53 protein-coding genes, 1 tRNA gene and 1 pseudogene (1 of these 55 cut by a window edge) are annotated in these 55,400 nt (G+C 73.3%); 25 read left to right on the top strand and 30 right to left on the bottom strand.

What is annotated here, in order from left to right; all coding sequences use genetic code 11:
* Window positions 1-206, top strand: partial view of a tryptophan 2,3-dioxygenase gene (locus ACIGXM_RS31305; protein ID WP_396566837.1) — the 3' end only. 661 nt of this gene lie to the left of the window's left edge; the window shows 206 of its 867 coding nt (coding positions 662-867); its start codon lies off the left edge, out of view; its stop codon occupies window positions 204-206.
* Window positions 203-1,453 (top strand): kynureninase, encoded by a 1,251-nt coding sequence (gene kynU / locus ACIGXM_RS31300; RefSeq protein WP_396566835.1) that lies wholly within the window; start codon window positions 203-205, stop codon window positions 1,451-1,453. The genes ACIGXM_RS31305 and kynU overlap by 4 nt, the downstream gene beginning before the upstream one ends.
* 72 nt (window positions 1,454-1,525) lie before the next feature.
* On the opposite strand, the gene ACIGXM_RS31295 is transcribed toward kynU, so the two are convergent.
* A complete protein-coding gene (locus tag ACIGXM_RS31295; RefSeq protein ID WP_396566833.1) occupies window positions 1,526-2,827 on the bottom strand; it encodes a choice-of-anchor A family protein in 1,302 nt (433 codons plus the stop codon).
* A gap of 336 nt (window positions 2,828-3,163) precedes the next feature.
* Between ACIGXM_RS31295 and ACIGXM_RS31290 the strand changes: the two genes are divergently transcribed.
* On the top strand, window positions 3,164-3,646 hold the full coding sequence (locus tag ACIGXM_RS31290; protein WP_396566831.1) for a DUF2269 family protein: 483 nt from the start codon (window positions 3,164-3,166) through the stop codon (window positions 3,644-3,646).
* A gap of 33 nt (window positions 3,647-3,679) precedes the next feature.
* On the opposite strand, the gene ACIGXM_RS31285 is transcribed toward ACIGXM_RS31290, so the two are convergent.
* The gene (locus tag ACIGXM_RS31285; protein ID WP_396566829.1) at window positions 3,680-4,270 is read right to left on the bottom strand and encodes a TetR/AcrR family transcriptional regulator; all 591 of its coding nucleotides are present in this window, start codon (window positions 4,268-4,270) and stop codon (window positions 3,680-3,682) included.
* Window positions 4,271-4,363: 93 nt separating this feature from the next.
* Between ACIGXM_RS31285 and ACIGXM_RS31280 the strand changes: the two genes are divergently transcribed.
* Window positions 4,364-4,783 (top strand): hypothetical protein, encoded by a 420-nt coding sequence (locus ACIGXM_RS31280; RefSeq protein WP_396566827.1) that lies wholly within the window; start codon window positions 4,364-4,366, stop codon window positions 4,781-4,783.
* On the opposite strand, the gene ACIGXM_RS31275 is transcribed toward ACIGXM_RS31280, so the two are convergent.
* The 6 genes from ACIGXM_RS31275 to ACIGXM_RS31250 all read right to left on the bottom strand — a co-directional run bounded on the left by ACIGXM_RS31275 (window position 4,775) and on the right by ACIGXM_RS31250 (window position 8,835).
* The gene (locus tag ACIGXM_RS31275) at window positions 4,775-5,416 is read right to left on the bottom strand and encodes a uridine kinase (RefSeq protein ID WP_396566825.1); all 642 of its coding nucleotides are present in this window, start codon (window positions 5,414-5,416) and stop codon (window positions 4,775-4,777) included. The two genes, ACIGXM_RS31280 and ACIGXM_RS31275, sit on opposite strands and share 9 nt — an antisense overlap.
* A gap of 142 nt (window positions 5,417-5,558) precedes the next feature.
* The gene (locus ACIGXM_RS31270; protein ID WP_396566823.1) at window positions 5,559-5,885 is read right to left on the bottom strand and encodes a hypothetical protein; all 327 of its coding nucleotides are present in this window, start codon (window positions 5,883-5,885) and stop codon (window positions 5,559-5,561) included.
* Window positions 5,886-6,043: 158 nt separating this feature from the next.
* Window positions 6,044-6,241: a hypothetical protein gene (locus ACIGXM_RS31265; protein WP_396566821.1), complete on the bottom strand. Its 198-nt coding sequence runs from the start codon at window positions 6,239-6,241 to the stop codon at window positions 6,044-6,046.
* 55 nt (window positions 6,242-6,296) lie between these two features.
* Window positions 6,297-7,481: a helix-turn-helix domain-containing protein gene (locus tag ACIGXM_RS31260; protein ID WP_396566819.1), complete on the bottom strand. Its 1,185-nt coding sequence runs from the start codon at window positions 7,479-7,481 to the stop codon at window positions 6,297-6,299.
* Between the two features lie 21 nt (window positions 7,482-7,502).
* On the bottom strand, window positions 7,503-8,147 hold the full coding sequence (locus ACIGXM_RS31255; protein ID WP_396566817.1) for an HAD family hydrolase: 645 nt from the start codon (window positions 8,145-8,147) through the stop codon (window positions 7,503-7,505).
* Between the two features lie 22 nt (window positions 8,148-8,169).
* Window positions 8,170-8,835 (bottom strand): HAD family hydrolase, encoded by a 666-nt coding sequence (locus ACIGXM_RS31250; RefSeq protein WP_396566815.1) that lies wholly within the window; start codon window positions 8,833-8,835, stop codon window positions 8,170-8,172.
* 122 nt (window positions 8,836-8,957) lie between these two features.
* On the opposite strand from ACIGXM_RS31250, the gene ACIGXM_RS31245 reads away from it, so the two are divergent.
* On the top strand, window positions 8,958-9,494 hold the full coding sequence (locus tag ACIGXM_RS31245) for an NUDIX hydrolase (protein ID WP_396566813.1): 537 nt from the start codon (window positions 8,958-8,960) through the stop codon (window positions 9,492-9,494).
* 150 nt (window positions 9,495-9,644) lie between these two features.
* Window positions 9,645-10,121 (top strand): YcxB family protein, encoded by a 477-nt coding sequence (locus ACIGXM_RS31240; RefSeq protein ID WP_396566811.1) that lies wholly within the window; start codon window positions 9,645-9,647, stop codon window positions 10,119-10,121.
* Here the strand turns inward: ACIGXM_RS31240 and ACIGXM_RS31235 are convergent.
* Genes ACIGXM_RS31235 through ACIGXM_RS31225 form a run of 3 tightly spaced genes read right to left on the bottom strand, consistent with a single transcriptional unit; the run spans window position 10,106 to window position 13,472 of the window.
* Entirely contained in the window at window positions 10,106-11,032 is a 927-nt protein-coding gene (locus tag ACIGXM_RS31235) for an SGNH/GDSL hydrolase family protein (RefSeq protein ID WP_396566809.1), read from the bottom strand. The two genes, ACIGXM_RS31240 and ACIGXM_RS31235, sit on opposite strands and share 16 nt — an antisense overlap.
* On the bottom strand, window positions 11,029-12,183 hold the full coding sequence (locus ACIGXM_RS31230) for a glycosyltransferase (RefSeq protein WP_396566807.1): 1,155 nt from the start codon (window positions 12,181-12,183) through the stop codon (window positions 11,029-11,031). Before ACIGXM_RS31230 ends, ACIGXM_RS31235 begins: the two co-directional genes overlap by 4 nt.
* The gene (locus tag ACIGXM_RS31225) at window positions 12,180-13,472 is read right to left on the bottom strand and encodes a glycosyltransferase family 4 protein (protein WP_396566805.1); all 1,293 of its coding nucleotides are present in this window, start codon (window positions 13,470-13,472) and stop codon (window positions 12,180-12,182) included. Before ACIGXM_RS31225 ends, ACIGXM_RS31230 begins: the two co-directional genes overlap by 4 nt.
* A 215-nt stretch (window positions 13,473-13,687) precedes the next feature.
* Here ACIGXM_RS31225 and ACIGXM_RS31220 point away from each other — a divergent pair, with 215 nt between their 5' ends.
* Entirely contained in the window at window positions 13,688-16,498 is a 2,811-nt protein-coding gene (locus ACIGXM_RS31220) for a penicillin acylase family protein (protein WP_396566803.1), read from the top strand.
* A 167-nt stretch (window positions 16,499-16,665) separates the two neighbouring features.
* On the top strand, window positions 16,666-17,370 hold the full coding sequence (locus ACIGXM_RS31215; protein WP_396566801.1) for a DUF899 family protein: 705 nt from the start codon (window positions 16,666-16,668) through the stop codon (window positions 17,368-17,370).
* Between the two features lie 111 nt (window positions 17,371-17,481).
* Here ACIGXM_RS31215 and ACIGXM_RS31210 read toward each other — a convergent pair whose 3' ends face one another.
* Entirely contained in the window at window positions 17,482-18,051 is a 570-nt protein-coding gene (locus ACIGXM_RS31210) for an NUDIX hydrolase (protein WP_396566799.1), read from the bottom strand.
* 359 nt (window positions 18,052-18,410) lie between these two features.
* On the opposite strand from ACIGXM_RS31210, the gene ACIGXM_RS31205 reads away from it, so the two are divergent.
* Window positions 18,411-19,019, top strand: a complete 609-nt coding sequence (locus tag ACIGXM_RS31205; RefSeq protein WP_396566797.1) for a hypothetical protein — start codon at window positions 18,411-18,413, stop codon at window positions 19,017-19,019.
* A 235-nt stretch (window positions 19,020-19,254) separates the two neighbouring features.
* On the opposite strand, the gene ACIGXM_RS31200 is transcribed toward ACIGXM_RS31205, so the two are convergent.
* The 3 genes from ACIGXM_RS31200 to ACIGXM_RS31190 form a co-directional block, all read right to left on the bottom strand.
* Window positions 19,255-19,491, bottom strand: a complete 237-nt coding sequence (locus tag ACIGXM_RS31200; protein WP_396566795.1) for a DUF6087 family protein — start codon at window positions 19,489-19,491, stop codon at window positions 19,255-19,257.
* A gap of 31 nt (window positions 19,492-19,522) precedes the next feature.
* Window positions 19,523-19,669: a hypothetical protein gene (locus ACIGXM_RS31195; protein ID WP_396566793.1), complete on the bottom strand. Its 147-nt coding sequence runs from the start codon at window positions 19,667-19,669 to the stop codon at window positions 19,523-19,525.
* A gap of 142 nt (window positions 19,670-19,811) precedes the next feature.
* Window positions 19,812-20,090 (bottom strand): DUF6087 family protein, encoded by a 279-nt coding sequence (locus tag ACIGXM_RS31190; protein WP_396566791.1) that lies wholly within the window; start codon window positions 20,088-20,090, stop codon window positions 19,812-19,814.
* A gap of 103 nt (window positions 20,091-20,193) precedes the next feature.
* Here ACIGXM_RS31190 and ACIGXM_RS31185 point away from each other — a divergent pair, with 103 nt between their 5' ends.
* Both ACIGXM_RS31185 and ACIGXM_RS31180 read left to right on the top strand, forming a co-directional pair.
* The gene (locus ACIGXM_RS31185) at window positions 20,194-20,730 is read left to right on the top strand and encodes a DUF6879 family protein (protein ID WP_396566789.1); all 537 of its coding nucleotides are present in this window, start codon (window positions 20,194-20,196) and stop codon (window positions 20,728-20,730) included.
* Window positions 20,727-21,680 carry a Scr1 family TA system antitoxin-like transcriptional regulator gene (locus ACIGXM_RS31180; RefSeq protein ID WP_396566787.1) on the top strand — a complete coding sequence of 318 codons (954 nt, stop codon included), beginning with the start codon at window positions 20,727-20,729 and terminating at the stop codon, window positions 21,678-21,680. The genes ACIGXM_RS31185 and ACIGXM_RS31180 overlap by 4 nt, the downstream gene beginning before the upstream one ends.
* A 55-nt stretch (window positions 21,681-21,735) precedes the next feature.
* Here ACIGXM_RS31180 and ACIGXM_RS31175 read toward each other — a convergent pair.
* Window positions 21,736-21,810 (bottom strand) — tRNA-Val (locus ACIGXM_RS31175).
* Between the two features lie 129 nt (window positions 21,811-21,939).
* On the opposite strand from ACIGXM_RS31175, the gene ACIGXM_RS31170 reads away from it, so the two are divergent.
* Window positions 21,940-23,364, top strand: a complete 1,425-nt coding sequence (locus tag ACIGXM_RS31170; protein ID WP_396566785.1) for a hypothetical protein — start codon at window positions 21,940-21,942, stop codon at window positions 23,362-23,364.
* A 65-nt stretch (window positions 23,365-23,429) separates the two neighbouring features.
* Window positions 23,430-23,642 carry a zinc ribbon domain-containing protein gene (locus ACIGXM_RS31165; protein WP_396566783.1) on the top strand — a complete coding sequence of 71 codons (213 nt, stop codon included), beginning with the start codon at window positions 23,430-23,432 and terminating at the stop codon, window positions 23,640-23,642.
* A 16-nt stretch (window positions 23,643-23,658) separates the two neighbouring features.
* Here ACIGXM_RS31165 and ACIGXM_RS31160 read toward each other — a convergent pair whose 3' ends face one another.
* The 3 genes and pseudogenes from ACIGXM_RS31160 to ACIGXM_RS31150 all read right to left on the bottom strand — a co-directional run bounded on the left by ACIGXM_RS31160 (window position 23,659) and on the right by ACIGXM_RS31150 (window position 28,179).
* Window positions 23,659-24,504 (bottom strand): HAD family hydrolase, encoded by an 846-nt coding sequence (locus ACIGXM_RS31160; RefSeq protein ID WP_396566781.1) that lies wholly within the window; start codon window positions 24,502-24,504, stop codon window positions 23,659-23,661.
* A pseudogene (locus ACIGXM_RS31155) lies at window positions 24,504-27,088 on the bottom strand (phosphoribosyltransferase). Before ACIGXM_RS31155 ends, ACIGXM_RS31160 begins: the two are co-directional and overlap by 1 nt.
* Window positions 27,085-28,179 carry an HpcH/HpaI aldolase/citrate lyase family protein gene (locus ACIGXM_RS31150; RefSeq protein ID WP_396566779.1) on the bottom strand — a complete coding sequence of 365 codons (1,095 nt, stop codon included), beginning with the start codon at window positions 28,177-28,179 and terminating at the stop codon, window positions 27,085-27,087. The pseudogene ACIGXM_RS31155 and the gene ACIGXM_RS31150 overlap by 4 nt, the downstream one beginning before the upstream one ends.
* A 197-nt stretch (window positions 28,180-28,376) precedes the next feature.
* Between ACIGXM_RS31150 and ACIGXM_RS31145 the strand changes: the two genes are divergently transcribed.
* Window positions 28,377-29,372 (top strand): TerD family protein, encoded by a 996-nt coding sequence (locus tag ACIGXM_RS31145; RefSeq protein WP_396566777.1) that lies wholly within the window; start codon window positions 28,377-28,379, stop codon window positions 29,370-29,372.
* 41 nt (window positions 29,373-29,413) lie between these two features.
* On the opposite strand, the gene ACIGXM_RS31140 is transcribed toward ACIGXM_RS31145, so the two are convergent.
* A complete protein-coding gene (locus tag ACIGXM_RS31140; protein ID WP_396566775.1) occupies window positions 29,414-30,145 on the bottom strand; it encodes a Tellurium resistance in 732 nt (243 codons plus the stop codon).
* A gap of 388 nt (window positions 30,146-30,533) precedes the next feature.
* Between ACIGXM_RS31140 and ACIGXM_RS31135 the strand changes: the two genes are divergently transcribed.
* A complete protein-coding gene (locus ACIGXM_RS31135) occupies window positions 30,534-31,613 on the top strand; it encodes a DUF2637 domain-containing protein (RefSeq protein WP_396566774.1) in 1,080 nt (359 codons plus the stop codon).
* Window positions 31,614-31,790: 177 nt separating this feature from the next.
* Here ACIGXM_RS31135 and ACIGXM_RS31130 read toward each other — a convergent pair whose 3' ends face one another.
* The 6 genes from ACIGXM_RS31130 to ACIGXM_RS31105 all read right to left on the bottom strand — a co-directional run bounded on the left by ACIGXM_RS31130 (window position 31,791) and on the right by ACIGXM_RS31105 (window position 40,116).
* Entirely contained in the window at window positions 31,791-32,903 is a 1,113-nt protein-coding gene (locus ACIGXM_RS31130; protein WP_396566772.1) for a DUF475 domain-containing protein, read from the bottom strand.
* Window positions 32,904-33,014: 111 nt separating this feature from the next.
* Window positions 33,015-33,599: a TerD family protein gene (locus ACIGXM_RS31125; protein WP_396566770.1), complete on the bottom strand. Its 585-nt coding sequence runs from the start codon at window positions 33,597-33,599 to the stop codon at window positions 33,015-33,017.
* A 273-nt stretch (window positions 33,600-33,872) separates the two neighbouring features.
* A complete protein-coding gene (locus ACIGXM_RS31120; protein WP_396566768.1) occupies window positions 33,873-37,856 on the bottom strand; it encodes a Pls/PosA family non-ribosomal peptide synthetase in 3,984 nt (1,327 codons plus the stop codon).
* Between the two features lie 314 nt (window positions 37,857-38,170).
* Window positions 38,171-38,746, bottom strand: coding sequence for a TerD family protein (locus ACIGXM_RS31115; RefSeq protein ID WP_396566766.1), 576 nt, complete (start codon window positions 38,744-38,746; stop codon window positions 38,171-38,173).
* Between the two features lie 177 nt (window positions 38,747-38,923).
* A complete protein-coding gene (locus ACIGXM_RS31110) occupies window positions 38,924-39,382 on the bottom strand; it encodes a peroxiredoxin (protein WP_396566764.1) in 459 nt (152 codons plus the stop codon).
* A gap of 296 nt (window positions 39,383-39,678) precedes the next feature.
* The gene (locus ACIGXM_RS31105; RefSeq protein WP_396566762.1) at window positions 39,679-40,116 is read right to left on the bottom strand and encodes a DUF3052 domain-containing protein; all 438 of its coding nucleotides are present in this window, start codon (window positions 40,114-40,116) and stop codon (window positions 39,679-39,681) included.
* 577 nt (window positions 40,117-40,693) lie between these two features.
* On the opposite strand from ACIGXM_RS31105, the gene aceE reads away from it, so the two are divergent.
* Window positions 40,694-43,444, top strand: a complete 2,751-nt coding sequence (gene aceE, locus ACIGXM_RS31100) for a pyruvate dehydrogenase (acetyl-transferring), homodimeric type (RefSeq protein WP_396566760.1) — start codon at window positions 40,694-40,696, stop codon at window positions 43,442-43,444.
* A gap of 128 nt (window positions 43,445-43,572) precedes the next feature.
* Window positions 43,573-43,755 (top strand): hypothetical protein, encoded by a 183-nt coding sequence (locus ACIGXM_RS31095; RefSeq protein WP_396566758.1) that lies wholly within the window; start codon window positions 43,573-43,575, stop codon window positions 43,753-43,755.
* 57 nt (window positions 43,756-43,812) lie between these two features.
* Here ACIGXM_RS31095 and ACIGXM_RS31090 read toward each other — a convergent pair whose 3' ends face one another.
* The gene (locus ACIGXM_RS31090; protein ID WP_396566756.1) at window positions 43,813-45,423 is read right to left on the bottom strand and encodes an MFS transporter; all 1,611 of its coding nucleotides are present in this window, start codon (window positions 45,421-45,423) and stop codon (window positions 43,813-43,815) included.
* Window positions 45,424-45,602: 179 nt separating this feature from the next.
* Here ACIGXM_RS31090 and ACIGXM_RS31085 point away from each other — a divergent pair, with 179 nt between their 5' ends.
* The 3 genes from ACIGXM_RS31085 to ACIGXM_RS31075 all read left to right on the top strand — a co-directional run bounded on the left by ACIGXM_RS31085 (window position 45,603) and on the right by ACIGXM_RS31075 (window position 48,012).
* Window positions 45,603-46,280, top strand: a complete 678-nt coding sequence (locus ACIGXM_RS31085) for a TetR/AcrR family transcriptional regulator (RefSeq protein WP_396566754.1) — start codon at window positions 45,603-45,605, stop codon at window positions 46,278-46,280.
* Window positions 46,281-46,351: 71 nt separating this feature from the next.
* The gene (locus ACIGXM_RS31080; RefSeq protein WP_396566752.1) at window positions 46,352-46,705 is read left to right on the top strand and encodes an MmcQ/YjbR family DNA-binding protein; all 354 of its coding nucleotides are present in this window, start codon (window positions 46,352-46,354) and stop codon (window positions 46,703-46,705) included.
* 128 nt (window positions 46,706-46,833) lie between these two features.
* Window positions 46,834-48,012: an alpha/beta hydrolase gene (locus ACIGXM_RS31075; RefSeq protein ID WP_396566750.1), complete on the top strand. Its 1,179-nt coding sequence runs from the start codon at window positions 46,834-46,836 to the stop codon at window positions 48,010-48,012.
* A 232-nt stretch (window positions 48,013-48,244) separates the two neighbouring features.
* Here the strand turns inward: ACIGXM_RS31075 and ACIGXM_RS31070 are convergent, their stop codons facing one another.
* A complete protein-coding gene (locus tag ACIGXM_RS31070) occupies window positions 48,245-49,264 on the bottom strand; it encodes an aldo/keto reductase (RefSeq protein ID WP_396566748.1) in 1,020 nt (339 codons plus the stop codon).
* A 7-nt stretch (window positions 49,265-49,271) separates the two neighbouring features.
* Window positions 49,272-49,748: a MerR family transcriptional regulator gene (locus ACIGXM_RS31065; RefSeq protein ID WP_396566746.1), complete on the bottom strand. Its 477-nt coding sequence runs from the start codon at window positions 49,746-49,748 to the stop codon at window positions 49,272-49,274.
* Between the two features lie 128 nt (window positions 49,749-49,876).
* Here ACIGXM_RS31065 and ACIGXM_RS31060 point away from each other — a divergent pair, with 128 nt between their 5' ends.
* A complete protein-coding gene (locus ACIGXM_RS31060) occupies window positions 49,877-50,719 on the top strand; it encodes a serine hydrolase domain-containing protein (RefSeq protein WP_396566744.1) in 843 nt (280 codons plus the stop codon).
* Here the strand turns inward: ACIGXM_RS31060 and ACIGXM_RS31055 are convergent.
* Window positions 50,710-51,483 carry a pirin family protein gene (locus tag ACIGXM_RS31055; protein ID WP_396566742.1) on the bottom strand — a complete coding sequence of 258 codons (774 nt, stop codon included), beginning with the start codon at window positions 51,481-51,483 and terminating at the stop codon, window positions 50,710-50,712. The two genes, ACIGXM_RS31060 and ACIGXM_RS31055, sit on opposite strands and share 10 nt — an antisense overlap.
* Before the next feature lie 188 nt (window positions 51,484-51,671).
* On the opposite strand from ACIGXM_RS31055, the gene ACIGXM_RS31050 reads away from it, so the two are divergent.
* The 4 genes from ACIGXM_RS31050 to ACIGXM_RS31035 all read left to right on the top strand — a co-directional run bounded on the left by ACIGXM_RS31050 (window position 51,672) and on the right by ACIGXM_RS31035 (window position 55,262).
* Window positions 51,672-52,859 (top strand): PucR family transcriptional regulator, encoded by a 1,188-nt coding sequence (locus ACIGXM_RS31050; protein ID WP_396566740.1) that lies wholly within the window; start codon window positions 51,672-51,674, stop codon window positions 52,857-52,859.
* A gap of 89 nt (window positions 52,860-52,948) precedes the next feature.
* Window positions 52,949-53,893: an ACP S-malonyltransferase gene (locus tag ACIGXM_RS31045; RefSeq protein WP_396566739.1), complete on the top strand. Its 945-nt coding sequence runs from the start codon at window positions 52,949-52,951 to the stop codon at window positions 53,891-53,893.
* Entirely contained in the window at window positions 53,890-54,927 is a 1,038-nt protein-coding gene (locus tag ACIGXM_RS31040; protein WP_396566738.1) for a beta-ketoacyl-ACP synthase III, read from the top strand. The genes ACIGXM_RS31045 and ACIGXM_RS31040 overlap by 4 nt, the downstream gene beginning before the upstream one ends.
* 89 nt (window positions 54,928-55,016) lie before the next feature.
* Window positions 55,017-55,262, top strand: coding sequence for an acyl carrier protein (locus tag ACIGXM_RS31035; RefSeq protein ID WP_396566737.1), 246 nt, complete (start codon window positions 55,017-55,019; stop codon window positions 55,260-55,262).
* Window positions 55,263-55,400 lie beyond the last annotated feature (138 nt).

Below are 55,400 nucleotides of genomic sequence, written 5' to 3'. Positions count from 1 at the left end.
CCCACGCCGACCTGCTCGGGCTGGCCGAGGTGCTGCTGGACACCGCCGAACGGGTGACGCTGTGGCGGCAGCGGCACTACGCCTCGGTCAAGCGCTCGATGGGCGCCAAGCCGGGAACGGCCGGGTCGAGCGGGATGAGCTGGCTGAAGACCGCCGCCGACCAGGACGTCTTCCCGGAGCTGTGGACCGTGCGGGGTGAGCTGTGACGGTCACCCGCCCGATCGCTCTCCCGCTGCCCGGCTCCCGCGAGGAGTGCGCGGCGCTGGACGCCGCCGACCCGCTGGCCCGGTTCCGCGCGGAGTTCACCCTCCCCGCCGACACCGTCTACCTGGACGGCAACTCGCTCGGCGCACTGCCCGTCCGCACCCCGGAGCTGCTCCGCCGGACCGTCGAGGAGGAGTGGGGACAGGGCCTGATCACCAGCTGGAACACGGCCGGCTGGACCGAGCTGCCGTACCGGCTCGGCGACCGGATCGCGCGGCTGGTCGGCGCCGGGCCCGGCGAGGTGCTGGTCTGCGACACCGTCTCGGTCAACCTGTTCAAGGTGCTCACCACCGCGCTGCGGCTGCGGCCGGGGCGGCGGACCGTGCTGCTCGAGCGGGAGGCGTTCCCCACCGACCTGTACATCGCCGACGGGGTCACCCGGCTCTTCGACGGCGCGCGCAGCGTGCAGCTGCCGTCCGCGGACGAGCTGGACGCCCACCTCGACTCCGGTGTCGCGGCCGTCGTCCTGTCGCACGTCGACTACCGCACCGGCGCGCTGCTCGACATGGCGGAGATCACCGCCCGGGTGCACCGGGCGGGCGCGCTGATGATCTGGGACGTCTGCCACTCGGTGGGCGCGCTGCCGATCGAACTCGCCTCCTGTGACGTGGACTTCGCGGTCGGCTGCACGTACAAGTACCTCAACGCCGGTCCCTGCGCACCGGGCTTCCTCTATGCGGCACGGCGCCACCACGCCGTCGCCGAACAGCCGTTGACCGGGTGGTTCGGACACGCCGAGCCGTTCGCCTTCCGGCCCGAGTACCAACCGGCGCCGGGGATCGGGAAGTTCCTCACCAGCTTCCCACCGCTGCTGTCACTGACCGGACTCCGGGCCAGCCTGGAGATCTGGGACCAGGTGGACCTGGGACAGGTGCGGGCCAAGAGCCTCGCGCTGACCGGACTCTTCATCCAACAGGTGGGCGAGGTCGAGGTGGTGACGCCCCGCCAGGAGTGGCTGCGGGGCAGCCAGGTGGCGATCCGGCACCCCGACGGCTACCCGGTGGTGCAGGCGCTGATCGCCCGCGGGGTGATCGGCGACTTCCGGGCGCCTGACCTGCTGCGGTTCGGGTTCACCCCGCTCTACCTCTCGTACACCGAGGTGTGGGACGCGGCCCGGGCGCTGCGCGAGGTGCTGGCGAGCGGGGAGTGGGACGACGAGCGGTTCCGCCGGCGCGGTGCGGTGACCTGAGCCGGACGGGTGAGGGCGCTCCCCGGATCGTCCCGGAGAGCGCCCTCGACGGTTCTCTTTGTCGCTTTGTCGCTAACCGTGGCGACCGCGGCGACGGCCGACCAGCAGCGTCACTCCGCCGGCCACCAGCAGCAGGCCCGCCGCGGTGAGCCCGGGGTCGGCCAGCCCGTCACCGGCGTTCGCGAGGTGCTGGCCGTCACCGCCGCCGCTGGGGTGGCCGCCCCAGCCCGAACCACCCGAGCCGGAGCCGCCGCCGGTGGGCCAGGGGGTGTGGCTGCCCGGCCAGCTGGGCCGGGCGGTGGGTGTGGGGGTCAGGGTCGGCGTGGGGATCGGAGGCGTGGGAGTCGGCATGGGGGTGGGAGTGGGCGTCGGGATGCCGCACCCCGGCAGGTCTCCGGTGAAGTCGTAGGCGTGGATCTCGTACCCGCCGGTGCCCGCCTGGACCAGGTTGCCGGCCAGGTACACCCGCCCGTTCAGCCCGGCGACGTCCACCCGGGTGGTCCCGTTCGGGTTGCCCGCCAGCACCGAGCCCTGGAACTGGGCACCACCGGTGATCCGGGCACTGCTGGCGGCCGGGAAGTTCCACAGCAGCTTCGGCCGGAGCCCGGTGAGCGGGTCGCCCGGCTGCCCGGTGCCGGAGTACGTGTTGATCACCGCGTTCTCCGGGAGCATGTTGACCACCACGGTCGCCCCGGCCGGGATGTTCCGGAACACCAGCCCGATCTGCCCGCCGGACGCGCTCGTGAGGCTCTGGTTGACGTCGAAGATCTGGCGCGTGCTGGTGCCGTCGCCGGTGAAGGTGGCCTCGCTGTTGGTCACCGTGACCGTCCCGGTGGCCGCCGCGGTGGCCGTGCAGGCCGAGAGCCGCGCGATGGTGGTCCGCACCGGGGCGAAGGCGGTGCCCACGGTCGGGTCGTGGATCTGCGCGCCCGGGGGGACCAGCTCGACCGTGCCGGTGGTCGTACCGCCGTACCGCAGGTTGCCCCAGACCGTGGTCCTCGAGTCCGAGCCGCCGATCAGCACCCGGTTTCCGGCGTACACCAGGACGTTGCCGCCGACCGTCACGTGATCCGTCCCGCTGGGCGGCGGGACCCGCGAGCCGACGCCCACCACGCCCATGTTGAACGCCCCGCCGCCGACCTTGGCCACCGTCAGGTTGCCCAGCGTGACGATCTTGCCCTCGGCCTCGGCGGCCCGGCCCTCCACGGTGTAGTTGCCGCCCGCGAAGACGTTGATGGTGGCGTCCCGGCCCGCGAAGTCACCGTTGTTCGGCGGCGGGTAGGAAGCCGGGCAGTCCGGCCCGGAGCAGGCGCCGAGCGGCGGGAACGGCGCGGCGACCGCCGTCAGGGGCTGGAGCACCAGGGCCGCCGTCACCGTCGCCACCGCGAGCCTGCCCGTTCTCCTGGAGTTGCCTGACCGTCGCTGTCTGCCTGCCCGTCCCATGCCACCCACCGCCACTGTCGCCCTCCACCCTGGTCGTCACTGCGCCGTCATCGCGGGGCACATCCAAGGGCGGCCGGGCCCGGGCGGTCGGCAGGCAGCGCCGCGTGCCCGGCGAAGATCCGCCGGACGGCCGAGCCCTGGTGGGTGGTTGCCTTCCCGGACGGCCGAGCCCGGACCGGGTGCTCGAGGGCGGATAAGCGGGTGTTAGCGTGCCAGGCGGGCGACTGTGCCACGTCGCCGTCACCCCCGGAAGGCTGCCCCTCTCCCATGACCAAACTTCTGCTCAGCCTGCACGTCCTGGCCGCCATCCTGGCCATCGGCCCGGTGACCGTCGCCGCGAGCATGTTCCCGCGCAAGGCACGGGCCGCGCTGGCGGTCGAGGGCGCGGACCAGGCCGACGCCGCCGCCTCGGTGCGGATCCTGTACCGGGTCACCCAGGTCTACGCGATGCTCGGGATCGCCGTGCCGGTGCTGGGGATCGGCACCGCGCAGATGATGGGCGTGATGGGCAGCCCCTGGCTGATCACCTCGCTGGTGCTGACCGTGCTGGCCGCCCTGATCCTGCTGGTCCTGGTGCTGCCCCGGCAGGAGGCCGTGGTCTCGGCCCTGGCGGGCGCGGAGGACGCCGACTCGACGAAGGCGCTCAGCGGCCTGAAGCTGCTCACCATGAGCACCGGGATGTTCTCGCTGCTCTGGGCCGCGGTGACGGTGCTGATGGTCTTCCGCCCGGGCTCCACCACCCACGCCTGACGGACCTCCGTCCGACGGCTCGGCGGCTCGGCGTCAGCGGCTGCGCACCACGGCCCTGAGCGTCCGAGCCGCTCGTTCGAACGGCTCGGTGTCCCCGGCCGCCCGGCAGAGCACCTGGGCGCCTTCGAGCACGGCGATCAGCAACGCGGCCAGGCCGCTCGCCTCCTCCGGCTCCGCCCCGGCCATCACCAGCCGCGCCGCGAGCCCATCGGTCCACGAGCCGAAGGCCGTCCCCGCGGCCTGCCGCAGAGCGTCGTCGTCCCCCGATCCCACGCTCACCGCGGCGACCGTGCAGCCGCTGCCGGTCGCCGACGCCGCCACGACCGGCCGCACCAGCTCGACGAACGCCTCGACCACCGCCTCCGGATCCCCACCCGGCAGGGCGGCGAGGTGCCCCCGCACCTCCGCGCCGAACCGCTCCGCCGCCTCGGCGATCAGCTGCGCCTTCCCACCGGGGAAGTGGTGGTAGATCGCGCCGCGCGCCGCCCCGCTCTGCCGCAGCACGTCGGTGAACGACATCCCGGCCACGCCGTTGCGCCGCAGCGCGTCCACCGTCGCGTCGATCATCCGGTCCCGGGTTCCGCCGGCCATCCGCAGCCCTCCCACCTTGACTAGTACGGCCATCCTAGTCCAGGCTGGTGGCAGCGACCTAGTACGCACGTACTAGCTAGCACTGTTCCTGCCCGTGCCCGTACCCGTGCCGAGAGAGGAAACCCCATGCCCATCACCGTCACCGCCCCGCGCGGCGTCCTCACCGCCGACGGCGAGCGCTCGATCCTGCCGCGCCTCACCGAAGCCCTCATCGGGGTCAGCGGCCTGACCGGCAACGACTTCTTCACCGCCGTCGTCGGCGGCACCGTCCACGTCCTGGCCCCCGAACACGTCTACGCCGGCGGCGTGAACCGGCCGGTGGTCATGGTCGAGCTGAAGCTGCCGAACATCGGTCTGCCGACCGTCGAGGCGCGTGCCGCCTTCATCGACGCCGCGACCGACATCGTCGACGCCGCGACCGTCCCCGGCCACGACCGCGAGGACACCTGGGTCAACGTCCTGAACGCCCTGGACGGCGGCTGGGGCATCGGCGGCCGGGCGTACACCGGCGACGACCTGGTCGCCGCGATCACCGCCTCAGCCTGACCCGCCCGACCAGGCCGGGCGCTCCGGGTCGTCCGCCCGAACCACGATGTCGGCCGACTCCGCCGGCCGGGTCTCCTCCTCGTAGCGGGCGAAGGCCGGCAGGGTCCACTGCTCCTCGGACGGGGTGCGGCGGGCCAGGGCGGCGGCCGACATCCGCAGGTACACCGTCAGGTCGAACGGGAACCAGCGCCCCTGGAGCAGCGGCCCGTCCACCAACACCACGGTGCCGGGCGGCAGTTCGACGTACGGGCTGCGGGTCGAGCGGTCGGTGACCGGATCCCGCAGGTCGGGCAGGATCCGGCCGGTACCACCGGGGTCGAGCGGGGTGAAGACCTCGCGGAAGAGCGCGTCGCCGTCCAGCCAGAGGTCGTGGTAGGCGTCGGCGTCCTGGTGCCCGTACTCCAACCGCAACGATGCCGGCCGCAGGAACCCGGCCGCCGGCACCCGCCGCACCTGCCGCCCGAGCAACCGCAACTCCTCCGCCAGCCCGGCCGCCACCCATCCCGCCCGCGCCGCCGGCGCCCCGTCCACGGCGACCCGCGGCCAGAGCCCACCATCGGCGGGCGTCAGCCGCTCGACACGGTCGGCGAGTTGGGTGACGAGCCGGGGCCAGGTGATCGGAGACAGCCGCATGATCCCATCATGCCGGGAGCAGGACGACGACGGTCGGCCGGGCCGCCGCCCGATCGCCGGGCCGCCCCTCCTTCAGCCCGGCCCACCACGGTCCGGCCGAGCCGATGGGCGACCGCCAGGCGCCAGGCCGGCCCCTGCACGCTCATCGTTCCTCCGACGGTCCGAGCTGCGCACGCACCGCGTCCATCAGGTCGGCCAGCGCCGTCAAGGTGCCGGTCACCGGCGGCCAGTACACCCACACGGCCGGCCACCCAGACGCGACAACCGGATCAGGATCCGGCGCCGCCAGGTGCGCACCGACACCGAGCAACACGACACCGGGGTGCGGCGGCTCCCCATCGCCACACCGCCCGACGGGCACCAGCCAGTACACCAAATCCCCGCGCCGATCGTGCATCACCGGCCCCAGGGTCGGCTTCTCGGCTCCACGCAACGCCCGCAACACCGGCAGCCCGATCACCCCGGGCATCCGCACCGCGTCCCACCGGACCCCACACGGCAACAGCGTGATCCCACCTGGACGTTGGGCCCAACCGAGCACGGTGTCATGTCGCGCCCGACCCATGACCCCGGCGAGCCACGTCGTAGCCGGCAACGACGCCCACAGGTCGGCGGTCCGCGCAGGGGTCACCGCTCCTCCTCGACGTGCTCGGGGCAGGCGACCACGGCCCAGCCGAGCCGGCCACCGGCGGAGGACTCCGTGTACCGGTGTCCCGCTGGTGTCAGAAGCCCTTCTCTCCTGCCGCACTCGATGCAGGCTTCGCCGTGCAACCGAGCGGGGCTGATGGCGTCCTGGAAGCGGCGATCGTCACTGTTCACTGTCACCCTTCGAGCTTGGCCGCCACGAAGGAGGCGAAGTGACACAGTCGGTGTCACTCCGTCAGATTGCCTTGACCCACTGCGCATACATGAGAAGCCGCTCGTCGCGCCTCCGGCCCAGTCGGACCAGCGTCGCCAGCTCCGCCCGCACCTGCCCGTGCTCCCGCACATGCTGGGGCGCGATCCTGCGGGCAACCTGTAGCGACTCCCAGGCATGGTCGCGGCGGCCGAGTTGCATCTGAGCCCGGGCAAGGTCGATGTAGTAGTGGGAGCGGCGCTCAGCGGGCAGGCTTCGTGGTGGCACCCAGCTACCGGCCGCATCGACTGCGACCCGGAGGCCGGCCGTGACTCCGAGCTCGACGGCCACGGCGAGGTCGTGGATCCGCAGGGAAGCGGGCCCGACTGCGGTGCCGTGGTAGATGCCCTCCGGGACACCCCCGGCAAGGCGACCGGCCTCGGCGAGGTGCAGTTGCGCCATCGCGGCGTCGTGCATGCGGCCGGCGACGACTGCGGCCCGCATGTGCAGTGCTCCCACGGCCGCCCGAAGGGGGCAGGTGGTCGGCGCAGGGGCAGCGTTGATCGCTTGCTGGAGCGCACGGAGCCCGGCGGGCAGTATTCCACTCGCGAAGAACACTTCGGTTCGAACGTATGCGGCGGCGGCTTCGAGAGCCGGATCCTCGGCGGTACGAGCCGCCCAGCGGACCAACTCGACGAGTCTGCCGGACAGATCGGGGTGGCCGTACTTGTAGGCGGCTCCGTCGGCAGCCCGGTAGGCGGCGGCGAGGAGCCGTGCGGCGTGCTTTCGGTCGCCACCGCGGTGGTGCTGGACGGCTCGCTGCAACTCGCTGATGAGGTCGTCGAGGCCCTCCACGAGGTGGGCGTATTCGGAGTTGAGGCGTTGGTCGACGGTGCGCCGGACGACGGCCCCGAGTTCGACCAGGGGCCGGATCGGACCGTCGTCAGGCAGGTCGTAGGTGGTGATCGCGGCACGAATGGCCGGGATGGCCCGGTGAACCCGGCTGTCACTGTGCCCCGGGCCTTCAAGGAGGTGGTCGGCGGTGGTCTGCAGAGCCCCGGCGATGGCGTGCAGGACGTCGTCGCTGGGTGATCGAGCCCCGCTCTCGATCTTGCGGAGCATGCTGAGCGAGACGCGTGCGGTGGCGGCGAGCTTCGTTTGGGTCAAACCGCGCGCGTTGCGGACGGTGGCGATGCGTAGGCCGAGCGCGGTGGCGTTGGTGCCGGGCATGGGTGCACGGTAGCGCGCCGATCACGCTGCGGTGAGCTGCTCGGCGAGTTCGGTCAGGGAGTTGACGTGCCAGTCGGCGGCTGCGGCTTCGGGGCGGCGGGCCCAGAGGTGGCCGAGGGGACCGCGGCGGATGTGTGCGGTGCGGAACCCGGCAGCGTGCGCGGGAGCGATGTCGTTGGCGGGGTGGTCGCCGACGTACACGATCTGGTGGCGCTCGCCGGGAGCCCAGGCGGCGATCCGTTCGAAGAAGGCCGGGTCGGGCTTGGCGACACCCCATTCGGCCGAGGTGGCGAGGTCGTCGGCCGGGAGGCGCATGCTGCGCAGGAGTTCCCCGGCGCGCAGGTTCTGGTTGCCCGCTACGCCGACCCAGATCCCGGCGTCCCTGAGTTGTTGGAGAGCCGCCCGGACATCCGGGTAGAGGTCGGTCTCGTCGAGGTACTCGTCCTGGCCGGCGGCCCGCCGCGCCGCCCACTCGGCCGAGACATCGCAGCCCGGCTTGACCAGTCGGATCGCCTCGGCGTTGTCGAGCCCCCGGGCGACGACGGCCCCCACCAGGGCGGACATAGTGTGCCTGGAAACACCGAGCCATCGCGCCCAGTCGGCCCAGTAGCGGGTGTCACTGGTGAGGGTCTCGCCGATGTCGAAGACGACGGAGGAGATGGGCATGCAGGCAGGCTACCTACGGCGCTCAGCTCTCTCCAGCGTTGAACTCGGCGATCAGGTGGGTGAGTTCATGGAGGGAGTCGATCCGGAAGGTGGCCGTTCCCGCGGCCGGGTCGTGCTGTTGGATCCAACCCCACGGGCCGCGCCGGATCAGCGCCGTGCGCATCCCGGCCACGGCGGCCGGCTGGATGTCGTTGTCGAGGCGGTCGCCAACGTAGAGGGTCTCACCGGGCTCGGCGGGAGTGACGGCAACGACGCGGCGGAAGAAGTCGGGGTCGGGCTTGCTGGCGCCCCAGTCGTCCGAGGTGCCGATCAGGTCGACGTCGCCGCTGAACAACTCGCGCAGGATCCGACCTGCGCGGACGGTCTGGTTGCCCGCGATGCCGAGCCACCGGCCGGCCGCGCGGAGTTCGGCGAGCGCGGGTCGGACGTCCGGGTAGAGGTCCTGTTCGTCGAAGGTCTCGAGCCGGCCGGCGGCGGCGCGCTTCTCCCGCTCCTCATAGAGGTCGAACCCCGGGGCGAACACCTGGAACGTCTCCCGGTAGTCGAGCCCGCGAGCGATGGTGGCGCCGAACTGCGCGACGAACGTGTGTCTCGGAACACCGAGCCAGTCAGCCCAAGTGCCGTACTCGCGGGTCTCGTCCACCAGGCATTCGCCCACGTCGAACACCACGGCCTTGATCGTCGTCATGGCTGCAGCGTAGCGAGGCGTTCCGCACCTGTCAGGAGCGCTGCTCGGCGCCTCGCTCTCGGTGCCCCCGTAGCCTTCCTGGGCTGGGCGCAACGGGCCAGGGTCGAGAGTGGGAGCAACGCATGTCGTCGGTGTGGCGGAACCTGGGCGAGCACACGGTCTACGAGAACCCGTGGCTGAAGGTCAACCTGGCCGACGTCGAGCTCCCGGACGGCCGCCACCTCGACCACTACCTGCTGCGCCAGCGGCCCGTCGCGCTCGCCACCGCGGTCAACGAGCACAACGAAGCACTGCTGATCTGGCGCCACCGCTTCATCACCGACACGTGGGGCTGGGAACTGGCGGCTGGTGTCGTGGAGGACGGCGAGCGGGTGGAGGACGCCGCCGCCCGGGAGATGCTGGAGGAAACCGGCTGGCGCCCCGGGCCGCTGCGGCACCTGCTGACCGTCGAGCCGTCCAACGGGCTCGCCGATGGCCGCCACCACGTCTACTGGGCTCGAAGCGCCGAGTACGTCGGCGCCCCGGAGGACGACTTCGAGTCCGACCGCAGAGCGTGGGTACCGCTCGGCAGCGTGCCGGCACTGGTGGCGGAAGGCGAGATCCGAAGCGCGAACGCGGTAGCCGCCCTGCTCATGCTGCACCACCTCGCCCGCGCCTGACGCCACACCGATCACGGCGGGCCGCCCTGCCCGGAGTGGAAGCCGTCGAGTGCGGGACAGGTCCCCGCTCAGTTGGTCGGACCCGTTTGTCCCGGCCCGTGGTCCACTGGAATGATGCGCTGCCGCGTGAATCGACTGGGATGAGGGACCGTGCACATCACCGCCACCTACGAGCAGAGCGCCGCCGAGGCCTACCGCGGCACGAGGGTGGCACTGCGCGCGAGGCGCCGCATCTGGTGGGCGTGCTCCGTGGCGCTGCTGCTGGCGGGCGGGGCCCAGATCGCGCTTGGGAGAACCCTGCTGGGTGTCCTCTGGGCGGCGCTCGGTGTCGTTCTGGCCCTGCAGTTCACCGTGCGGGTGAAGCGGGCCATCGCGCGGGCCCTGCGCCAGTCCCCCGGGTCGATGAAGGTCGTTCTCGACGACGAGAAGGCCGTCTTCCGCAAGCCCGGCAGCAAGTCGGAGGTGGAGTGGTACCGGTTCGTCAAGGTGGCCGAGAGCGAGGAGTTCTTCCACCTGTACCTCGCCAAGGTCACCGTCGTGTCCGTGCCCAAGAGGGCGTTCGAGCCCGCCGAGGCCGCCGAAGTGAGCCAGTTCCTGACCGCGTTGCCCAACTACTCCGCCAGGTAGAGCTTCGCGGCCCGGCCGGAGGGTGATCTCGGCAGGGACACCACCGCCGGACGACCGCCGTCACCACTGGGCGGGCCACCGCCCAGCTCCGCCAGTACCTCCTCCGTCACCGCCGCCGACCGGGCGTCCAGCTCCGCCCCCGCACCGCGCAGCCGCTGGCGGGTCTCCGCCGCCGCCAGGGCGAGCAGGCCCGGGAGCAGGTCGACGCTGCGGCGGGCCACCCAGGCCGTGCCGCGGGTGGCGAGCCACCAGAGGTCGGCGGCCCGGCTCGGCGCTGGTGGGGCGGCGACGGCGGCGGGTGGGGAGCCGAGGTGGTGGCCGGCCGCCGTCAGCAGGGTGTGGAACTCGCGGGCGATCAGCAGGTGGCCGGACGGGCTCGGGTGCAGCCGGTCCGCGCTGAGCAGTGCGCGGTCGGTGCGCCATGGCAGGTCGGCCAGGTGCAGGTGCACCGCACCGTGGCGGCGCGACAGTCCGTGCACCACGGCGTTGACGGCCGCCATCCGGCGGGCCAGCGGGCGGGCCAGCGGGCTCGGCAGGCCGAGCAGCGCCCCGGGGTCGGGAAGGCAGGCGGTGAGCAACACCGCTCCGGAGCACGACAGTTCGCGCAGCGTGGTGTCCAACGCAAGAGCGGTGCGTCGCAGTTCGAAGCCCGCCCGGAGGGTGTCGTTGCCGCCCGCCAGCACGGCCGCGAAGTGCGGCTGGAAGGCCAGGGCGGATGGGAGTTGGGCGGCGGGCAGGTCGGCGGCGAGCACGCCGCTGGTGGCGAGGTTGCGCAACCGGCAGCCCACCGGCTCCGCGGCCAGGGCGGGGGCGAGCAGCGCCGCCCAGCCGTGCCAGCCGTCGGCGGCGGGCGCGCCCACCCCCTCGGTGAGCGAGTCGCCCAGCGCCGCGAAGCGCACGGGAACGGTCATCGCACTCCCCCCACCTCGACGGACGCCCGCGCCGACTCGTGTACCGCCAGGAACGCCGCCACCGCAGCCGGCCAGCCGTACCCCTCCGCGCGCGCCCGGGCGGTCGCGCGGCGCTGTGGCTCGGGGCGGGCCAGCAGCGCGAGGACCGCCGCCGCGAGGCCCGCGCCGCTGTCCTCCGCCGCCATGCCGGCCGGCCCGGCGATCCCCGGGAGCGCGGAGGAACGGCTGACCACGACCGGCGTTCCGCAGGCCAGCGCCTCCAGCGCGGCCAGCCCGAAGGTCTCCACCGGACCGGGCGCGAGCACCACGTCGGCACTCGCCAAGAGCCCTGCCAGTTCCCGCCGTTCGGAGACGTACCCGAGGAACCGGACCGGCAGCCCGGCCCGCCGGGCCCGCGCCTCGAGCCGTTCGCGCAGCGGTCCGGTGCCCGCCACCACCAGCGCCGCCCGGTGCCCGCAGGCCCGCAGCTCGGCCAGCGCGTCCAGCGCCAGCCCGGGCCGCTTCTCCGCCGAGAGCCGCGAACAGAGCACCAGCAGGGTGCGGTCGGGTGACGCGTACCGGGCCCGGACGGCGGGGTCGCGGCGGTCCGGGTGCAGCAGCGCCAGGTCCACCCCGAGCGGTGCCCGTACCAGGTTCCGCACCCCGAGCCGGCGGAACTCGGCGGCGGCCCAGGCAGTGGTGCAGACGACGGTGTCATAGCACCGCGCGGTACGGGAGTTGAGCCGGTCGGCGAGCGCCCGGGCGACCGGTGACGGCACACCGTGCGTGCGCAGCAGGCCGGTTGCGCTCTCATGCGAGACCATGGCTGCCGGGATGCCCCGACGGGTGGCCCAACTCCCGGTCCAGCGCAGGGTGGTGCGGTCGGAGACCTCCAGCCGGTCGGGGGCCAGCGCGGCGAGCTCGGCGGCCACCGCGTGGCGGTCGGCGAGCAGCCGGTAGCCACCGCTGCCGGGCAACGGACGGCCCGGCAGGGTGATCACCCTTCCCTGGTCGGTGAGTTCGTCGCGCCGGCGCGGACCGGGGACGATCAGCACCGGCCGGTGGCCGGCCGCGAGGTAGCCCGCGCCGAGGTGGCGCAGCGCGGTGCGCAGGCCGCCGGAGACCGGCGTGACGAAGTTGGCCAGCCGGACGATGCACAGCGAGGAGGTCATACCGGCTGCTCCGCGACGGGCTCGGCGACCGGAGGCAGCACAGCGGGAGCCGGAGTGACAGGAGCGGGAGCGGCGGGAGCAGGAACGGCAGGAGCGGGAGCCGGAACGGCAGGAGCAACCCCCTCCACCGCCCGCCCGCACTCCGCGAGCACCTCTTCGTAGTGCCGCAGCAGCAGGTCGCCGACCGCCTCCCAGCTGCGGCCGCGCACCTCCGCCCGCCCCGCGCGCCCGTACGCCACCCGCCGCGGACCGTCCGCGGCCAGCTCGGCGACCGCCGCCGTGACCGCCCGGCCGTCCCGCGGTGCGACCAGCAGCCCGGTGCGCCGGTGCCCGACCAGGTCGAGCGGTCCGCCGGCCGCCGGGGCGACCACCGGCACCCCGCTGGCCATCGCCTCCTGGACGGTCTGGCAGAAGGTCTCCAGCGGACCGGTGTGCACGAAGAGGTCCAACGTGGCGTAGCAGCGCGCCAGTTCCTCACCCGTCCGGCGGCCGAGGAAGACCGCGCCGGGCAGTGCCGCACGCAGCCCCGGCCCGCTCGGGCCGTCGCCGATCACCACCAGCCGGACGCCGGGCAGCCGGCAGACCCCGGCGAGCAGGTCGACCCGCTTCTCCGGCGCCAGCCGCCCGACGTAGCCGACCAGCACCTCGCCACCGGGGGCCAGCGCGCGGTGCAGCGCCGGGTCGCGGTGCCGGGGGTGGAAGCGCAGCGAGTCCACCCCGCGCGGCCACAGGTGCACCCGGGGCACGCCGTGCGCGGTGAGGTCCTGCGCGGCCGGGGTGGAGGGGGCCAGGGTGCGGGCGGCGGCCCGGTGCACCGCGCGGATCCGGTGCCAGGCCACGGTCGCGCCGAGGCCGCCGCCGACCCGGTAGGCCTGCGCGTAGCCGGCCAGGTCGGTCTGGTAGACGGCCAGCGCAGGGATCCCCAGCCGGGCGGCCTCGGCCATCCCCCGCGCGCCCAGCAGGAAGGGGCTGGCCAGGTGGATCAGGTCGGGCCGGTGCCCGGCCAGCGCGGCGCCGAGCCGGGTGCTCGGCAGCGCGAGCCGGACCTGGGGGTAGCCCGGCAGCGGGACGGACGGGATCCGGACCACCGGCAGTTCGGTGGCTTCCACGGCACTTCCGGTGCCCGGCGCGAAGGAACCCGGCGGGCAGCTGGCGCCGCGCGCCGGGGCAGGAGTGATGACGAGCGGCTGGTGCCCGCGCCGGACCAGGTGCTCGGCGGTGCGCAGCACGCTGTGGGCGACGCCGTTGACTTCGGGAGGGAAGGACTCGGTGACGATGGCGACTCGCATGCCATGGTTGTTGCCGCACCGGACGTGCGCCGGGCCAAAGGGATCTGTCGCACAGGCGAACGGGGGCCAGCACTTTGCCGCAGCCCCGCTCGAACTCCGATCAGATTCGATCAAGACATGACAAAGAATCATGACAAATCCGCGCACACCGGCTAGCCAACCGACCAGTAGCGCCCTTACCGTCAACTCCCCACCCCCACAGTGAGGAGCAGGTCTTGCGCAGACGCCCCTGGCACCTCCGACTCCTGGGCACCGGATTAGCGGTCGCCCTCAGCATCGCCCTGCCGGCCACCGCCGTCCCGGCCTCCGCCACCGCGGCCCGGGCCTCGGCCACCCCCCGAACCACCGCCGTCGACTACTGCGGCGGCCAGTGCGACGACATCCTGCCGCCCGGCGAGAACGGCAACGCCACGCTGGCCGACATCCTCGCCAACAAGGTCTTCGGCACCCGGCCCGCCCACACCGAGGACCAGCTCTCGACCTACGCCGCACTGGCCAACAGCTACCCCGGACTCACCGACGCCCAGCTGACCGACTTCTTCAACGACGCCTCGTTCGGCGTCCCGGCCGACCAGGTGGCCAGCAGCATCAGCCCGCGCCCGGACGTCACCATCGTGCGCGACAAGGCCACCGGCGTCCCGCACATCACCGGCACGACCCGCTACGGCACCGAGTTCGGTGCCGGCTACGCCGCGGCCCAGGACCGGCTCTGGGTGATGGACCTGTTCCGGCACGTCGGCCGCGGCGAGCTGTCCGGCTTCGCGGGCGGCGCGGCGGCCAACCGGCAGCTCGAGCAGAGCTTCTGGCAGGCCGCGCCGTACACCGAGGACGAGCTGCAGGCGCAGATCAACGCGGTCGCCACCGAGGGCCCGGCCGGCAAGCAGGCGCTGGCCGACGCGCAGGCCTACGTGGACGGCATCAACCAGTACATCAACGAGTCCTACAACGGCCGCTACTTCCCGGGTGAGTACGACCTGACCGGGCACATCAACGCGATCACCAACGAGGGTTCGATCCAACCGTTCACGCTGACCGACCTGGTGGCGCTGGCCTCGGTGATCGGTGCGCTGTTCGGCTCCGGCGGCGGCGGCCAACTGCAGTCCGCCGAGGTCAAGGAGGCGGCCGACGCCAAGTACGGCACGGCGGCCGGTGATCAGCTCTGGCTGTCGCTGCGGGAGGCCGACGACCCGGAGGCGGTCAGCACGGTGCACGACGGCCAGTCGTTCCCGTACGCGCTGCCGCCCGCCGACCCGCAGGGCGTGGCGATGCCCGACCCGGGCTCGGTGGTCCCCGAGCAACTCATCTACGACGCGACGGGATCGGCCACCTCGAACACCACCGCGGCACCCGGTGTGCTGCCCGGCAACCTGCTCACCGCCAAGCACGGGATGTCCAACGCCCTGGTGGTGTCCGGGAAGTACACCGACGACGGCCACCCGATCGCCGTCTTCGGCCCGCAGACCGGCTACTTCGCACCGCAGCTGCTGATGCTGGAGGAGTTGCAGGGGCCGGGGATCAGTGCCCGCGGCGCCGCCTTCGCCGGGCTGAGCTTCTACGTCGAGCTGGGCCGCGGCCAGGACTACGCCTGGAGCGCCACCTCGGCCGGCCAGGACATCACCGACACCTACGCCGTCCCGCTCTGCACCACCGACGGATCGCCGGTCACCACGGCCTCCAACGACTACCTCTACCACGGCAGTTGCGTGCCCTTCGACAAGCTGACGCAGACCGACCAGTGGTCCCCGACCGCCGCCGACTCCACCCCGGACGGCTCCTACTCGTTGGTGATGTACCGCTCCGACTACGGCCTGGTGACCGCCCGCGGCACGGTCGGCGGCAAACCGGTGGCGTTCACCTCGCTGCGCTCCACCTACGACCACGAGGTCGACTCGATCATCGGCTTCCAGATGCTCAACGACCCGGACGTGGTGCACTCCGCGGCCACCTTCCAACAGGCGGTGCAGCACATCGACTACACCTTCAACTGGTTCTACGCGGACTCCACCGACACCGCCTACTACAACTCGGGCGCCAACCCGGTCCGTGCCGCCGGCGTCGACCCGGGCCTGCCGATCTGGGCCGAACCCGCCTACGAGTGGCAGAACTTCGACCCGGCCACCAACACCGCCGACTACACCCCACCCGCCCAGCATCCGCAGTCAGTGGACCAGGACTACTACGTCTCCTGGAACAACAAGCAGGCCCCGGCCTACGGCGCCGCGGGCTTCGGCGACGGCTCGGTGTACCGGGCCAACCTGCTGGACAGCCGGGTCAAGGCGCTGGTCGCCAAGGGCGACGTGACCCGCGCCGAGGTCGTCCAGGCGATGGAGAGCGCGGCGCTGACCGACCTGCGCGGCGAGGACGTGCTGCCAGACCTGCTCAAGGTGATCACCAGCGCACCGGTGACCGATCCCCAACAGGCCGCCATCGTCCAGGAGTTGCAGACCTGGCAGGCGGACGGCACACAGCTGAGGGAGACCTCACCGGGCAGCCAGAGCTACGCCGACTCGGACGCGATCCGGGTCATGGACGCCTGGTGGCCGCTGCTGGCCCAGGGCGAGTTCCAACCCGGCATGGGCGACGCCCTGTTCAGCGCGCTGACCGGGGCGCTGCAGATCAACGAGTCACCGTCCGGCGGCCAGACCGGACCGACCGCCGGCGGCCCGGTGAGCGCCAACGAGTCCATTCCGCACAAGGGTTCGTCCTTCCAGTACGGCTGGTGGAGCTACGTCGACAAGGACCTGCGGGCCGTCCTCGGCGAGCCGGTGGCAGGCCCGCTCGCCCAGCCGTTCTGCGGCGGCGGCGACCTCTCCGCCTGTCGGCAGACGCTGCTGACCACGCTCTCCCAGGCCGCGGCCGAGACCCCGGCCCAGGTCTATCCGGGTGACAGCGACTGCTCGGCCGGTGACCAGTGGTGCGCCGACACCATCATCCAGCGGCCGCTGGGCGGCATCACCGACGACAAGATCACCTGGCAGAACCGGCCCACCTACCAGCAGGTGGTGCAGTTCCCCGCCCACCGCTGATCGCCGTCCTGAAGGGGGTGGCCGCCCGGGATCCGGGCGGCCACCCCCGCCCCCGGACGGCGCAGCCCCGGTTGCCCGGCCGGCGGGCAGCGCCGAGGCTGGCCGGGAGTACCCGCCCGACCGTCGCGGCGGCACCCGCCGACGGCCCGTCGTCCCAGGATCGGTCCATGACGCCCGCTGACCCCTTCGCTCCGTACGGCACCCGGCTCCCCGGCGAGACCCCCGCCTACCTCGCGGCCCGCGAGGAACTCCGGCTTGCTGAGGTCGAGTTGATGCGGAACCGGGAACGGGTCGCGGCTCGGCGCCGCGCCCTCCCACCGGGCCCGGCGCTGGCGGAGTACACCTTCCTGGAGGGGCCGGCCCTGCTGGAGGACGGCGACGACCCGGTACAGGAGGTGCGGCTGAGCGAGCTGTTCACCGCCACCAACCGGCCGCTCATCGTCTACCACTTCATGTACGGCAAGCGGCAGACCAGCCCGTGCCCGATGTGCACGATGTGGATCGACGGCTACAACGCGGTCGCGCACCACCTGGCCCGCAACGTCGACTTCGCGATCGTCGCGGCCGCCGACCCGCACCCGCTGCGCGCCCACGCCCGCCGTCGCGGCTGGGACCGGCTGCGACTGCTCAGCTGCGGCGCCAACACCTTCAAGTACGACCTCGGCAGCGAGGACGCCGAGGGCAACCAGGACGCCACCGTCTCGGTCTTCACCCGCGACGAGGACGGCGCGGTGCGCCATCGCTACACGAGCCGCCCCCGGATGGCCGAGGACATCGACCAGCGCGGCATCGACCTGCTCTCCCCCGTCTGGCACCTGCTGGACCTCACCCCGCAAGGTCGCGGCGACTGGTACCCCGGGCTGGAGTACTGAGCACCGCACCCGAGCGCCCACCGAACGGCAGGGTCCCACGACGGCAACGCCCCGCTCCCGCCCGTCGAACCCCTCCGCCGCCCGGGCGCGCCGCACGACCACGTCCGGACCTCACCCCGCCCGCCACGCGGCGAACAACCCCCCTGCCCTGGCGAGCAGTTCCCGCATGTTCTGCTCGGTGGCGAGCTCCCCGGCCTCCGCCAGGGTGAGCCAACGCAGCGCGGCGGCCGGGTTCTCCGGGCGAGCCGTCTCCGGTGCGTCGGTGGCCAGCACGAAGCGGAGGTCGGCGTGCTCGTGTGCCGGCTCCCGCTCGTTCGCCGGCACCGGCACGATCACCACCTGCACCAACTCCGCGTCCGGCCACGGGAGGAGATCGGTCAGGCCGGTCTCCTCCCGCCCCTCCCGCAGCGCGACCGCCAGCGGATCCGTCTCCCCCGGGTCCCCATGACCCCCGACCTGCAACCACGCCTGCTGCCGCTGGTGCCAACGCAACAACACCCGCCCGGTCGGCGGATGAACGACCAACGCCGACCCGGTCACATGCAGTGCCGTCTCGCGCGACCACGGGTCGCCCCCGCCCGCCAGCACGGCCCGCACCCGCGCGACATCCGCGACCTCCCGCTCCCCCTGCGGCCGGTAGCGTCCCAACAGCCCTTCCAGCACACTCCGTTCACCGTTCATGCCGCCATCGTAGGGTGCCGCCCCACCCACGACGATCGAAATCCCCGCCGCCTCGCCGCCGTCGGGCGCGCCGAGCGCACCGCCGGCACCCGCCGGCCGCCACCCGCCCGGCGCCGGCCCAGGACAACCAGGTGGCGTCACTCGCAACGGGAGGGCCCCACACGGAGCGGTTCTCGACCCGGAAGAGGCTTGCGAGGTACGGATGCTTCAGCGGTATGCGCTGAAAGCCGCATTTCCACCTGGCTGGACTCATGGCATCACACCTCGGACATGTCCGAAATGACAGCCATAGGGGCTCTCGTTACGTTCGTCGCAGGTCGGTCGCCCGGCCGACGTCCCGTGAGACAGAGAGAAGTGACATGCGTACGCGTACGTTCACCGTGACCACTGCCGGATTAGGCGCGGCGGTACTCGCGGCCACCGGTATCACCTACGCCTCGACTTCCGGATCCACCCCCGCGTCCCCGTCTGTCCGGCAGGCGGCCCCACCGGTCCAACAGGCGGCTCAGCCTGTCGAGCAGGCCGCCCCTGCCGCGGCTGCCGCGGCTGCTCCGGCCGGCGGCAGCACGAGCGGAGAGCAGAGCGAGAGCCGCGACCACCAGGACGGCGGACGCGGAGGCGAAGAGCGGAACCGGGACCGCGACCACGGGGGCGGCGAACGCGGCGACCGCCACCGGGACGTGGGAAGGATCTACTTCAACGAACGCGAGTACGCCGCCGCCGGTGAGGGCTGCATCTCCGCGGTCAGCGGGCTGGGCTCCAGCAGCTTCAGCATTTTCAACGACAGCCGGAAGACCGTCGAGGTCTTCCGCGGCTTCACCTGTGACAACGGAGCTCCGGTCGCCACCGTGGGTCCGTACGGCGACACCAACGGCGTTGTGACCAGTACCGTCCATGGGGGCCTGTTGTTCGGTGACGATGGCGTCGTGGGCAGCTTCCGGGTGATCGGCGACTACGACGAGTGGTGACGGTGCCGCCCGGAGCACCGGAAGGACCCCGGCCCGCCGGAATCGGGCCGGCGTTCCCGACGGCGAATCCGGCAGCCGGGGGGAGGGTGCCGGGTAGGCGTTCACCACGCGGACCGGCTGGCCGGTCGAGCTCGACGTGTGCACGAGGACGCCCGGCGCGAAGCCCTGGGACAGGTGGACTGCCTGCGGAAGAGGTGCCGTGAGAGAAGGGCGGAATGCCGGGGTCCGTTGTTGTTCAGACCTTGCGGTGCCGCCCAGTGGGCGGCCGTAGGAGAGCGCCGGCTGCGGCGTAGTCATCGGCCACCGCAGCAGGCACCCAGCCGTAGCCGTCCCATTCGAGGACCAGCCTCGGTGCTTCCGGATGGAGGTGGGCGGCTTGCGCCCCAGGGGCGAGCGGGAGTATCCGGAGGGTGCCAGGTGAGCGCCGGCGCTGCTGCCGCCGGGCGTACCAGTCCTCCAGTGACTCCTCCACCGCGCCCTCCTACACCGTCGTGCCGACGAGGCTACGCAGCGAACGCTACCTCGGGCAGGTCCCAGCCGGGGCCGTCCTCCGCGCGCCACCATGCCGGCTGGCCCTCGGGGGTGATCGTGAGTCCGAACTCGTCGCGAGCTGGCGCCACGTTGAACAGGCCGTGCAGTTCCTCGACCACGTCCCAGAGCCGACGCGGGCCGATCTGGCGTACGCCATTATCGTGCCGACGTTCGACTTGCTGTCGCGCCATGGACGGCCGCCCCCGTCCCGGTTCTGCCCATGGCGAGGGCGGCTTCAACAATGCGAGGGCTGGCGCTCATTCACGGCTTGCGGTGGCGTCCGACTCTGGTCTTCCGCTCGGGTTGCGCTGTGTCGATCTTCGGAGGCGGGTACACGAGTCGGCAGGCCGCCGCATGGTTCTCGGCGACTGTGACGGGCACCCACTGGAACCCGTTCCACTCCAGGATCAGCCTTGGTTCCCGCGGGTTGACGTGTGTTGCGCCTCCGAGCACGGGCTCGATCTTCTTCGTGCCGATGGGGCGGAGGCTCTGCTGACGGCGTGCTGCCCACTGTTCCAGCGGCTCGTCCTGGTCGTCCACCGCCCACTCCTCTCCTCGGTGCGCCGAGCGTAGCCGCGGGCTCAGCGCGTCGGCCAGCTGATCTCCCGCCCTGCTCACCCGCTTCGCCCCCAAGGAGTAGCCAGTGGCCGACATCATCCCGTTCAGCAAGGCTGGCCACCTGTTCACCGACTTCGAGCACGCAGCGTTTCGGCTGGAGACGCGCCGCGGCTATGCAACCGACCACAACGGCGCCCGCTTCCAGGCGTTCATGGCCGGGCAGCAGCCGCAATACGAACCCGATGCCGCCTGGAGCGTGCTCGTCCGCGAGCAAGTGGCGGCTGGCAAGAGGTTCGAGCGCGTTCGGATCGTGGATTCGCCTCCCACTGACGGCCGGCGCTTCCTGCTGGCCTCGGGCCTCGGCAACGTGCAGGCCGGCGAGGACATCCGGAACCTCTGGCGGTCCGACGCCGAGCGGCTAGGCCTGCCGACGTTCGACTACTGGCTCTTTGACTCGCGACTCCTGGCGCGGTTCCACTTCGACAATGACGATCGCACGCTCGGAGTTGAGCTGGTCACCGACGCCGAGGCGGTCCTGGCTGCGTGCCAAGCTCGGGACGCAGCTTGGCGCTTCGCGACGGCCACCGCCGAGTTCATGAAGGCGGTACCGTCGGCTGCGTGAGCACGGACTTCCAGAGGGCCCGCGTTGCACTGGGTGCGCGGCTTCGCGAGTTGCGCACCGAGGCACGCACTGGTGGTCGACTTTCCGGCCGTGCGCTCGCCGAGCGTCTCGGCTGGGTGCAGTCGAAGGTCTCGAAGCTGGAGAGCGGGCGGCAAACGCCGACGCCAGCTGACCTTGAGGCCTGGGCCGAGGCCACCGGCTATCCCGAACTCGGGGACGAGCTGAAGGCTCGCCTCCGGGGCTTGGAGACCACCTACCGGTCCTTGCAGCGCCAGTTCGCGGCCGGGCACCGCGTGCGCCAGGAAGACGCGGTCACGGAGACCAAGCGCACTGGCACGATCCGCGCGTTCGAGTCAGCCCGCATTCCGGGCCTGCTCCAGACCGCGGACTACGCCCGCTCGATTTTGACCATGAGTTCGCTGTTCCTTGGGACACCGCGTGACACCGAGGACGCTGTGCGGGCCCGCATGCAGCGGCAGGAGGCGCTCTGGCAACCGGGACGGTCCTTCTTCTTCCTGGTGTGGGAGGCCGCGCTCCATGTCGCGGTGTCCGGCAAGCGCCGGCCGGTCCCTCTCCCCCGCATCGTGGTCGCTGCGCTGCGCTGGCAACGCCTGAGTCAGGCCGAGGCTCAGCGCAAGGCAGGTGAGAAGTGGGAGGAGACCGGCTACGTCTTCACCACGCGGCACGGCCGCCCGATCGAGCCGACCAACCTCTACCGCTCGTTCGTCCGCGTCTCCAGCGCTGCCGACGTCCCGGCCATCCGACTGCACGACGCCCGGCACGGGTGCGCGACGCTGCTGGTCGCCTCTGGCGTCCCGCCGCGCGTCGTGATGGAGATCCTCGGGCACAGCCAGATCGGCCTGACCATGAACGTCTACACCCACGTCACCCAAGACACCCAGTGGGAGGCGATCAGCAACATGGACCGGCTGCTCAAGCGCCGTCACTGATGTCAGCTGGAGATGTCAAACGCCCCGGACCTTGATCGGTCCGGGGCGTTTTGGCTGGTGGGCGCGGACGGTTTCGAACCGCCGACATCTGCTTTGTAAGAGCAGCGCTCTACCACTGAGCTACGCGCCCCCGGCGCGGTTTGCCAAGGGGGTGGCCGCGCGGTGAAAGGTAAGAGTACCTGGTCCGGTCGGCGGTGGGGTGCAGGGTGGGCCGGCGGGGTGGGGTCGGGTCGGGGGATGCGGGCCGGAGTCGGCGACAATGGGGGCCGGATCGGCTGCGGAGCAGGGAGCGCGCGTGAGGGCGGGAAGCACACGGGGGTACGGGACGCGGCTCGCGACGGAGCTGGTGCTGACCCCGGTGGCGGTGGCCGGTGCGCTCGCGATGGCGGCCGTGGCGGCCGGGGCCGGGTCGTTCACCGGGGCCGGGTCGGGCGGCGGGGGCCGGGGGGCCTGGTGGCGGCGCGGTGGCAACGACCAGCAGCGGGCCGACGCGTTGGCCGCGCGGGATGCCGCGCAGGAGGCGTTCTACCAGCTGGACACGGCGCAGCGCGAGGCGGAACTGGCGGTCGAGACGGTCCGGGCGGCCGAGGACACCGCCACCGCGCGGCAGGCCGTGGAGAACTTCCAGAGCCTGTCGGCCCGGATCGACCAGGTGAGCGTCGGCTACTTCGCCGCGCTCGACACCTGCGACCTGGAGGCCGTCGAACTGCCGCCCGGCGCCGCCGCCGAGGCGCGCCGGCGGCTGGAGCAGGCCCGCGCCGAGCTGGCGGCCCAGTTGGCCGAGCTGGGCACGTTCGTCCAGCGGCTGCAGCCCCTCGTCCAGCACGCGGAGGCGCAGCTGGTCAAGGTCGCCCCCGCGGTGGCCCGGGCGAAGCAGGAGCTGCTGGGCGCCACGAACGCACTGGACGCGGTGCGGGCGGCCGGCCTGCGGGCGGACGACCTGGCGGCCCGGCTGGCCGGGCTGGCGCCGGAGCTGACCCGGCTGAACGAGGGCGCGGCCCGGCACGGGGTGGCGGCCACGCTGCAACGGGCCGCCGACGTCGAGCGGCGGGCGGGTGCGATCCGCGCCGACGCCGAGCAGCGGCCGGCCCGGGCGCAGGAGATCGACCGCCGGGTGGCCAGCCTGCGGACCCGGATCCAGGCCCTGGAGAACCGGGCCGGCACGATCGAGCCGGTGCTGAGCGAGCTGCGCCGGCGCTTCTCGGCGGCCTGCTGGCAGGACCTGCAACGGGTGCCGCAGCAGGCCGCGGAGGCCGTCCGGACGGCCCGGACGCGGCTGGCCGAGGCGTCCACCGCCCGGGACGAGCAGCGCTGGGCCGACGCCACGGCGACGATCGGCACGATCCGCGCGCTGCTGGGGACGGCGGACGGCTCGGTGGCGGCGGTGGCCGAACGGCTGCGCCGGCTGAACGAGGCGGAGCGCGACCCGCAGGCGGAGGTCGAGCGGGCCAGGTTCGCGCTGCGGGACGCCCAGCGGCTCGCGATGGCGGGTCGTCAGACGCCGGACCCGCGGCACGCCGGCCCGCTGGACGCGGCGGTCGGCCGGCTGGACCGCGCGGTGGCCTCGCTCGCGGAGGCCGGCCGGCACCCGGACTACTGGCGGTTCCTGACCGAGCTGGACGGGGTGCGGGAGACCGCCGCGCAGGTGGTGGCGATGATCCGGGGCGAGCACGCCGGCCGCTAGGCCGGTCTTGTGGATCCTGCCGGATGCACCGGCCCGGCGACCGGGACCGGCGGTACGCTGCGGGCATGCCTCGTTACGACTTCCGCTGCCGTGCCTGCGGCGCCACCTTCGAACTGCGCCGCACCATGGCGCAGGCCAACGACCCCGCCGTCTGCCCGCAGGGTCACCCGGACACCGTGAAGCTGCTCTCCACCGTCGCGGTGACCGGCGCGTCCGGCGCGTCCGCCCCGCAACCCGCCGGTGGTGGCGGCTGCTGCGGAGGCGGCTGCTGCGGCTGAGGGCCCGCTGCCGCGGTTAGGACCGCTCGGCCCGGACGCGGGCGAGGAGGGTGCGCACGATCTCCTCGCCCGCGAGCACCCCGCGCTTGGTCAGCGCGGTCACCGAACCACCACCCCCGGCCGGCCAGCCCAGCTCCGCCAGCTCGCCGTGCCCGGGGCGCCAGGCCTGGTCCGCCGCCAGCAACAGGTCCGCGTCGAGCAGCGAGTCACCCGCCGCCAGCACCAGCGGCGAGCCGCCGACCCGCCGGACCACCTCGGCCAGCGCCGCGCTCTTGGTCAGCGGCTTCGGCACGGCGTACACCTTGCTTCCCTGCGGCGAGACGGTCCAGCCGCGCTCCGCGCACCACCCGGTCAGCTCCACCAGCCACCCGGCCGGCAGCAGCTCCCGCTCGACCACCAGGTAGGCGAAGAGCCCCTCGGCCGTGCGCAGCCCGCGGGTCCACGCCGGGTCGGCGCGGCGGGCCAGCTGCTCGACCACCTCGCCCAGCGTGGCGCAGTCGCCGGCGAGCCGGGCGGCCACCACGGCGTCCCACTCCGGGTCGGCCGCACCGTCCACCAGCAACCGCCCGCCGTTGCCGCAGATCGCGTAGGGCGGTCGCCAATTCGCCACCGGGCCCGGCAGGTTGACCCGGGCGTACTGTTCCCGGGTCCGCGTGGTGACCGGGACGATGATCGCCTCGGCGGCCAACTCGCCCAGCAGCCGAGCCGCTTGCTCGGTCAGATAGGAGAGCGGCGCGCCCTCGCGCCACTCCACGCAGCGCAGCGGCGTGGAGTGGTCGGCTCGACCCAACCCCGACGCCCGCCGGGAGTAGATCAGCGTGCGATCCAGATCGCAGGCTACCAGGGCGAGTTGATGCTCCATCAGGCGAACGCCAGGCCCGTCTCGTCGGTCACCCCGCCACGGCTGAACCGCGGGTGGATCAGGCCGACGCAGGAGTACGGCAGCCCGTCCACCTCCTCCACCGGCACGCCGCGCTGCGCGGCCAGCAGCCGCACGTGCTCCAGGTCGCTGCCCGCCCCGCGCCGGGCCAGCACCCGCCAGGGCACCCGGCGCAGCATCACCCGGGTGGTCTCGCCGACCCCGGGCTTGACCAGGTTGACGTTGCCGATGCCGTACTCCGCGCTGATCCGCTCCACCGCCGCCCAGCCCTCCCAGGTGGGCGTGCGGTCCTCGGCGGCCAGCACCAGCGCCGCCGCGGCGGCCTCCTCGCGCACGGCGGGGAAGTGGTCGGTGACGGTGTCCAGGAAGGCGTGCGAGACGTCGGCGCCGGCCAGCTCCGGGTAGTGCTTGGCGCCGTGGAAGTCGCCCGGGCCGATCAGGTCGTCACGCAGCACGGTGCGCGAAACCAGGCCGGAGACCGTGGAGTTGAGGCAGGCGGACGGGATCAGGAAGTCGTCCCGGGTGCCGTAGCTGCGCACGCAGCGGCCGGGGTCGGCGAGCACCGCCAGCTCCGGGTCGAACGGGGTGTCCGCCAGCGCGTCGGCCAGCTCGCGGGCGATCGCGCCCTTGCCCGTCCAGCCGTCCACGAACGCGACGTCGGCCGGGTCGTGGTGAGCGGCGAGGTAGCGCAGCGCGACCCGGTCGATGCCCTTGCCGCGGACGATCGAGACGGCGTAGTGCGGCGCGTCGATCCCGTGCACGGCGACCAGCCAGCGGCGGACCAGGATGCCGACCGGCGTGCCGGCCCGGGCCAGTGAGGCGATCACCACGCCCCGCCCGCGCTCCCGCAGCAGCGCCTCGGTGACCGTGCCGACGGCCAGCGCGATCCGCCGGGCCGAGCCGCGCAGCGCCTGGTGGAACAGCTCCTGGTACTCGGGGCTCGGCTGGTACTCGACCGGCAGCGACTCCGCGTAGTGCGCGCCGCCGGACTGCACCGCCTCCTCGCGCTCCTCGACGGGCGCCTCCAGGGCGATCCCCGACAGGTCGGACAGCAGCCAGCCGACCTCGGCGGCCGCGTACGAGGAGAACTCGGGACCGTGGAGCGGCCGGGGCAGCGACGGCGGGAGGTCGGTCGGCATCGGGAGGCTCGCCTTCGAGGGGGCACCCGGTCGGGCACTGGTCGGGGTAGACGGCAGGGGTCGGGCGGGCGGCGGCGCGGGGAGTCCGGTCACCGGGTGGCCAAACGTACGGGCCGCGAGCTGGGTTCCAGCAGCGGGCCGGACGGAGGCACGAAGGACGGGAGCACCGTCAGCAGCACCCGGTCGGTCACCCCCGCCAGCCGCCCGGTCAGCCCCGCGAGCTCGGGCGTGTCGCCCACCGAGTCCACCACCAGCACGATCGCGTCGAACCGCCGCGCCGGGTCGGCCCCGGGCGCGACGTTGTACGCGTACCGTTCCCGCGGCCCGTCCGCCGGGGCGTCGTGGGCGGGGAAGGTCAGCGCGGTCCGGATCGGGTAGCCGGGGTCGTCCACGGCCAGCACCGGCGAGCGGGTGGTGCTGGAGAACCGGACGTCCGTCCGCTCCCCCAGCCGCTCGGCGAGCGCGTCGGCCAGCCGCAGCGGCACGTACATCAGCTCCTCGCAGCCCAGCACCAGGACCCGGCGCTCGTCACCGCGCAGCGCGGCGGCCACCCGGGTGGTCAGGCCGGGCAGGGTGCGGGCCAGCAGCTCGCCGTGGGCGGGGGTGAAGCCGTGCCGTCCGCCGTCGGGCAGGTCGGCCGGCCAGTCGGGGTCGACCCGGACGACCGGCGCGCCTCCTCCGCCGGCCGTCCCGGTGACCGCGTCCGTGGCCGGCTCCGAGCCCGTGACCAGCGCCGCCGCCAGCCGGCCGGCCCGCTGGACCGTCCCCTCGGGCAGCTCCAGCCTCCCCTCGGCCAGCGCGACCGCCTCCACCCGGGCGCCCAACTCCCGGGCGAACGCGGCCAGTCGGTCGCGATCCGCCGGTCCGCGCAGGTCCACCAGCGAGGCCAGCACATAGCGCTCCCGCGGCCGGCGCCGGTGCAGGGCGGCGATCGTGTTCAACACCGTGCGCCCGGTGGACAGTTCGTCGTCGACCAGGACCAACGTGCCTGCACCGGCCAACAGTTGGGGGTCGGCGGGCAACAGCAGGTGGGAGGTGGCGTGCGAGTGCTCCTCCTCGAACCCGCCGGCCGGCGCCACCCCGGCCACCGATCGCCGGGTGGAGTGCAGGTACGGCACGCCGAGCGCCTCGGCCACGCAGTGTCCGAGGCCGGTCGCGGTCTCCGCGTAGCCGAGCACCACCGCCCGCCCGACCTCCGCCGGGCCGATCAACTCCCGTATTCGCCCGCCGAGTCGGTGCCCGGCGCCGCGCACCACGGCCGGCCGCTGCGGCACGTGCTTGCCGAGCACCCGGGAGACCAACAGCTGGGCCCGCCGTTCGTTGCCGTGCCGGATGGCCAGCCCGAGCAGCTCCGGCAGCTCCGCCGGGCCGCGCAGCGCCATGCCCAGCCGCTCGGTCACCCACCGGCCGCTCCACACCCCGCTCATCGCGCCCCCGCCAGCACACCGAGCTCCGCGCCCGAGGCCGCCGCGAGCAGCTCCGCGAACCCGACACCCGCCCGGGCCACCCCGAACACCTCGGCCCGCCGCATCACCCGCTCCGCCCAGGCCCGGTGCGGGCCGGCCTCGTTCATCTTGTTGGTGTACGCCGACCGCCGCGCCCCGCCGCCCCGCCGCTGCTGCACCAGCACGTCGCCCGCGTCGCAGTACTCCTCGTGCGTCACCACCGACCGGGCGTGCACCACCGGTACCTGACCCGGGTGGATGCAGGTCTTGCCCACCAGCCCGTTGACGCGGTCGAGTTCGAGCTCCCGCAGCAGCCCCTCCACTCCGAAGTACTCCCAGACCGGCCCGGTCACGGTGTACCCGGTCCCGTCCGACCGGCCCAGCACGTTGACCACGTCCCCGATCACCCCCGCCACCACCGCCAGGTCGTACACGGTCACCCCGGCCGAACGCCGCAGCCCGTACGCCGAACAGAGGTCGGTCACCCCGAGCCGCACCGCGAGCACCCGCTCGCGGTAGCGGTCGAGCAGCGCGGCGATCCCGAACAGCCGGGCCCGCCGGCTCTCCAGGTGGGCGAGGACCGGCGACTCCAGCACGGGCATCGCGAAGAGCCGTTGCCCGCAGGCCTGCTCGGCCGCGACCAGCCGCTCCAGGTACTCCGCGCCGTCCTGGTCGGTGAACTTGGGCAGCACGAACCCGCTGAGCAGCCCGGCCGCCGGGCCGAGCCGGCGGACCAGCCCGGTGATCTGCCCGGGCGTGCGGACCCGGACGAAGAGCAACGGCAACCGGTCCACCGGCCGCAGCCCGCACAGTTGCTCGACCAGGTTCCGCTCGGCGCCGGCCACCTCGCCCTCGGCTATCGCGTCCTCCAGGCAGAGCACCATCGAGGTCACCCCGCGGGCCGCCTGCTTGCGCAGGTCCTCGGCCAGCGCGGGCCGGGTGGCGGGGCAGTAGAGGGTGGCACCCAGCGCGGTGGCGAGCGTGCCGGCGGCACTGTGGCGGTCGAACGGCGCCGGCTCGGACAGGAAGAGCCGCTGGCGCGCGTCGGCGCCGAGGTGGCCGAAATGGCGCAAGGTGAACTCCCGGAGGGGAACGCGGAAACCGGGCTTCCCGTGCTCGGCCCATCATCCTGAAGCGTCGAATTTTCGGAAGATTACCGTCCGATTCGCCATTCACAAACCACTTGCGACGGCGCGCAAGCGTCCGCGTCCACGACCCGGCGGCCCCCGGCGTTGTCCACGACGGCGCCGAACGGGCAGGATGGGCCGTTATGACGCACGTGATGGCCAAGGGCGCCAACATCTCGCTGGCCGTGGCGGCGGTCCGGCTCGTGCTGCGCTGGGGCGGCGCCCCGGGCGGGCCCGACGTGGACGCCTCCGGGCTGCTGCTCGGCGTGGACGGCCGGGTCCGCTCCGACGCCGACTTCGTCTTCTACAACCAGCCGCGCCACCCCTCCGGCCTGGTCCGGCACCTGCCCAAGCAGCGACTGACCGAGAGCGACGAGATCGCCGACAGCATCGAGGTCGACCTGGCCAAGCTGCCGGCCGAGATCGACCGGGTGGTGCTGGCCGGGTCCGCCGAGGAGGGCTCGTTCCGCGCGGTGCGCGGGCTGCGCGTGCTGCTGTACGACGCGGCCCCGACGGCGGCCGGGGCCGCGCCGCTGGCCGAGTTCCCGGTGGCCGACGTCGAGGAGGTCTCCGCGCTGGTCTGCGGCGAGCTCTACCGGCGGGCGGGCAGCTGGAAGTTCCGGGCGGTCGGGCAGGGCTACGCCTCCGGGCTCGGCGGCCTGGCCACCGACTTCGGCATCGCGGTGGACGACGACGAGCCGGCCGCCCCCGCCGTCCCGGCCCCGGCCGCACCCGCCCGCGCACCGCGCGAGGAGCCCGGCACCTACCCGCTGGCCCCCGCCGTCCCGGCCTCCGCCGCCGCGGCCACACCGCCGCCGGTGCCGACCCCGGCAGCGGCCGCGGCGGCCCCGACCATCGCCGCCCCGCCGCGCCCCACCGCGCCCCCGACGCTCCCGCCACCCAGTGCGCCGCCCGGCTACGGCTACCCGCAGCAGCCCACCACCACCGGCTACCCGGCCCCGCCGCAACCGGCCTACGGCTACCCACCGACCGCTCCGCCGCCGCCCGGCTACGGCTACCCGCCCCAGCAGCCCGGCTACGGCTACCCCCCGCAGCCCGCCCCGCAGACCGTGCCGCTCCCCCCGCCGGACCCGACCTTCGTGCTGCCCCCGCAGGGCCCGCAGTTCCAGTCCCGCTGATCCCGGCGGCCCGCCCCGGAACGGGCGGGCCGGGCGGGCCGTCACCCCTGCGGCTCCTTGTACCCGCGCTGCCACTGCATCCCGAAGCCGTACAGCCGGTCCAGGTCCGACTGGAACCCGTGCACGTACCGCACCTCGCGACGCACCGTCAGCTGCCCGCCCTGGTTCTCGATCAGCACCACCGCGCAGGAGCGCGCCGACGGCGCCCGCTCGTCCAGGTTCACCTCGATCCGCGGCCCGGTCGGCGGCACGATCTGGATCTGCGCGTGGGTCTGTTCGAAGGCCGGCGTGCCGTCGTAGATGTAGACGAAGATCAGCAGCCGCCGGAACTGGTCCTTCTTCTCCAGGTTGACGTACATCGTCTCGCCGGAGGGCGCACCGTACTGGTCGTCCCCGCTCAGCTTGATGTACGGCGGGTGCTGCAGGTCCCCGAAGAACTGGCCGAGCGGCTGCACCACGCCCCGCGTGCCGTCCGTGAGTTCGTACATGCAGGCCAGGTCGAGGTCCACGTTGACCTGCCCGCTCTGGAAGCCGTCCGGTTCGGTCGGGCGCAGCAGCCGCGGCTGGAGCAGCCGGCGGCGCAACTGACCCTGCGAGCGGGTGTCGGCCCGCTGCGACCAGTGCAGGTTCACGTAGAGCGTGCCGGTGGTCGGCCCGTCCCCGGTGATCGGGTGGTGGGGCCGGGACTTGGTCAGCGTGACCTTGCCCCCGACGCTCACCGGGTCCGCCGCGAGGTGGCGCTCCCCCCGCAGGAACTCCCAGACCGTGACCATGCCGACCGCCCCCAACCCCTCGTGGCCCGCGCCTGACGGGCCTTCGTCTGACCGATCATTCCGTACCGAACCGACCGACGGCCGACCGGAATCCGCGCACTGCGTCCATACCCGCCCGGCCTGCTGAGTCACCGTCGGTTCGGACACCCACTCGGCGGATGGTCGGTCAACCTCGGATCCCGTAGCATGCCGGCGCTCCGGACGCGATATCGTCTAGCCGCACAGGTGTCCTTCCGTCACACCTGGGCACGCCCCGCCGGCCGACGCCGGCGCGACGCACCGTCAGGGGGCCGTGCCCGGTGGGGAGGCCGGCGCCACCCGGTCTGCACCAGTCACCGGAATCCCGAAACCCTGCTCTGACCTGCGGAAAGCAGAGGCCCACGCCGTCATGACACTCTCCTCCATACAGCTGGTCTGGGCCGTCGTCGGCGGCGCGGCCCTGCTCTTCACGGCCATCCTGGTGGCCACCCTGCGCTACAAGACGAAGCAGGCCGAGGAGACCGGGGACTCCTGGGAGCGCAGCGAGGAGCGCCGCCGGCGCAAGGAGATGGTCTACGGAATCGCCTCCTACGTCCTGCTGTTCTGCTGCGCCGGGGTCGCCGCCGCGCTCTCCTTCCACGGCCTGGTCGGCTTCGGCACCCAGAACCTCGGGCTCTCCGGGGGCTGGGAGTACCTGGTCCCGTTCGGCCTGGACGGCGCCGCGATGTTCTGCTCCGTCCTCGCCGTCCGCGAGGCCAGCCACGGTGACGCCGCGCTCGGCTCCCGCCTGCTGGTCTGGGTCTTCGCGATCGCCTCGGCCTGGTTCAACTGGGTGCACGCCCCGCGCGGCGGCGGGCACGCCGGCGCCCCGCAGTTCTTCTCCGGCATGTCGATCTCGGCGGCCATCCTCTTCGACCGGGCGCTCAAGCAGACCCGCCGGGCCGCGCTGCGCGAGCAGGGCCTGATACCGCGCCCGCTGCCGCAGATCCGGATCGTCCGCTGGCTGCGGGCCCCGCGCGAGACCTACGCGGCCTGGTCCCTGATGCTGCTGGAGAACGTGCGCAGCCTGGACGAGGCGGTCGAGGAGGTCCGCGAGGAGCGGCAGGCCAAGCTGGACGCCAAGGTCCGCGCCCGCAGTGCCGACCGGCGCGAGCGCGCCGAGCTGAAGGCGATCTCCCGCCAGGGCGGTGGGATGCTCGCCCGGGCCCGCGGCGGCCGGCAGGTGCCCGCGCTGACCGCCGGTGCCGGCGACGGCCAGGCCGCTACGGAGCCTGCACTAGCCGCGACCGAGGGCCCGACCGACCGCGACCGTCCGGCCGCGCTGGAGCCCGTCGCCGCGGGCCGGGCCAGCCGGCGCGCCGGCACGGACCGCCCGTCCACCAGCATCGATCTGACCGCGGAGGACGACACCCTCTCGCTGCCCCGGCTGGACTCGCCGCTCGACTCCCTGGAGCGCAAGCTGCGCGCCATCGAGCAGCGCCTCGGCTGAGCGACCGGACGGACCGACGGCGGGGGGGGGGGGGGGGGGGGGGGGGGGGGGGGCGCCGCCCGCGCCCGCGGGGGGGGGGCGGCGGCGGCGGGCGGGGGGGGCGGGGGGGGGGGGGCGCGCCCCCCCCCCCCCCCCCCCCCCCGCCGTTCTGTGTCCGGCCCCGTTCGGCCGAGCGGGTCAGCCGCCGTGGCCGCGACCGGCTCCCACCGCCGCCGACCCGGTCTCCGCCGGCACCTCCGCGCGCCGGTTGCGGACCATCGAGGAGACCAGCGCGGCCCCGATGAAGGCCACCCCGATCAGCCCGGTGACCACCTCGGGGATCTCGTGCTTGATGGAGACCAGCAGGATCGCCGCCAGCGCGCCGATCGCGTAGTGCGCGCCGTGCTCCAGGTAGACGTACTCGTCCAGGGTCCCCTTGCGGACCAGGAAGACGGTCAGCGAGCGGATGTACATCGCGCCGATGCCCAGGCCCAGGGTGATCTGGAAGATGTCGTTGGAGATCGCGAAGGCGCCCACCACCCCGTCGAAGGAGAACGAGGCGTCCAGCACCTCCAGGTAGAGGAAGAGGAAGAACGCGGCCTTGCCGGCCACCGCGGCCAGCGGGCGGCCCTGCCGCTCGGCCTCCTCCTCGACCTCCTCCTCGGCCTCCAGCGAGTTCTCGAAGACGCCGGAGAGGCCGCCCACCGCCAGGTAGCTCGCCAACCCGAGCACGCCGGCCAGCAGAACCGTTTCGGCGTGCGCCCCCGCGAAGAACCGCGCCACCAGGACCAGGGCGGCCAGGGCGATCACCGAGGCCAGCGCCTCCAGCCGGCCGATCCGCTCCAGCGGCCGCTCGATCCAGCGCAGCCAGTGGAAGTCCTTCTCCCCGAGCACGAAGTCCAGGAAGATCATCAGCAGGAACGTTCCACCGAAGGCCGCGATGGCCGGCTTGGCGGCCGCCAGGTGCTGACCGTAGGTCAGCCCCTGGTAGGTGTGGTCCGAGTGGAGGGCCAGGTCGAGCACGGTGTCCGGGCCGATGTGCGCGGTCAGCCCGACCACCAGCAGCGGGAAGACCAGTCGCATGCCGACCACCGCGATCAGCACACCGACGGTCAGGAAGACCTTCTGCCAGAACGGGGTCATCCGCCGCAGCACCGTGGCGTTGACCACCGCGTTGTCGAAGGAGAGCGAGATCTCCAGAATCGCCAGGATCAGTACCAGGCCGAAGCCCTGGGCGCCCCAGATCAGCCCGGCGGCGATCAGGCCGGCCACGGTGACCGCGAACGACCAGCCGAAGGTGCGGAGAAACACGGGGATGCCTTTCGGTTCAGGAGGCGCCGGGGCGCCCCTCCCGCCCGGGCGTGTTCCCGGGCAGGCCCCCCGCACTGCCCTCGAATTCAGGGCGCGTTCTTGACGGTCCCTTTACTGTACGTTGACGCCGAAGTCGAGGGCGATGCCGCGAAGACCGGAGGCGTACCCCTGGCCCACGGCGCGGAACTTCCACTCCCCCTGGTAGCGGTAAAGCTCACCAAAGATCATGGCGGTCTCGCTGGACGCGTCCTCGGTCAGGTCGTAGCGCGCGATCTCCTGCCCGTTGGCCTGGTTCACCACCCGGATGTAGGCGTTGCGAACCTGCCCGAAGCTCTGCAACCGGGCCTCGGCGTCGTAGATCGAGACCGGGAAGACCACCTTGTCCACCTGGGCCGGCACCAGGTCGAGGTTGACCAGCACGACCTCCTCGTCACCCTCGTCGCCCTCGGTGCCGCCCACCAGGTTGTCGCCCAGGTGCTCGACCGAGCCCTCGGGGCTCTTGAGGTTGTTGTAGAAGACGAAGTACTCGTCGCCCAGCACCCGGCCGCCGGCGCAGAGCAGCGCGCTGGCGTCGAGGTCGAAGGGCGCGCCGGTGGTCGAGCGGGCGTCCCAGCCCAGGCCGATCTGCACCTGCGTCAGGTTCGGCGCGGCCTTGCTCAGCGAGACGTTGCCGCCCTTGGCGAGCGTGACACTCATGGTGGTTCTTCCTCCCACTCCCTGGCGCCCCGGCTGGGACACCGTCAGTTACCGGACTCCGGGGACAACCGGCCGGGGCCCGGACCGCGCGGTGACACGGAGAGGCGCACCATCAGGTCTAGCCCCCCGTACCGCCCCGCGGCCACCGCCTCGGCACTGAACTTCCTGAACTAGGGGAACTTATCAGCGCGGCTGCCGCCCACCCGGCCCAAGGGCGGGGTGGCGGCAGCCGCGCAGGGGGTCTGACCAGGCGTCGGACGGCGCCGCCGGCGGTCAGCGGGAGGCGGCGTCCACCGGGTGGCGCTCCGCGCGCCGTCGCGGCGCCCGCTCGGCGCGGGCGTCCGGCTCCGGCCAGGCCGCCACCGGGTTGCCAGCCCACCGGGTGCCGGCCGGCAGCTCCTCGCCGCGCATCACCAGCGACGCCGCCCCCACCGCGCAACCCGCCCCGAGCACCGTGCCCGGCAGCGTGATCGAGTTCGGCCCCAGCGTGGCCCCCTCCGCGATGTGCACGGTGTCCAGCCGCATCACCCGGTCGTGGAACAGGTGGGTCTGCACCACCGTGCCCCGGTTGACCGACGCCCCGTCCGCCAGCGTCATCAGGTCGGTCTCCGGCAACCAGTGCGTCTCGCACCACACCCCGCGCCCGATCCGCACCCCCAGGCTGCGCAGCCAGACGTTGAGGAACGGCGTGCCGAGCAGCGTCCGGCCGAGCCAGGGCATCGCCAGCTCCTCGAGGAAGGTGTCGTACAGCTCGTTGCGCCAGACGAAGCTGGACCAGAGCGGGTACTCGGCCACCCGGAACCGCCCGACCAGCAGCCACTTCGCCACCGTGGTGGTGACGCAGGCGGCGATCCCCGCGCCGAGCAGCACCAGCCCGGCGCAGGCCGCCGCGGCCGCCAGCCCCTCCCGGTCCACCACCTCCTGCAGCGCGCCGAACGCCAGGTCACCCAGCAGGCCGGCGCAGATCAGCGGCAGGAACCGGCAGAGCTCCACCGCGGCCCGGGCCAGCACCAACCGGCGCGGCGGTTCGTAGGTGCGGCCCGGGTCGCCCGACTGCGCCGTCCGGGGCAGCGCGATCGCCGGCCGGCCCAGCCAGGACGACCCCGGCGCGGCCTGTGCGGGGGCGTCCGAGAGCACCCCGACCAGTGCGTTGTCCGGCAGCTCGCGGCCCGCCCCGACGATTGCGGAGTTGCCGACGAAGGCCCGCCGGCCGACCCGCGCGGCGCCGATCCGCAGCCAGCCGCCGCGCACCTCGAACGGCGCGACCAGGGTGTCGTCGGCCAGGAACGCGCCGTCGTCCACCCGCAGCTGCCCGGGCAGCGCGACCAGCGTGGAGAGCTCCACCCGCCGGCCGATCCGGGCTCCCAGCAGCCGCAGCCAGACCGGGGTGAACAGGCTCGCGTAGAACGGGAAGAGCGCGCCGCGCGAGGTCTCCATCAGCCGGGTGACCAGCCAGACGCACCAGGCGACCCGCCCGTGCGCGGGGTGGTGGCCGGGCCGGATCCCCAGCCCGGCCAGCCGGACCAGAACGACCGTCAGGACCGCGTAGCAGAGCACCGAGACGGCCACCAGCAGCGGCGTCCAGACCACCAGCTGGACCAGCGCGTCGCCCAGCGTGCGGTCCTCGTCGAGCAGCGGGCAGAGCAGCGCCAGCGCGGGCAGCACGGCGACCAGCGGCATCAGCCCGAGGCCGACCAGGCCGAGGCCGTAGGCCAGGTCCCAGCCGCGCGAGTGGCGGTGCGCGGGCAGCGGCCAACCGGTCCCCGCGGGCGCCCCGCCGGGCACCGGACGGGCCGGCGAGCCGTACCACTGCTGCCCGGCGGGCACCTCGCCGAGCACCGAGCTGCCCGCCGCCAGCTCCGCGCCGTCGCCCACCCGGGCGCCCGGCATCAGCGTGCTGCGGGCGCCGACCCGCGCCCCGGCGCCGATCTCCACGCTGCCCAGCTGCAGCACATCGCCGTCCAGCCACCAGCCGGCCAGGTCGGTCCCCGGCTCGACCGCGCAGCCGTCGCCGAACCGGGCCAGCCCGGTGACCGGCGGCATCGCGTGCAGGTCGACGTCCGCGCCGACCTGGCAGCCCAGCGCCCGGGCGTAGTGCCGGGCCCACGGGGTGCCCAGCGTCGCGGACACGTTGAAGGCCCCGACCACCCGCTCGGCCGCCCAGAGCCGCAGGTGCGCCGAGCCGCCGCGCGGGTGGCTGCCGGGCCGCAGGCCGGCGGTGAGCAGCCGGGCCGCGCCGGCCCCGATGGCGAGCCGGGCCGGGGCGCTGGCCAGCACGGTCCAGCCGGCCAGGATCAGCCACCAGGGGGTGTGCGGGGTCCACGGCAGCCCGCCGCCGGTCAACCCGGTCAGGTTGTCCAGCGCGGCCAGCCCGAGCAGCCAGCGCAGGCCGGTGACGCTGTGCAGCACGGTCAGCACCAGCAGCTGCAGCACGCCGACGTGGCGCGGGGTGGGCCGGACCCGGCGCCGCTCGCGCGGCGGCCCGGTCAGCTCGTCCAGCCGGGCCGCCAGCCGCTCCAGCCCGGGGTGCGCGTAGACGTCGGCGACCGAGACGCCGGGGCAGCGGGTGCGCAGCACCGAGACCAGCCGGGCGGCGGCCAGGCTGGTGCCGCCGAGCGCGAAGAAGTCGCTCTCCCCGGTCACCGGCAGGCCGAGCAGTCGCTCCCACTGCTCGGCCAGCCAGCCGGCGGTGCCGGCCGGCCGCGGCCCGGCGGCGGCCTCGGCGGTCGCGGCGGCCAGCGGCCAGGGCAGCGCGGCGCGGTCCACCTTGCCGGAGGTCCTGGTCGGCAGCTCGGCCACCACGGCCAGCACCGGGACCAGCGGCTGTGGCAGCCGTTCCAGCAGCAGGGCCCGCGCGGCCGCGGGCTCGAAGGACGCGCCGGGGTGTTCCAGGACCAGGTAGCCGACCAGCAGCTGCCCACCGGCCGGGGTGTCCCGGACGGCGGCCGCGGCGGCCCGCACCCCGGGCAGCGCCCGCAGCGCCGCGTCGACCTCGCCCAGCTCGATCCGCCGTCCGGCCAGCTTGACCTGCTCGTCGGCGCGGCCGACGAAGACCAGGCCGGCGGGGTCGGCCCGGACCAGGTCGCCACTGCGGTAGACCCGGGGGCCGTGCGGCCCGGGGTGGCCGGTGAACTTCTCGGCGTCCTTGGCCGGGTCCAGGTAGCGGGCGGTGCCGACGCCGCCGATCAGCAGTTCGCCGGTCTCGTGCCAGGCCACCGGCCGGCCCCGCTCGTCCACCACGGCCAGCTCCCAGCCGTCCAGCGGCGCGCCGATCCGGACCGGCTGGCCCGGGGTGAGCAACGCCGCACAGGCCACCACGGTGGTCTCGGTCGGACCGTAGGTGTTCCACAGCTCGCGGCCCGGCCCGGCCAACCGCTCGACCAGCTCGGCCGGGCAGGCCTCGCCGCCGAGGATCAACAGCCGGACCCGCTCCAGGCAGTCCACCGGCCAGAGCGCGACCAGGGTGGGCACGGTGGAGACCACCGTGATGCCGCGCTCGACCAGCCAGGGGCCGAGGTCGGCCCCGGCCCGGACCAGCGAGCGCGGGGCCGGGACCAGGCAGGCGCCGTGCCGCCAGGCCAACCACATCTCCTCGCAGGAGGCGTCGAAGGCGACCGAGAGCCCGGCCAGCACCCGGTCGCCCGGGCCGAGCGGGCGGCCCCGGAGGAAGAGCCGGGCCTCGGCGTCCACGAAGGCGGCGGCCGAGCGGTGACTGACCGCGACGCCCTTGGGCCGCCCGGTGGTGCCGGAGGTGAAGATGATCCACGCGTCGTCCTGAGGCGTGGGGCGGCCCGGGTGGCCGCCGGGGCGCACCCGCGAGCTCGGCCGCAGGACGCCGCCCGCGCCGAGCACCGCGCAGACCCCGGCGTCGGCCCAGATCAGCTCGGCCCGCTCGTCCGGGTCGTCGGCGTCCACCGGCACGTAGGCGGCGCCCACCCGCAGTACGGCGAGGATGGCGAGGTAGAGCTCGGCGGTGCCGGAGGGCACCCGGACGCCCACCCGGTCACCGGTGCCGATCCCGGCCCCGGCGAGCCGCCCGGCCAGCTCGGCGACCTCCCGGAGCAGTGCGCGGTAGTCGAGCGTCGTGCCGCCGGCGTCCAGGGCCGGCGCGTGCGGGGTGGTCTCGGCGGTGGCTTCGAGCACGTCGAGCAGGGTTCGGGCGGCGGCGGCGGGGGCGAGCGGCCAGCACGCTCCGGTGGTGGCGCTCGGCCCGCTCACCCCGCTCCCGGCGGTCCCCCGGTCGTCAGTCAGCGGCATAGGTCTGGTTCGGGATTCCTGTGAGGTGCGCGGTCTCTGGTTGCGGCGCGCGGGGTGTGGCCCCGGGCGCCGCGGCGGTCGCGCGGCAGCCCCGTACGGTCGCCCAGGCGCTCCCACCACCTCGGCGAGGCTGGTGACAGCGCCTGGGCACGCCTGGCATACCGGCCAGTGCCTAACGGAATTCTCAGACGATGCGATACGGGAGAATGAACGCAAATCAGACCGGCGGCCGAAGCCGGCGCCGCTGGACGCCCGAAAACGACGGCGACCCCGCCTCCGGTCGGAGACGGGGCCGCCGTGGCGCGGGGCCGGGATCAGACGTTGACGCCGAAGTCCTGGGCGATGCCGCGCAGGCCAGAGGCGTAACCCTGGCCGATGGCCCGGAACTTCCACTCGCCGGCGTTGCGGTACAGCTCACCGAAGACCATCGCGGTCTCGGTGGAGGCGTCCTCGGTCAGGTCGTAGCGGGCGATCTCCTGACCGCCGGCCTGGTTGACCACCCGGATGTAGGCGTTGCGGACCTGGCCGAAGTTCTGCAGCCGGGTCTCCGCGTCGTAGATCGACACCGGGAAGACGATCTTCGCCACGCCGGCCGGCACCGCGGCCAGGTTGACCTTGATCGTCTCGTCGTCACCCTCGCCCTCACCGGTGAGGTTGTCCCCGGTGTGCTCGACCGAGCCGTCGGGGCTGCGCAGGTTGTTGAAGAAGACGAAGTCCGCGTCCTTCGCGACCTTGCCGGCCTCGGTGCAGAGCAGCGCGCTGGCGTCGAGATCGAACTCCGCGCCGGTGGTGGTGCGGGCGTCCCAGCCCAGACCGACGACGACGGCGGTCAGGCCCGGGGCCTCCTTGGTGAGCGAGACATTGCCGCCCTTGCTCAGGCTGACACCCACTGGATCCTCCAAGAATCGGGGGGTACCGGGTGGAGACCCCCGTGGTGCGGTCCGAGGCACCGAGCGGGTCCCTCGTCCCAGCCAACGGCCCGATCGTAGTGCCGGGTTCCCCGACGGACGGCGACGCGGCCCGGCGTGGCCCGTTCGGGACGGGCACGCCGGGCCGCGTCGGTGGCCTCAGAGCGCGCCGAGCACCTTCAGGTACTCCTGCTCGTCGCGGGCGTCCGGCAGGCCGTTGACGACCGACCAGCGCACCACGCCCTCCTTGTCGATCACGAAGGTGCCGCGCACCGCGCAGCCCTTCTCCTCGTCGAAGACGCCGTAGGCACGGGAGGCGGCACCGTGCGGCCAGAAGTCCGAGAGCAGCGGGTACTCCAGGCCCTCCTTCTCGGCGAAGACGCGCAGGGTGAACGGCGAGTCGTTGGAGACCGCGAGGATCTGCACCTCGTCGTTCTGCAGCCGCGGCAGTTCCTTCTGGATCGCGCAGACCTCGCCGGTGCAGACACCGGTGAAGGCGAACGGGTAGAACACCAGGACGACGTTCTTCTCGCCCCGGAAGTCGGAGAGCTTGACCAGCTCGCCGTGCTGGTTCTTGAGCTCGAAGTCCGGAGCCTGGGTGCCGACCTCGACGGCCATGGTGACGACCTTTCTCAGCAGTGATCGCGTCGCGCGGGACGCCTCGGGAGAACGCGCGGTAGCCGCGGGCCCGCACAGGGCCGGCGGACCGCGCGCTCATCCTCGCATCGATTTCGCCGGATTCGACCGGACGAGTGAGCGCACCGGTCCCTTTCGGCAGAGTTTCGCCCGCGGCGAACAGGTCGTCCGGCGGCCCGCACAGTCGGCGCGGCGATGCGGACGGGCCCCGCTGGAGGAAGCTCCAGCGGGGCCCGTGCGGCCGGTCCGAGGGCCCGCCGGGCGGCCTCGGGAGCGACTCAGCGCTTGCCGGACTTGGCGGCCTTCGGGGTGGCCAGCCGGGTGCCGGCCCAGTCCTTGGCGATCGAGACCGAGCTGGTCGCGGAGAGGCCGGCGGTCCGCGCCGCCTCGTTGATCTCGTGGGCCTCGACGTGGCCGTCCCGACCGGTCTTCGGGGTCAGCAGCCAGATCAGGCCCTCCGGGGCCAGGTACTCCTGGGCGTCGACGAGGGCATCGGTCAGATCCCCGTCCTCCTCGCGGTGCCACAGCACGACGGCGTCGGCGACGTCGTCATAGTCCTCGTCGACGAGCTCCGTACCAGTGATGTCCTCGATGCCCTCGCGGAGCTCCTGGTCGGTGTCCTCGTCGAACCCGAGCTCCTGAACGATCTGGCCCTCCTCGAAGCCCAGACGGTAAGCCGGGTTGGACTTGTCCGCGGGGTCCGCGGTCGCGCTCACGGGAATAACCTCCAGTATTTCGGCCCGGCATCGGTGCCAGGGCTGTGGCCGTAGTCCACACGGGAGCGGCGGTTCGCGCAAGTACCCGACCCCCGATCCCACCCAAAGGTTGACGTGTCGTGGCACAACACGCCGGTTCCCGTGTTGGAAATCACACCGATTTGCCCTTTTGTACGGCGTTCGCCCATGCTGCGGATGCCATTCCGCCGGCGGCTCCCCGCGCCCGCGCGGCTGCCCGCGATACGAACGTCATTCGAGGGCACCGCGATCACGGGCGTAGAGTCTCCTGTTGGCCCTCACCCCGGCCTTCCGCCATCGGACGGACGGGGAGCCTGGCGGCCTTCCGACCCGGACCGATCCGGGCCGGACAGACAGCACAGGTACCTGGTCGGACCACCTCTTCGTAACACCCGGGGGTGCCCGGCCCGGGCGACGACGCCCGGTCCGCGCCCCCTGACCGTTCCGCCTTACCGGGCGGCCCGGTTACCCATCGGTAGAGATGACGGATCTCCGAGTTGCGGTACACGATGGAGGCGGCGCGACACACCTCAGTTTCGACCGACAGTGAAGGAACAGCGTGGCTTCCGGATCAGATCGCAACCCGATCATCATTGGCGGCCTTCCGAGTCAGGTCCCGGACTTCGATCCCGAGGAGACCGCGGAATGGCTGGAGTCGCTTGACGCGGCCATCGACGAGCGGGGCCGCGAGCGCGCCCGCTACCTGATGCTGCGGCTGATCGAGCGCGCCCGCGAGAAGCGTGTCGCCGTGCCCGAGATGCGCAGCACGGACTACGTCAACACCATCGCCACCAAGGACGAGCCGTTCTTCCCCGGCAACGAGGAGATCGAGCGCAAGGTCCTCAACGCGACCCGCTGGAACGCGGCCGTGATGGTCTCCCGTGCCCAGCGCCCGGGCATCGGCGTCGGCGGCCACATCGCCACCTTCGCCTCCTCCGCGTCGCTGTACGACGTGGGCTTCAACTACTTCTTCCGCGGCAAGGACGCCGACGGCGAGTCCGGCGACCAGATCTTCTTCCAGGGCCACGCCTCCCCCGGCATCTACGCCCGCGCCTTCCTGCTGGACCGACTGAGCGAGCAGCAGCTCGACGCCTTCCGCCAGGAGAAGTCGAAGGCCCCCTACGGCCTGTCCAGCTACCCGCACCCGCGACTGATGCCGGACTTCTGGGAGTTCCCGACCGTCTCGATGGGCCTCGGCCCGCTCGGCGCGATCTACCAGGCCCGGATGAACCGGTACCTGGAGCACCGCGGCATCAAGGACACCTCCCAGTCGCACGTCTACGCCTTCCTCGGCGACGGCGAGATGGACGAGCCCGAGTCGCTCGGCCAGCTGTCGCTCGCCGCCCGCGAGGGCCTGGACAACCTGACCTTCGTGGTCAACTGCAACCTGCAGCGCCTGGACGGCCCGGTCCGCGGCAACGGCAAGATCATCCAGGAGCTGGAGTCGCAGTTCCGCGGTGCCGGCTGGAACGTGATCAAGCTGATCTGGGACCGCACCTGGGACCCGCTGCTGGCCCAGGACCGCGACGGCGTCCTGGTCAACAAGCTGAACGCGACCCCGGACGGCCAGTTCCAGACCTACGCCACCGAGACCGGCTCGTACATCCGCGAGCACTTCTTCGGTGACGACCTGCGGCTGCGCAAGATGGTCGAGGACATGACCGACCAGCAGATCCAGCACCTGGGTCGCGGCGGTCACGACCACAAGAAGGTCTACGCGGCCTTCAAGGCGGCCCGCGAGCACAAGGGCCAGCCGACCGTCATCCTGGCGCAGACCGTCAAGGGCTGGACGCTGGGCCCCAACTTCGAGGGCCGCAACGCCACCCACCAGATGAAGAAGCTGACGGTCGAGGACCTGAAGCGCTTCCGCGACCGCCTGCACATCCCGATCACTGACAAGCAGCTGGAGGAGGGCTACCCGCCCTACTACCACCCGGGCCGTGACTCGGAGGAGATCCAGTACATGCACGACCGCCGGCGCGAGCTGGGCGGCTACGTGCCCACCCGCAAGGTGCGGCCGCGGCAGCTGGAGCTCCCGAGCGACGACGCCTACAAGGCGGTCAAGAAGGGTTCCGGCAACCAGACCATCGCCACCACCATGGCGTTCGTCCGGCTGCTCAAGGACCTGATGCGGGACAAGGGCATCGGCAACCGCTTCGTGCCGATCGCGCCCGACGAGTACCGCACCTTCGGCATGGACTCGCTCTTCCCGTCGGCGAAGATCTACAACCCGCTCGGCCAGACCTACGAGTCGGTCGACCGCGAGCTGCTGCTCGCCTACAAGGAGTCGCCGACCGGCCAGATGCTGCACGACGGCATCTCCGAGGCGGGCTGCACCGCCTCGCTGATCGCCGCCGGGTCGTCCTACGCCACCCACGGCGAGCCGCTGATCCCGGTCTACGTCTTCTACTCGATGTTCGGGTTCCAGCGCACCGGCGACCAGTTCTGGCAGATGGCCGACCAGCTGGCCCGCGGCTTCGTGCTGGGTGCCACCGCCGGCCGCACCACGCTGACCGGTGAGGGCCTGCAGCACGCCGACGGCCACTCGCACCTGCTCGCCTCGACCAACCCGGCCGTGGTCGCCTACGACCCGGCCTACGGCTTCGAGATCGCGCACATCGTGCAGGACGGCCTGCGCCGGATGTACGGCTCCACCGCCGAGCACCCGCACGGCGAGGACGTCTTCTACTACATGACGGTCTACAACGAGCCGATCCGGATGCCGGCCGAGCCCGAGAACGTCGACGTCGAGGGCATCCTCAAGGGCATCCACAAGTACGCCCCGGGCACCGCCGGCCAGATCCCGGCGCAGATCCTCGCCTCGGGTGTCGCGGTGCCGTGGGCCCTGGAGGCCCAGCGGATCCTCGCCGAGGAGTGGAACGTCCGGGCGGACGTCTGGTCGGCGACCTCCTGGAACGAGCTGCGCCGCGACGCGGTGGAGACCGAGGAGTTCAACCTGCTGCACCCCGAGGAGCCGCAGCGCGTCCCGTACGTGACGCAGAAGCTCTCCGGTGCCGAGGGCCCGTTCGTCGCGGTCTCCGACTGGATGCGCGCGGTGCCGGACCAGATCGCGCGCTGGGTGCCGGGCCAGTACCAGTCGCTGGGCGCGGACGGCTTCGGCTTCGCCGACACCCGCGGCGCCGCGCGCCGGTTCTTCCACATCGACGCGCAGTCGGTGGTGCTCGGCGTGCTCACCGAGCTGGCCAAGCAGGGCAAGATCGAGCGGCACGCGCTGAAGGAGGCGGTGGACCGCTACCAGCTGCTGGACGTGGCCGCCGCCGACCCGGGCAACGCGGGCGGCGACGCCTGACCGGTCGGTCGAGCTGACACCCCGAGGGCCGGACTCCCGTGCGGAGTCCGGCCCTCGGGCGTACGGGTCGTCGCCCGGTCGGCCCAACCCGGCAGGCCCGCGGGGCCCGTGGTGGCGATGATCGGCGCATGAACGAGGAGATCACCGCCCGGGCCCGCTTCCTGCTGACCGAACTGCACCTCTCCCCGGTGGAGGCGAGCAACCGGCTGCAGGCCTACTTCCCCGACCTGGAACGCGAGGAGCGCACCCGCTACCTGCACCACGCCCGCGCCCTGCAGGAGGCGGCCAACGAGCCGCCGGAAAGCCGCTGACACCGCGAACGCCGACCGCTGGAGCAGCGGCCGGCGTTCGCCCGTTCGGGGGACGGCTCAGACGTGCACCGCGGGGCCCGCGTCCGTCGACCCGCGCTTGGTGAGCAGACCCAGCGCGGCGGCGGCCAGCGCGACCACCGAGGCCACCGCGAAGGCCAACGACATGCCGCTGACGAACGAGCTGTGCACGGCGTCGGCGATGGCGTGCGCGACCGGCGCCGGGGTCCCGGGGGCCGCCCCGGCGACGCCGACCTGGGCGCCCTGCTTGAGCTGGGCCAGCTGCTCGCCCTGCGGCAGCGGCAGGTGGGTCTTCGCCGCCCAGTTGCCCGGCAGCACGTCACCGACCTTGGCGGCCATCAGCGCACCGAGCACCGCGGTGCCGAGGCTGCCGCCGACCTGCATCGCGGCCTGCTGCAGGCCGCCCGCCACGCCGGACAGCTCCAGCGGGGCGTTGCCGACGATCACCTCGGTGGCGCCGACCATGACCGGGCTGATGCCCAGGCCCAGCAGCACGAACCAGAGCGACATCACCGCGCCGCCGGAGCCGGTGCCCAGGGTGGACATCCCGAACATCGCCACCGCGGTGAGCAGCATGCCGACCGCGATCGGGATCCGCGGCCCGATCCGGCCGATCGCGGTGCCCGCCAGCGGGCTGCCGACGATCATCATCCCGGTCATCGGCAGCAGGTGGACGCCCGCCTGCACCGGCGTCATCCCGTGCACGTTCTGGAGGTAGAAGGTGACGAAGAAGATCGCCCCGAAGAAGGCGAAGGCCATCAGCACCATCAGCAGGGTGCCCGCGGAGAGCGGCACCGAGCGGAACAGGGTGAGCGGGATCAGCGGCTCCTTCGCCCGGGTCTGCCAGAACGCGAAGGCCGCCATGGCGAGCACCGCCCCGCCCAGGAAGAGCAGTGTGGACGCATCGCCCCAGCCCCAGGCCGGGGCCTTGATGATGCCCCAGACCAGCATGAACATCGCGCCCGAGAGCAGCACGATGCCGGGCAGGTCGAAGGACCTGGCGGCGTTCTCGCTCCGGACGTCCCGCAGGATCCACAGACCCAGCAGCACCGCGAGCAGCCCGACCGGGATGTTGATGAAGAAGACCGACTGCCAGCTCACGTGCTCGACCAGCAGCCCGCCGATGATCGGACCGGCCGCCGTGGAGGCGCCGATCACGCCGCCCCAGATGCCGATCGCCATGTTGAGCCGCTCGGCCGGGAAGGCCCCGCGCAGCAGGCCGAGTGCGGCGGGCTGGAGCAGCGCGCCGAAGAGGCCCTGCAGGACCCGGAAGGCGATCACGGTCTGGATGCTGCCGGCGAAGCCGATCGCGGCCGAGCTGGCGGCGAAGCCCGCCGCGCCGACCAGGAACGTGGTCCGGTGGCCGAACCGGTCGCCGATCTTGCCGGCGGTGATCAGGAAGACCGCGAGGGCCAGCAGGTAGCCGCTGGTCACCCACTGGATGTCGGCGGGCGAGGCGTGCAGGTCGGTCTGGATGACCGGGTTGGCGATGGCGACCACGGTCCCGTCGAGCGCCACCATCATGACGCCGACCGCGACGGTGAGCAGGGTCAGCCAGGGGTGGCCACGCAGGCCGGGGCGGTCGGCGGGCGGGGTGTCGCGCTGGGGCGACGCCCCCGCCCGGGCGGTCTGGAGGTCGGACTGGCTCATCGACGAGGCCTTCCGGAGGCTGGCGAGCAGGGTCGGGTGGCACCCGGGCCCTGCCCGTCCCCACGAGCACTCCGGCCTTGGCGGGCGCCACCGTTCCGACATTATGACAGTAGCTGACAATCGGCAATAACTGTCTTCTGACCATTGCTGACATCTGACAGAGCGCTATCGTGGATCTCATGGCCCCCAATCCGACGGCTGCCGCCGCACACCCCTGCCAGGTGCTGGGCCTGCGCGAACGGAAGAAGCAGCGCACCCGGGACGCCCTGCTGGACGCCGCGCACAACCTGTTCCTGAGCCGGGGCTACGCCGCCACCACGGTCGACGAGATCGCCGCCGCGGTGGACGTCTCGCAGCGCACGTTCTTCCGCTACTTCGCCAACAAGGAGGAGGCCGCGCTCGCCGTACTGGCGGACGCCGAGGACTTCTTCATCGACTGCCTGCGCCGCCGGCCCCCCGAGGAGAACCCGCTCCAGGCGCTACGGTCCGCGATCACCGCCTGCTGGCGGGGCTTCGGCTCCACCCGCGACTCCGGCCACCGGCGGGTGGTCGCGGCGCTGGAGCTGCTCCAGCTGATCGAGACCAACCCCACCCTGCTCGCCGCCCACCTGCGCCGGACCACCGAGCAGGAGCGGGTGGTGGCCGGCATCCTGGCCGAGCGCGAGGGTCTGGACCCGGCCACCGACCTGCGACCGCGGCTGCTGGCCGCGATCTTCGGGGCCGTGCTGCGGGTCTCCCACCTGGCCTGGAGCACGGTCGAGGAACCGGCCTCGGACAGTGGCCCGGAGAGCATGGTGGCGATCATCGAGCGCCATGTCGACCAGCTCGCCCCGGCTCTGGCGAGCGACTGGCGCTGATCTCCGGCTGAATGTGCGCCGGGCGCGCGCTACCCGGCTCGGGTGACAGTGCCACGCCCTAGGCTGCCGCCATGGTCACCTTCGACGAGTTCCGCGCGCTCGGCCTCGCGCTGCCCAGCGCCGCCGAGCGGCCGACCTGGGGTGAGACCACCCTGCGGGTCGGCGAGAAGATCTTCGCGCTCGGCGCCGAGGGCGGCGACACCGTCTCGGTCAAGGCCTCCCCCGTCGAGCAGGCCGAACTCGTCGCGGCCGAGCCGGAGACCTTCTCCGTCGCGCCGTACGTCGGGCGGTTCGGCTGGGTGCGGGTCCGGCTCGATCTGGTGGACCGCGAGGAGCTGCGCGGGCTGCTCACCGAGGCCTGGCGCCGGACCGCCCCCAAGCGCCTGGTGCGGGAGTTCGACGCCGTCAATCCGCCACCGGTGTGAGCCAACCCACAGTTTGATGCGCCGCCATCCCGCTTCTTGAACATCTACGCTGGCAGGTCGTAGCAACAGTCGTACGACCACCGGGCCCGGCCCGTCGTCACGGTCGAGGTTCCCGAGGAGTTGACGCGATGCAGCGCAGGCGGTTGAAGCGCATTCTGATCGGCGCCTTCGCCACCTGCGCGGTGCTGGCCGACGCGGGCGCCGCGGCGGCCCAGGCCGCCGCCTCCAACGAGCAGGTCGTCATCACCACTCCGCCGACCGGCAGCTCCGCCTGGGTCAAGGACCACTCGCTCGGCCGTTCGCTGCCCAACCCGGCCACCGCCGACGCCGCCACCGTGGCGACCTTCTTCGCCTCGCTCACCCCGGCCCAGCAGGACCAGCTGGTGCGCGAGTACCCGCTGGTGGTCGGCAACCTGGACGGCGCTCCGCTGCAGCTGCGCTACCGCGCCAACGCCCTGGCGATCACCGCCGACCGGGACCAGGCCAAGGCCCAGGCCGCCGACCCCAAGCTCGACCCGGCCAGCCACGCGCTGGCGGTCTCCCGGGCCAACGACTGCCAGGCGCTGCTCGCCCCGGGCCGGCAGATCCTCGCCTTCGACCCGCGCGGCCGCGGCCTGGTCAGCGAGGTCTTCGGCGACCTGGCGACCGCGGACCGGGTCTCGGTGATCGTGCCCGGCTCGGACACCGACCTCGGCCACTTCGACCGCACCGACGACCCACTGCGCTCGCCGGCCGGGATGGCCCGCGCGCTGCAGGCCGAGGAGGGGCGGCAGTCCCCGGGGACCAGCACCGCGGTCATCGCCTGGACCGGCTACGTCACCCCGGTCGGCCTGGGCCCGGACGCCGTCACCTCCCGGCTCGCCGAAGCCGGCGCGCCCCGGCTGGAGCGGCTGCTGGACGGCCTGAAGCAGACCAGCCACCCGGTGGCCCCGCCGGCCCTGCTCTGCCACTCCTACGGCACGGTGGTCTGCGGGATCGCCGGCCCCACCCTGCACGGCGCCACCACCGACATGGTGGTCTTCGGCAGCCCGGGGATGGGCGTGTCGGACGCCGGCGAGCTGGGGAGCGGCGTCCACCTGTGGGCCACCCGCGACTCCACCGACTGGATCGGCGACGTGCCGTACGTGGAGGTCGGCAACCTCGGCCACGGCGCCGACCCGACCAGCTCCGACTTCGGCGCCGAGGAGATCTCCTCGGCCGGCGCGGTCGGCCACACCGGCTACTTCGCCGCCGGCACCGCCAGCCTGCACAACTTCGCCGCCATCGCGCTGGGCGCCTACCAGAACGTCAGCTACCGCACCAGCTGAGCCCGTTCGCCAACCGCCGCCGGGGGCCCCCCCCGGGGGGGGGGGCCGGCGGGGGGGCCCCCCCCGCCCCCCGGGGGGGCGGGGGGGGGCGGGGGGCGGGGGGCCGCCCCGCGAACCCCCCCCCCCCGCGCCCCCCAGCCCGCCCCCCCCCCCCCCCCCCCCCCCCCCCCCCCCCCCCCCCCCCCGGGCCCCCCGCGCGCCCCCCCCCCCCCCGCGCCCCGGTCCCACTCGGCTACAGCTGCTCGCGAGTGAGCGCGGTGAAGTTCATGTCCGTGTAACGACCACCCGTCACCTGGCCCACGATCCCGTCCAGCTCGGCGAGTTCGGCCTCGGCCAGCCGGATCGTCGCGGCGGCGGTGTTCTCCGCCAGCCGGCCGCGCCTGCGGGTCCCGGGGATCGGCACCACGGTCAGCCCGTGCACCTCGGCCCGCTGGTGCACCCAGGCCAACGCCACCTGGGCGGCGGTCAGTTCACGCTCCTTGGCGATCCGCTGGATCGGCGCGACCAACGCGGCGTTGGCGGCCGCGGCGTCGCCGGTGAAGCGCGGCTGGGTGCGCCGGAAGTCGTCCGCGGCCAGCTGGTCGGCGCTGGCGAAGGCGCCGGTCAGGAACCCGCGCCCGAGCGGCGAGTACGGCACCACCGCGACCCCCAGCTCGGCGGCCGCACCGACCAGGCTGATCTCGACGTCCCGGGAGAACAGCGACCACTCGGACTGCACGGCCGCGATCGGGTGCACCGCGTGCGCCTCGCGCAGCTCCGCCCCGGTCACCTCGGAGAGCCCGAGGTGACGCACCTTGCCGGCCTTGACCAGCTCGGCCATCGCGCCGACCGACTCGGCGAACGGCACCTCGGGGTCCCGCCGGTGCATGTAGTAGAGGTCGATCACGTCCACCCCCAGCCGGCGCAGCGAGGCGTCCACGGCCTGCCGGATGTAGGGCGGGTCGTTGCGCACGCCACGGTAGGCCGGGTCCTCGGCCCTGCGCTCGATGGCGAACTTGGTGGCCAGGAACACCTGGTCCCGGTTGGCCCGGACGAACGGGCCGATCAGCTCCTCGTTGTGGCCGGAGCCGTAGATGTCGGCGGTGTCGAACATGGTGACCCCCGCCGCCAGCGCGGCGTCCAGCGTGGCGAGCGCCTCGGTGGTGTCGGTGGGGCCGTAGAACTCGCTCATGCCCATGCAGCCGAGGCCCTGGACGCCGACCAGCGGGCCGCCGGTGCCGAGCGGGACGGTGGGGAGTTTGGCGGTGCTCATGTGTGCGCTACTTCTTTCCCGAGTCTGCTGAGTTCGCTGAGTAGACATCGATCTTGTAATCCAGCACGGCGAGGGCGGCGTGCAGGTCGGCGATCTTCTGCCGGACCTCCTCACGGTGGGCCACCAGCAGGTCGCGGCGCCCCTGGAACGTGCGGTCGCCCTCCCGGGACAGCTCCACGTAGCGGAGCATGTCCGAGACGCTCATCCCGGTCTGCCGCAGCCGGCCGAGGAAGGCCAGCCGCGCCAGGTCGGCGTCGCTGTAGCGGCGCTGGCCGGCGTGCGTGCGGTCCACCGGGTCGAGCAGGCCGATCCGCTCGTACCAGCGGAGCGTGTGCGGGGTCAGGCCGCTGGCGGCGGAGACCTCGCTGATGCTGTGCCGAGGGGCGCCGTCGGGCTCGGCCCGCGGCTCCCGGTAGGCCGGGCCGCAGTCCTGCGGGTCGAACGAGAGCGCCTGGGAGGCGGCGGTGCCGGCCGTGGCAGCCATGGGTGGAACCCCCTGGTGTCGGTAACGACGTGATTCGGTAACGACGTACCACCGACGCTACCGAGTTGGAGTGCACTCCAAGCAAGCCAGCCTCGGACGCCGCGCCGGGCCACACTAGAGTTCGCTCCATGCAGAGCTTGCGTTTGATCGAGAACTGGCCCGTTCCGACCGCCGCCGCGGTGCTGGTGCGCGGCGCGGACGGCGCGGTCCTGGGCGCGCACGGGCCTCAGGACCACGCCTTCCCGCTGGCGTCGGTGACCAAGCCGCTCACCGCCTACGCCGCGCTGGTCGCGGTCGAGGAGGGCGTCTTCGAGCTGGACGACCCGGCCGGCCCGGAGGGCTCGACCATCCGTCACCTGCTCGCCCACACCTCGGGGTTGGCCTACGACGAGCAGCGTCCGATGGCCGTCCCGGGCGACCGCCGGCTCTACTCCAACGCCGGCTTCGAGGTGCTCGCCGAGGCGCTCGCCAAGGCCTCCGGGATCCCGTTCGCGCAGTACCTCACCGAGGCCGTCTTCCAGCCGCTCGGCATGGCCTCGACCCGGCTGGACACCACCCACCGCACCCCGGCCGGCGCCGGCGGCGTCTCCACCGCGGCCGACCTGGCCCGGTTCGCCGCCGAGCTGCAGGCGCCCCGGCTGCTGGACCCGTCCACGCTGGCCACGGCCACCCGGCAGGTCGCCTTCCCCGGAGTGAGCGGCGTGCTGCCGGGCTTCGGACACCGCCGCCCGAACGACTGGGGGCTCGGCTTCGAGATCCGCGACGGCAAGCAGCCGCACTGGACCGGGCAGCACAGCTCGCCGGAGACCTTCGGGCACTTCGGGCAGTCCGGCACCTTCCTCTGGGTCGACCCGGCCGCCGGGGTGGCCTGCGTGGCACTGACCGACCGCGACTTCGGCCCGTGGGCGGCCGAGCTGTGGCCGGTCCTCACCGACGCCGTGCTCGCCGAACTGGGCAGCGCTCAGCCGTAGCTCAGCGGCGAGTGCATCTCCCAGAGCAGCAACTGCACGCCGTCCGGCCCGGCGGTCGGCGCGACGAACGCCTCGCCGGTGATCCGCACGCTGTCGCCGGGCTCCATCGAGCGCCCGGCGCCCTTCGGGCCGGGCACCGTGCGGTAGCCCAGCGAGCCCGCGGTCAGGTGGACGTAGCGGTACGGCGCCTCCGGCAGCTCCGGCAGCGGCAGCCACGGGCCGACGGTGACCAGGTGCAGCGCGGCGTCCGAGCGGCGCAGTCGCAACGCGGGCGTGCCCTCGTCCCGGGCCAGCCCCGAGGCGAGCAGGGTGACCCCGTCGACCGTCGGCTCGACCTTGCGCAGCCCGTACGCGGGCGGCGCGTCGAAGGCGTCCGGCTGGAGCCACATCTGGACGAACCGCACCGGCACGTCGGCCCCGCCGACGTTGCGCTCGCTGTGGCGCACCCCGCTGCCCGCGCTGAGGTGCTGCACCATGCCCGGCCTGACCACCCCGGCGTGCCCGCCCTCGTCCCGGTGGGCGAGCGCGCCCTCCAGCACCCAGGTGACGATCTCCACGTCGCGGTGCTGGTGCGGCTCGAAGCCCGCGCCCGGCGCGAGGGTCTCCTCGTTGCACGCGAGCAGCGCGCCGAAGTGCGTGTTCCTCGGGTCGTAGTGGTCCGCGAAGGAGAACGCGTGCCGGCTCTCCACCCCCTCGACGGGGGTGGAACGGTAGCGCTCGGCGGTGCGGCGAAGATCTGCCCGGGGGCGTCCAAGGTCGGTCACAGCAGCCCACCGTAGTCGCTGCGGGCAGCCCGGCCGAGAAGCGATTTCCCGGGGGGTGTGCACGAGCACCCCCCGCGGTGAGGCAGGCTTGTCCTGTGCCAGCCGCCTCAGCCCCCGCCGCGAACGACCAGAACCAGCCTGCCGGGAAGCGGACCGCGCGACGGTCCACCGGTTCCGGCGGAACCGCCGTGGAACGCCGGCTCGCCGCCGAGCACGCCGAGCTGCGGGCCGCCACCCTCAAGCGGCTGGAGAAGTCCGCGGGCAAGCTGGCCAGCGCGGCGATCGCCCGGATGGACGACCAGCTCGGCTGGTACCGCCGGATGCCACCGGAGCACCGCTCCTGGATCGGCCTGGTCGCCCAGGCCGGCATCGCCGCCTTCACCGAGTGGTACCGCCACCCGGACGCCCCCCAGGCGATCAGCACCGACGTCTTCGGCACCGCCCCGCGCGAGCTGACCCGGGCGATCACCCTGCGGCAGACCGTGGAGCTGATCCGCACCACGATCGAGGTGATGGAGGAGGCGATCCCGGAGGTCGCCGCCCCCGGCGACGAGGCCGGCATGCGCGAGTCGGTGCTGGTCTACGCCCGCGAGATCGCCTTCGCGACCGCCCAGGTGTACGCCCAGGCCGCCGAGGCGCGCGGCGCCTGGGACGCCCGGCTGGAGGCGCTGGTGGTCAACTCGCTGCTCTCCGGCGACGCCGACGAGGGCGTGCTCTCCCGGGCCGCCGCGCTCGGCTGGGGCCAGCCGAGCCAGGTCCGGGTGGTGATGGGCAGCGCACCGGACGGGGACAGCGAGGCGGTGGTGGAGGCGATCCGGCGGGCCGCCCGGTACGCCCGGCTGCACGTGCTGACCGGGGTGCTCGGCAAGCGGCTGGTGGTGGTGGTCGGCGGCGACAAGGAGCCGGTGCACGCCGCCCGGGCGCTGATCGGCCAGTTCGCGCCCGGCCCGGTGGTGGTCGGGCCGACCGTCGGCGACCTGCTCTCGGCGACCCGCTCGGCACACGCCGCCGCCGCCGGCCTGCGGGCCTGCGCGGCCTGGCCGGACGCCCCCCGCCCGGTGCTGGCCGACGACCTGCTGCCCGAGCGGGCGCTGGCCGGCGACCTGGTGGCCCGCCGCCAGCTGGTGGAGGAGATCTACACACCGCTGGACGAGGCCGGCTCCGCACTGCTGGAGACGCTGAGTGTCTACCTGGAACAGGCCTCCTCGCTGGAGGGGGCCGCCAGAATGCTCTTCGTCCACCCGAACACCGTGCGCTACCGCCTGCGGCGTGTGACCGACGTCACGGGGTACGCCCCTTCGGACGTCCGTTCGGCGTTCACGCTGCGCATCGCCCTCGCCCTGGGCCGTCTGGAATCCGGCCCCACTCAGGGGTGACTCGCTGTAGGGACCCCACAATCCGACGTAGTTTTCTTCGTTACCGTCGCCTACCCGCCCTCGGGCGCCTGGCGAGAGAGGGTTGAACCGTGCTCGTTATCGTCGCCCCTGGACAGGGTGCCCAGACCCCCGGATTCCTCAGCCCCTGGCTGGAGGTGGACGGCGTGGCCGACCGGCTGCGCCGCTGGTCCGACGTGGCCGGCCTCGACCTGGTGCGCTACGGGACCGAGGCGTCCGCGGACGAGATCAAGGACACCGCGGTCGCCCAGCCACTGCTGGTGGCGGCCGGTCTGGTCACCGCCGGGGCGCTGCTGCCGGGCGCGGAGGACATCGCCAAGCTGGTCGGCGCGGTCGCCGGCCACAGCGTCGGGGAGATCACCGCCGCCGCCCTGGCGGGCGTGCTGGACCCCGCCGACGCGCTGACCTTCGTCCGCGAACGAGGCCGGGCGATGGCCGAGGCGGCGGCGGTCACCGAGACCGGCATGCTCGCGGTGCTCGGTGGCGACCCGGACGAGGTCGCCGCGAAGCTCGCCGAGCACGGCCTCACCCCCGCCAACAACAACGGCGGCGGCCAGATCGTCGCGGCCGGCACGCTGGACCAGCTGGCGGCGCTGCGCGCCGACCCGCCGGCCAAGGCGAAGCTGGTCGCGCTCAAGGTGGCCGGCGCCTTCCACACCCGGCACATGGCCCCGGGCGTCGAGCGGCTGGCCGAGCTGGCTCCCACCCTGACCGTCGCCGACCCGGTGACCCGGTACGTCTCCAACAAGGACGGCGAGGTCGTGGCGTCCGGCGCCGAGGTGCTCGCCCGGCTGGTCTCGCAGGTCTCCAACCCGGTCCGCTGGGACCTCTGCATGGAGACCCTGGAGCAGCTCGGCGCGACCTGCGTCATCGAGCTCTCCCCGGCGGGCACCCTGACCGGGCTGGTGAAGCGCAACGTCAAGGGCGTCGCGACGCTGGCCCTGAAGACCCCGGCCGACCTCGACAAGGCCCGCGAACTGATGGCCGAGCACACCGGTGAGGAGACCTCCGCATGAGCACCCCGCAGATCCGCCCCGCCAGCGGAGCGAGCTACTCGCGAATCCACGGCGTGGGCGGGTACCGGCCGGTCCGGGTGATCCCGAACGCCGAGGTGCTGCAGTGGATCGACTCCTCGGACGAGTGGATCCGCACCCGCAGCGGGATCGCCGAGCGCCGCTGGGCCGGACCGGACGAGTCGGTCTCCGAGATGTCGGTGCAGGCCGCCGGCAAGGCGATCGCCCAGGCCGGGATCGACCCGGCGCAGATCGGCGGCGTGATCGTGGCCACCGTCTCGCACTTCAAGCAGACCCCCGCCATCGCCACCGAGATCGCCCAGCGGCTCGGCTGCGGCACCGCGCCCGCCTTCGACATCTCGGCGGCCTGCGCGGGCTTCGGCTACGGCCTGAGCCTGGCGGACGGCATGATCCGCGGCGGCAGCGCCGAGTACGTGCTGGTGATCGGCGTCGAGCGACTGAGCGACCTGACCGACAAGCACGACCGGTCGACCGCCTTCATCTTCGGTGACGGCGCCGGTGCGGCCGTCGTCGGCCCGTCCGACACCCCGGGGATCGGCAAGGTCATCTGGGGCTCGGACGGCTCGCAGAAGGACGTCATCTCGCAGACCGAGGCCTGGGACACCGCGTTCAGCAAGCCGGACGCGATCAACGGTGCCGGGACCGGGAGCGAGCTGATCTGGCCGACCCTGCGGATGGAGGGCCAGCCGGTCTTCCGCTGGGCCGTCTGGGAGATGGCCAAGGTCGCCCAGCAGGCGCTGGACGCCGCCGGGGTGCGGGCCGACCAGCTCGGCGCGTTCATCCCGCACCAGGCCAACATGCGGATCACCGACGCCATGATCAAGGCCCTCAAGCTACCCGAATCGGTGCCCGTCGCCCGGGACATCGCCGAGACCGGCAACACCTCCGCGGCCTCCATCCCGCTGGCGATGGAGCGGATGCTGGAGAGCGGCGAGGCGAAGAGCGGGGACCTGGCTCTGATCATCGGGTTCGGGGCGGGTCTGGTCTACGCGGCCGCAGTCGTTACCCTCCCTTAGGCACATCCGCGCCACCTGTCGAACCGGGGCCGCGCATCCGCGCGGTGAACCGGTCAACACCAATCAACACCAAACGAGGAGCAGCCAGCATGGCTACCACCCCCGAGGCGGTTCTGGAAGGTCTCGCCGAGATCGTCAACGAGATCGCCGGTATCCCCGCCGAGGACGTCGAGCTCGACAAGTCGTTCACCGACGACCTGGACGTCGACTCGCTCTCCATGGTCGAGGTCGTCGTGGCCGCCGAGGAGCGCTTCGACGTGAAGATCCCGGACGACGAGGTCAAGAACCTCAAGACCGTCGGCGACGCGGTGAACTACATCATCGAGAACGCCTGATCCTCCCGGCGGGGGCGCCCTCGGCAGCCCCCCCCGGGGCCCCCCCCGCCCCCCCCCCCCCGCCCCCCCCCCCCCGCCGCGGGGGCGCGGAGGACAGACGCCCCGCGCCCCCCCCCCGGGGGGGGGCGGGGGGCGGGG

This window comes from Kitasatospora sp. NPDC052896, from assembly GCF_044547075.1.
In the GTDB taxonomy this organism is placed as follows: Bacteria; Actinomycetota; Actinomycetes; order Streptomycetales; family Streptomycetaceae; genus Kitasatospora.
Note: the sequence above shows the minus strand (reverse complement) of the source record. Positions and strands in the feature narration are given on the sequence as shown.

Bases quoted from the DNA above. Each gene is read 5' to 3' on its own strand.
- ACIGXM_RS31290 (WP_396566831.1), top strand. From the start codon at position 3,164: ATGACCAAACTTCTGCTCAGCCTGCACGTCCTGGCCGCCATCCTGGCC.
- ACIGXM_RS31285 (WP_396566829.1), bottom strand. From the start codon at position 4,270: ATGGCCGTACTAGTCAAGGTGGGAGGGCTGCGGATGGCCGGCGGAACC.
- ACIGXM_RS31280 (WP_396566827.1), top strand. From the start codon at position 4,364: ATGCCCATCACCGTCACCGCCCCGCGCGGCGTCCTCACCGCCGACGGC.
- ACIGXM_RS31275 (WP_396566825.1), bottom strand. From the start codon at position 5,416: ATGCGGCTGTCTCCGATCACCTGGCCCCGGCTCGTCACCCAACTCGCC.
- ACIGXM_RS31270 (WP_396566823.1), bottom strand. From the start codon at position 5,885: ATGCCCGGGGTGATCGGGCTGCCGGTGTTGCGGGCGTTGCGTGGAGCC.
- ACIGXM_RS31260 (WP_396566819.1), bottom strand. From the start codon at position 7,481: ATGCCCGGCACCAACGCCACCGCGCTCGGCCTACGCATCGCCACCGTC.
- ACIGXM_RS31255 (WP_396566817.1), bottom strand. From the start codon at position 8,147: ATGCCCATCTCCTCCGTCGTCTTCGACATCGGCGAGACCCTCACCAGT.
- ACIGXM_RS31250 (WP_396566815.1), bottom strand. From the start codon at position 8,835: ATGACGACGATCAAGGCCGTGGTGTTCGACGTGGGCGAATGCCTGGTG.
- ACIGXM_RS31245 (WP_396566813.1), top strand. From the start codon at position 8,958: ATGTCGTCGGTGTGGCGGAACCTGGGCGAGCACACGGTCTACGAGAAC.
- ACIGXM_RS31235 (WP_396566809.1), bottom strand. From the start codon at position 11,032: ATGACCGTTCCCGTGCGCTTCGCGGCGCTGGGCGACTCGCTCACCGAG.
- ACIGXM_RS31230 (WP_396566807.1), bottom strand. From the start codon at position 12,183: ATGACCTCCTCGCTGTGCATCGTCCGGCTGGCCAACTTCGTCACGCCG.
- ACIGXM_RS31225 (WP_396566805.1), bottom strand. From the start codon at position 13,472: ATGCGAGTCGCCATCGTCACCGAGTCCTTCCCTCCCGAAGTCAACGGC.
- ACIGXM_RS31215 (WP_396566801.1), top strand. From the start codon at position 16,666: ATGACGCCCGCTGACCCCTTCGCTCCGTACGGCACCCGGCTCCCCGGC.
- ACIGXM_RS31210 (WP_396566799.1), bottom strand. From the start codon at position 18,051: ATGAACGGTGAACGGAGTGTGCTGGAAGGGCTGTTGGGACGCTACCGG.
- ACIGXM_RS31205 (WP_396566797.1), top strand. From the start codon at position 18,411: ATGCGTACGCGTACGTTCACCGTGACCACTGCCGGATTAGGCGCGGCG.
- ACIGXM_RS31170 (WP_396566785.1), top strand. From the start codon at position 21,940: ATGGGGGCCGGATCGGCTGCGGAGCAGGGAGCGCGCGTGAGGGCGGGA.
- ACIGXM_RS31165 (WP_396566783.1), top strand. From the start codon at position 23,430: ATGCCTCGTTACGACTTCCGCTGCCGTGCCTGCGGCGCCACCTTCGAA.
- ACIGXM_RS31160 (WP_396566781.1), bottom strand. From the start codon at position 24,504: ATGGAGCATCAACTCGCCCTGGTAGCCTGCGATCTGGATCGCACGCTG.
- ACIGXM_RS31145 (WP_396566777.1), top strand. From the start codon at position 28,377: ATGACGCACGTGATGGCCAAGGGCGCCAACATCTCGCTGGCCGTGGCG.
- ACIGXM_RS31140 (WP_396566775.1), bottom strand. From the start codon at position 30,145: ATGGTCACGGTCTGGGAGTTCCTGCGGGGGGAGCGCCACCTCGCGGCG.
- ACIGXM_RS31135 (WP_396566774.1), top strand. From the start codon at position 30,534: ATGACACTCTCCTCCATACAGCTGGTCTGGGCCGTCGTCGGCGGCGCG.
- ACIGXM_RS31125 (WP_396566770.1), bottom strand. From the start codon at position 33,599: ATGAGTGTCACGCTCGCCAAGGGCGGCAACGTCTCGCTGAGCAAGGCC.
- ACIGXM_RS31120 (WP_396566768.1), bottom strand. From the start codon at position 37,856: ATGCCGCTGACTGACGACCGGGGGACCGCCGGGAGCGGGGTGAGCGGG.
- ACIGXM_RS31110 (WP_396566764.1), bottom strand. From the start codon at position 39,382: ATGGCCGTCGAGGTCGGCACCCAGGCTCCGGACTTCGAGCTCAAGAAC.
- ACIGXM_RS31095 (WP_396566758.1), top strand. From the start codon at position 43,573: ATGAACGAGGAGATCACCGCCCGGGCCCGCTTCCTGCTGACCGAACTG.
- ACIGXM_RS31090 (WP_396566756.1), bottom strand. From the start codon at position 45,423: ATGAGCCAGTCCGACCTCCAGACCGCCCGGGCGGGGGCGTCGCCCCAG.
- ACIGXM_RS31085 (WP_396566754.1), top strand. From the start codon at position 45,603: ATGGCCCCCAATCCGACGGCTGCCGCCGCACACCCCTGCCAGGTGCTG.
- ACIGXM_RS31080 (WP_396566752.1), top strand. From the start codon at position 46,352: ATGGTCACCTTCGACGAGTTCCGCGCGCTCGGCCTCGCGCTGCCCAGC.
- ACIGXM_RS31075 (WP_396566750.1), top strand. From the start codon at position 46,834: ATGCAGCGCAGGCGGTTGAAGCGCATTCTGATCGGCGCCTTCGCCACC.
- ACIGXM_RS31070 (WP_396566748.1), bottom strand. From the start codon at position 49,264: ATGAGCACCGCCAAACTCCCCACCGTCCCGCTCGGCACCGGCGGCCCG.
- ACIGXM_RS31065 (WP_396566746.1), bottom strand. From the start codon at position 49,748: ATGGCTGCCACGGCCGGCACCGCCGCCTCCCAGGCGCTCTCGTTCGAC.
- ACIGXM_RS31060 (WP_396566744.1), top strand. From the start codon at position 49,877: ATGCAGAGCTTGCGTTTGATCGAGAACTGGCCCGTTCCGACCGCCGCC.
- ACIGXM_RS31040 (WP_396566738.1), top strand. From the start codon at position 53,890: ATGAGCACCCCGCAGATCCGCCCCGCCAGCGGAGCGAGCTACTCGCGA.
- ACIGXM_RS31035 (WP_396566737.1), top strand. From the start codon at position 55,017: ATGGCTACCACCCCCGAGGCGGTTCTGGAAGGTCTCGCCGAGATCGTC.